The following is a 57,671-nucleotide window of genomic DNA, read 5'->3' on the forward strand; positions in this document are numbered from 1 at the left end:
TATGATGTATGGGAGGATGAGGAGGAATATCGTCCTGAAAAGGTGAATATCCCCCGGAAACAAAAAATGCCTGAATATGAGGAGGGTTAAGCCAAATACAGATGACGACACATCTGGCAATGGCCTTTTATACATGGAAGGGCCTCCGGGTAGCCTATCGCTGTTGTCTTCCCGCCAATCCCACCAGTAGGGCAGTGGTTTTTGTTCACGGTTTTGGGGCTAATAGTGGTCATTGGCGTCATAACCTCCCTGTAATAGGCAAACACTATAACAGTTATGCCCTTGACCTTCTGGGATTTGGAGCCTCTGACAAACCCAGTCCCCGTCTTATTCCATATACATTTGAAACTTGGGGCAAACAGCTGGGAGATTTTTGTAGGGAAGTGGTGCAACAGCCCGTCATCCTGGTGGCCAATTCCATAGGCTGTATAGTGGCAATGCAGACGGCAGTATTCTATCCCCAATTGGTTTTGAATATTGCCGCCTTTAATTGTTCACTACGTCTGTTACACGAGCGTAAACGAAAAACCCTCCCCTGGTATAAGAATTGGGGGGCCCTTGTTTTACAGAGGCTACTGAGGAACCGTTGGCTGGGGAGCTACTTTTATCACTTCCTTGCCCGCAAGGAGGTTATTAGGGAACTCCTACTGCAGGCATATCAAGAAAAGAGGGCAGTGGATGAGGAGTTAGTAGAGCTGATCTATCAGCCTTCTCAATCTCCGGGGGCCATGGATGTCTTTCTGGCCTTTATCAATTATTCTACTGGCCCTATACCAGAGGAGCTCCTTCCCATTCTACCCTGTCCTATTACTTTTTTTTGGGGGAGTCTAGATCCATGGGAGCCAGTACATTTGGGCAGAAAACTGGCAGAATACCCCTGTGTAAAGGATTTTATCGAATTGGAAGGGTTGGGTCACTGTCCCCACGATGAGGCGCCTCAGGTTGTCAATCCCCTCCTTTTAGAATGGTTGGCTAAAATCTAGGGGCTATGAGAGGTTGTAGGGAAAGTGGCTTGTCTCTCCCTCCCAACCACCCAGTATTGGGAGGAGGGGAGATACTCATAGCTGCGATAAAATAGTTCAGCGGCACAGATTCTTATCCCTTCCGAACTAATATAGGCCACTTCTGGCACGGGATGGGGAGGGAGGGAGGAAGGGGCCCTGGCTACTAATCCGGCAATCCTCAACTGGGTGGGTTGCATTTTCAATGCCATGATTACTGCCTGACGATTGCCATTAGCCCCGGCATGGGCTATTCCCCGTAATACTCCCCAAATTAAAACATCTCCCCCTGCCACAATTGTCGCACCCGGATTTAAGTCTCCCACCACCACTACACTCCCTGGATGGCAAATTTCCACCCCCGAACGAATGGTTGTTTTCAGGTACAATGGTTCCGATAGTTCTTGACTTGTTTCCTTTGGTTCTTCCATAATATCTTGTATTACGGAGTAGCCGCTACTGGCCGCCGCTACTGCTGTTTGTCTCCTCTTTGTAATTACTAGCTCCAGTTCCAGTCCCACCTGTTCTAGTATAGTTTTTAACTCATTCAATTGTCGCCTGTCCAACAGACGTCCCTGGGTTTGTAGTTGGGTTTTTGTACCGGGTTGCCATGACTTTTCTATTTTTTGTAGTCTATACTTGAAGTCGTCTATTATTTTCTGCCATGTCTCATTTTCTCCCCCCTCTGTTGTTGCCGGCAGTGTTACCTCTACTATTTTGCCCTTCCTGGTTAGGTTTATTTGTTCTTTTATTGTCGGCTCGACTTTCCCTTTTTTCTCTTCATTATTCCCCTGAATATTTTGCTGCTCCATCATGATGTCTTATCAAATACGCTCCTATTGGCCCGGTTATATTTATTATAGTTTTTCTCAGGTAAATCCTTTGTATCACTCAAAAAGGTCCAGGGGAAAATAACCATAAGTGCCCACAATAGCCTCATTTTCCCTGGAAAAAATTGTGAGCAGCACCCCCCGATAATTTTCCGGATATGATTCCCAGTAGTAGTTTTTTTTCTCGGTGCTAAACTTCATGTAGACTCCACTATTTATCTCCCTTGTCTTCTCAATTTTAACTTCAAAATCACTGCCAAAAGCCCTCAAATAGGAATTCAAACTCCTCACTGCCTCTTCGATGTTGTCGGCACAAATACCGAAGTTTTGGGCGTCAGAAAGACTTACAATTAGTTTTAATGCCTCTTGTAATTGTTTTTTCTCCTCTTGGGAATTTATAACTTTAACCTGGGAACAACTATAACTTTTTAATAGAGACAAAGACTCTGCCAAAAACCTCTCCATGGAATCATCAATAACAACAAATACCAACTATTTATAATCCTACGTTAGAATATCATGCATCCTGGAAAACTACAAGGGGAAAAACCCCGCTAGCACTTTCTGGTATCATGGATTTTAGTTTTAATCTTCCCCCTCGATGAGATTGTATATTTTTCCTAGCAGATTGTAGGCTGAGTCGGAGTTTTTTGCCAGCCTAGCAAATTCCACTAGCCTTGCCAACTCTCTTTTCAGTAGACTCCTTTCTACCGCCCAAGCATCCCTTTCCATCAGTGGGGGCAAGACTATCATATCAAAGATATTGGCCTCTTTCTTACCAGGATATGGGCGTAAAATCCTCCCCCTTCTTTGAATAAATTGACGGGGATTTGTGCTACTGGCAAGAATTACTGCATTGGCAATCATGGGAATGTCTACTCCCTCATCCAAACATCTAATGGCTACAATTCCATCCAATTCCCCATCCACTAGTTGCCTTTTAATTCTTTCCCTTTCCTCCGTGGGAGTTTCAGCAGTGTAAGTATTGACTTTGTAGTTTAATTCCTTGCCCAGAATTTGAGTTACTGCCTCTAGTTGTCTTGTGTTTTGACTGACATTCCCATCCCCACAGTAAAACAGAGTAGGTTTCATTTCTCTTCTTTCTCTCATTAAATTTCTTAGGGCTATTAATTTATTTTCTGCTACTGCCACCAGACGCGCCCTTTGCAACAATAGACTCCTCAAACGAGGACTATATTCTATGTCTTCTCCATCTGATATAGCCCAGCCTATCTTCTGAGTTATCCTAGCATATTTTATCGCTTCTTCGTAGGTTAATTCTACCATTATCGGATAGTAGTTGTATTCCACAAGGGCTCCTTTTTTGATGGCCTCACCTATAGTAAACTCGGGTTGTAAAACCTTACCAAAATAGTCTATTAATAATTCTGTGCCCCCGTCATCAAAATGTCTTTCTGGAGTCGCACTCAAGGCTAGTCTTAACCCAATACTGCTGGGCAAAACACTAAGAAAACGGGGAGTGCCCAAATTATGGGCTTCGTCACCGACAATCAATGTTTTGGGGTGGAAATAGGGTATTAGAGACTGGAATCTGTCAGTAATAAAAGTTGAATTAGTGACAATTACTGTAAGGAATTCCTGGAGATTATGGTTTAGTAAATACAGCTGTTGAGTCAGGATATTCTGCCAATCAGATGCATTTTCAAAAGCCAAAATGGGAAGGAGATTGAATCTTTTTGCCTCCTTTTCCCACTGGGTGACTAGATGACGAAATGGACAAATTATTAGGAGGATTTTTAGGCCGATTCTCTGGTACAACTCAGTAGCAATAGCAAGGGCAGTAATAGTTTTACCACTGCCAGTAGCCATTTTAAGTGTACCCCTGCCATGATTCTTAAACCAGTTGATTATTGCTTCCCGTTGGTAATCTCTTAAAACTAAATCAGGGGGAAACTGGGGAAAACCACTGCTAGAAGAAGGAGAATATCTACTTCTCTTTTCCGCTAATGCTAGTCTGTTTCCCCTATTTATTTGTGTTACTAGATTATCCCAATCAATCTGAGAAGGGTGGAAAAGGGGGAAGGATAAAAAACCCTGAGTTGGCATCTACGGGATAGAAGGTTACTCAATCAGTTATTTCTAGTTTAATTGAATTGTGGTAACCCATTAAACCTCGTCAACGTTGGCGTCTAAAAGGGAATTGTAAATCACAAGATAGCGTTGAGAGTTAAAGGCAATAATCCCTTTTTTCTGTAATTCCCCCAACAGACGAGTGACGGTGACTCTTGTAGTACCGATAGCACTAGCCATCATCTGATGAGTAATTCTCACCGGTATGACAGTGTGGGCATTTGTCTCTTCTTTTTCCCCCAAATATTGGGCAAGTAGTTTTAAAAGTCGTATTAGTTTATGTTCCACCCTTTTAAGGCTGGCAATAACCAAAAGTTGTTCAGATTGTCTAATTCTAGTTATACTCTCCCGCAAGACTTGTTGACATAAAAGGGGGTTTTCTAATAATTCTGGCTGGGAAAACCATTGCAGGTAGACTTCAGATAGGGCCCTGGCTTGTAAATTACGTAGATTGGTAAACCAGCTGCCAAAAAAGTTACCCGGTTGTGCCCAACCCAATACGGTTTCTTCTCCCCTACGGTTGACACTGTATAATTGGACTATGCCGCGACTTACCTGCCAAACTCCCTGGGGGGGGAGGGGGATTTCTTCTGCCTTCTCGTAGAAATGCAGTCTCCGGTTGGCCACTGGGAGGGGATGATTTAGTAACATAATAGTTATTGTGACCCTGGCAACGTTTGTTCACCTCTTAGCCTAGCGAAGGAAAGTTAAGAGAAGGTAATCTACAGTTTAAATTTTGATAGGTTGACCGTATGTGGGAAAAAGACCATGGGGAGGGGGGCTTGTCTCGTCTCCCAGAAGAGGTGACAGAAGAAGAAATAGAAAAATTACATCGGCTTACTGTTTACGGAAGGTGGGTAGTGGTAATTATCCTGTGGTTATTGCTAATGCCCCCCAGTCTGTGGAGGCTAAGAGAAACTATTGCCCTATGCCTAGAATATTGTACCTGGTCGGCTATTAGAATAGGCCTAGAATTTCACCCCTGGGCCACATTAGGGATTAGCTTTTGTGTAGGAATACTGACGGCTACCCTAGTTTGGCAGAGTTTGAATATTCTAAGGGGTGGCCTCTCTCCAAGACAGAAACTGTATCTGACAAAACAAATCCTGAGAATCCGTCGCCGTGGCAGTGGCAAAAGGAGTGCTTTTCTTTTCCCCCTAGAGTCTTGGCTTTATCGCTACCTGTACAAGAAATAGGGAGAAATATGAAAATTTGTTAAACAACACTGCGGATAACCGTACATATGGACGACTTTATAGGTAAAAGAGCCTATTTTCGTGGTACAAACTATGTAAGGGGAGGGTCTGTCTCTCTCCTAGGAGCAAGAGTATGGGTTTTATGATGTAAATCCCTACTCCGCCATAATATAAGGGTATTATAAAATAAATAAGAGAAGGGAGATAGTAGTAGATGTTTACTTTCGTAAAGTCGGCGATAAGACACATAGCCCCAGAGGAATTACAAGGACGTGCTTTAATGAAGGTGGTATATGTGGTATTGGAGTCACAGTACCAAAGTGCAATTACAACGGCAGTAAAGTCTATTAACGCTCATAACCCGAATTTGGCAGTAGAAGTAAGTGGTTATTTGATTGAGGAGTTAAGAAATACGGAAAACTACGAACAGTTCAAAAAGGACGTATCTCGAGCAAATGTATTTATTGCCTCTTTGATTTTCATAGAAGAATTGGCACAGAAGGTAGTGGCGGCAGTGCAGCCCTATCGAGACAAACTGGATGTGATAGTGGTATTTCCCTCCATGCCGGAGGTGATGCGGCTGAATAAGATGGGCACCTTTAGCATGGCACAGTTGGGGCAAAGCAAAAGCGTCATCGGCGAATTCATGAAGAAAAGTAGACAGAGGGCGGGGGCAGGCTTTGAGGATGCCATGCTCAAGTTGTTACGCACCCTGCCGACGGTGTTGAAATATCTGCCGGTAGACAAGGCTCAAGATGCCCGTAATTTCATGTTGAGTTTCCAATACTGGTTGGGAGGATCACCGGAAAACCTGGAAAACTTCTTCTTGATGCTGGCGGATAAGTATGTGTTTACTGGCGAAAAATCACTGGTAAGAAAACTAGGCTATGCCGAGCCCATAGTATACCCCGAAATGGGGATATGGCATCCTTTAGCCCCCAAAATGTTTGAGAATATCAAGGAGTACCTACAATGGTACAACAGTAGGGATGATATCGACGACAGTCTGAAAGAGCCCCTAGCTCCTTGTATAGGGCTGGTGTTACAAAGGACCCACCTGGTAACGGGGGATGATGCCCATTATGTGGCCATGGTGCAAGAATTAGAATACCGTGGGGCAAGGGTGATTCCAGTATTTGCGGGAGGGTTGGACTTTTCTAAGCCGGTGGACGAGTACTTCTGGGATAAACCTGTACAAGGAGTCGAACCTATTCCCATTGTGGACGCTGTAGTATCTTTGACAGGCTTTGCACTGGTAGGAGGGCCAGCAAGACAAGACCATCCCAAGGCAATAGAATCTCTAAGAAGACTGAATCGTCCCTACATGGTGGCCTTGCCTCTGGTATTCCAGACTACCGAAGAGTGGGAGGAAAGTGACCTGGGCCTACACCCCATCCAAGTGGCCCTACAGATTGCCATACCTGAGTTGGATGGTGCCATTGAGCCTATAGTCCTATCAGGAAGAGATGGTGCCACTGGCAGGGCCATCACTTTACAAGACAGGGTAGAGGCTATTGCCAAAAGGGCTCTAAAATGGGTAAATCTGCGCAAAAAGCCAAAATCCGAGAAGAAAATAGCTATTACGGTGTTCAGCTTCCCACCAGACAAGGGGAATGTGGGCACTGCCGCCTATTTGGATGTATTTGGCTCAATTTATGAGGTGCTAAAGGCCTTGAAGGAAAATGGCTACAACGTACAGGACTTGCCAGCAAACGCCAAAGAGTTGATGGAGATGATCATCCATGACCCAGAGGCGAAGTATGCAAGCCCACAATTGAATGTCGCCTACAGGATGAGTGTGGAGGAGTATGAGCGTCTGACTCCCTATTCCCGCCGCTTGGAGGAGAATTGGGGGCCACCACCAGGACATCTCAACAGTGATGGGCAAAATCTCCTCATCTATGGAAGACACTTTGGCAATATCTTCATCGGTGTCCAACCTACCTTCGGTTACGAGGGGGATCCAATGAGACTACTGTTTTCCCGTTCAGCATCCCCCCACCATGGCTTTGCCGCTTACTACACCTATCTGGAGAAGGTATGGGAAGCCGATGCGGTATTGCACTTTGGCACCCATGGCTCGCTAGAATTCATGCCAGGGAAGCAAATGGGGATGTCAGGGGAGTGTTATCCAGATAGTCTCATAGGCAATATTCCTAACATCTACTACTACGCCGCCAATAACCCTAGTGAGGCCACTATTGCTAAACGTCGTAGTTATGCGGCTACCATATCCTACCTGACACCACCGGCGGAGAATGCGGGATTATATAAGGGTTTAGAGGAATTGAAGGAGTTAATTGGCTCCTATCAGACTCTCAAGAGTGGTAGCAGGGGTATTCAAATTGTAAATACCATCATAGAGAAGGCGCGGCAGTGCAACCTGGACAAGGACATACCCGACATTGAGGGGGAAATAGACCCCGCCAACATGTCTGAGGAGGACAGGGATAGAATTGTGGGAGCGGTATACCGTAAGTTAATGGAGATTGAATCCCGTCTGTTGCCCTGTGGCTTACATGTGATTGGCAAACCCCCCACCGCCGAAGAGGCTGTTGCTACCCTGGTTAATATCGCCAGTGTAGATAGGGAGGAGGAGGGAATCGTCTCTCTGCCTAACCTCTTGGCTAAAAGCCTCGGCCGTAACATAGAAGAGATTTACAGTAATGCAGATAAGGGGATACTAGCAGACGTAGAATTGTTACAAAGGTTAACAGAAGCCACCAGGGAGGCAGTAAAAGCCTTTGTGGCAGAGAAAACTAATGAGGAGGGACGAGTATCCCTAGTCTCCCGTCTCATCAACAGGGGCAAAAAACCAGCAGCCTTGGCCAAATTACACGAACTGGGCTATGTGGTGGACGAAAGGGCCCTTAAACCCCTTTTAGAATATCTGGAATTCTGCCTAGAGCAAATATGTGCTGATAATGAATTACAATCTCTACTAAAAGCCCTAGACGGGGAATATGTATTGCCGGGCCCCGGTGGTGACCCGATCCGTAACCCGTCTGTATTACCAACAGGGAGGAACATTCATGCCTTGGATCCCCAAAAAATACCAACTCTGGCGGCGGTAAAATCGGCGAAAATCGTCGTAGACAGACTTCTAGAGCGTCAAAGACAAGAAAACGGCGGCAGATACCCGGAAACCATTGCCTGTGTGCTGTGGGGCACCGATAACATCAAAACTTACGGGGAATCCCTGGCCCAAATCCTATGGATGGTGGGGGTAAAACCAGTACCAGATGCCCTAGGGAGGGTTAACAAACTAGAATTGATACCTCTGGAGGAATTGGGCAGGCCCCGCATTGATGTAGTGGTAAACTGTTCGGGGGTATTCCGGGACTTGTTTATCAACCAGATGGCCCTTTTGGATCGGGCTATCAAAATGGCGGCAGAGGCAGATGAACCTCTAGAAATGAATTATGTACGTAAACATGCTCTCCAACAGGCTGCTGAGTTGGGTATCGATTTACGCCAGGCAGCTACGAGAGTATTCTCAAATGCTTCGGGGTCTTATTCTGCTAATGTAAACCTAGCGGTGGAAAACAGCAGCTGGGAGGATGAACAACAGTTGCGGGAAATGTACTTGAACCGCAAGTCCTTCGCCTTCAACTCCGACAATCCTGGCATAATGGTGGAAAACCGGGCTATCTTTGAAAGGGCCTTATCCACCGCTGAGGTAACCTTCCAGAATCTGGATTCCTCTGAAATCAGTCTCACCGACGTCTCCCACTACTTCGATGCTGATCCCACCAAGGTAGTGGCCTCCTTACGGCAGGACGGCAAAAAACCCGCCGCCTATATCGCCGATACCACCACTGCTAATCCAACGGTTCGCACCCTTTCCGAAACCGTCCGTCTGGATGCCCGCACTAAACTCCTCAACCCTAAATGGTATGAGGGTATGCTTTCCCATGGCTATGAGGGCGTCAGAGAGTTGTCTAAACGTCTTGTTAACACCATGGGTTGGAGTGCCACTGCTGATGCCGTCGACAACTGGGTTTACGAGGAAACTAACGAGACTTTTATCAAAAACGAGCATATGTGTAAGCGTCTCATGGAATTGAACCCCCATTCCTTCCGTAAAATCGTCGGCACCCTCCTAGAAGTCCATGGCCGTGGCTACTGGCAAACCTCCCAGGAAAACATCCAACGTCTCCAACAACTCTATCAGGACATTGAAGACCGTATCGAGGGTGTAGATTAATCTTCTGGGGGACCCTTTTTGGTCCCCCCACCCCTCTCTCTTGCTATTTAATCTCAATAAAAATTAGCGTAGCCCAAGTGTTTCGGCAGTCCCTCCGCCTGCCGCCCCGCTCCCCCTATCCTACCCCCCTGCCCCCCTTTCTGTCAAGGGAAAAATGTAAATTTTTGTGAAGAGAAGGAGAATGATAATAGCAACACTAAGGGGGATAATAGCAGTAAAAAGGGGAGAAAGGGAAGTAAGAGAGAATGTCACTTTCGCAAATAATTGCCCTCATAGTGGGGTTGAGTATTATTCTGGGGTTGGGGTTGTGGTTGGTAACAAGTCTGGCAAGGCTTTATAGTGAAATTGCTTGGACAAGTCCTCTGTTGGCGAATTTATTGGTATTTGTGATTATAATATTGCTGGTAAGTATAGGGGGGATAGTAATATACTATCTGGGGAGTGGAATAGGGGAAAAGGGGAAGAGAAAGGAAAGAAAAAGGAAAAAGATAGAGGCAAAAGGGAAAAAACCGGGGGAGAAAAAACAAATAGCCCAGGAAACGTTGCAGGGGCTGAAAAAACAATTGGCACAAATACAGGATGAGGTGGCAAAAAGGGCCTTGTTGGCAAAACAACAGGCAATTGAGGCGAGTTTAAAAAAGGGCTGCCTAAAAGTGGTGGTGTTTGGGACAGGTAGTGCAGGCAAAACTTCCCTGGTAAACGCCCTAATGGGAGAAATAGTGGGAGAGGTAAAGGCAAGTATGGGCACCACTAAAGAGGAAATGTGTTACACCCTAAAACTGCCAAATGTAGAGCGAGAAATTACACTAATAGATACACCGGGAGTTCAAGAAATGGGGGTGCCGGGGGATATTCGCGAAAAATTGGCAAGAGAACTGGCAGTATCAGCGGATTTATTGATATTTGTTTGCGATAATGATCTGACGGCAACAGAATTCAAAATCCTAAAAGCCTTGGCAAGTATAGGCAAACGCACTGTGCTGGTGTTCAACAAAATTGACCTATACTCGGAAGAGGAACAGGAAACAATTATGAGGCAGCTGAAAGAAAGAGTAAAGGGGATTATACCCCCAGAAGACGTCATAAAAGCCTGTGCAAACCCCCAACCCATTCAGTTTGCTGAGGGGGAAACTATTACCCCAGAAGTGGAAGTGACAACTGTGGTGAGACGTATCGCTGCTATTTGTCGCGCCGAGGGAGATGATTTGTTGGCAGACAATATCCTATTACAGTCAAAGCAACTGGGAGAGGAAGCAAAAAGACTTATAAGTAGACAGCGAAATCGTCAGGCTGAACAGATTATAAACCGTTATCAGTGGATAGGAGCGGGGGTGATTGTCTGTACACCACTACCAGTAATTGACATGTTGGCGGCAGCAGCAGTCAATGCCCAAATGGTGGTAGAAATAGGACAGGTATATGGTTGCCAGTTAAACAGGGAAACGGGGAGGGATTTAGCAGTGTCTCTGGGAAAAACCCTCGTCAGCCTGGGCATTGTTAAGGGGGTAGTGGAAATAGTAGCAAGGACACTACAAGCAACAGCAGCAACCTATCTGGTGGGCAAAGTAATTCAGGCTATTAGCGCCGCCTATTTAACCCGCATTGCCGGCAAAAGTTTTATAGAATACTTTAGCCATGACCAGGATTGGGGGGATGGGGGGATTACTGAGGTAGTACAGAGACAATTTGAATTGAATCGCAAAGAGGAATTTATCCGTGCTTTTGTCCAGGATGCCATAGAAAGGGTAATTGAGCCAATAAGGGAAACCCTAGATTTCCGGGAAACCACAGAGGAGGAGGGAGACTGGGAAGAAGAATGGGGAGACTGGTTGTAGTGGGGTTTATAGGCCTGTTAAAGCTTGACAGGTGGAAGAAAGACCCGTGAAAAGATGGTAAGATAATTCTGGCTATGAATATTTACTAGTTAAGGACAAGGAAGTATTGGTAGATGGCAGAAACCTTAATGTTTAACGCCTTGCGTCAGGCCATTGACGAGGAAATGGCAAGAGATGATAGGGTGTTTGTATTAGGAGAAGATGTGGGACATTATGGGGGCTCCTATAAGGTAACCAAAGGGTTGTATAAGAAGTATGGGGAATTGAGGGTATTAGATACACCCATTGCAGAAAACAGTTTTACAGGAATGGCCATAGGTGCGGCTATGACTGGATTGCGCCCCATCGTCGAGGGGATGAATATGGGGTTTTTACTATTAGCATTTAACCAAATTGCCAACAATGCCGGGATGCTACGCTACACCTCCGGTGGGAATTTTAAAATACCAATAGTAATCCGTGGGCCAGGGGGCGTGGGCAGACAGCTTGGTGCTGAACATTCCCAGCGTTTGGAGGCCTATTTCCAAGCAATACCGGGTTTGAAGCTCGTGGCTTGTTCCACCCCCTATAATGCCAAAGGTCTACTAAAATCTGCTATTAGAGACGATAACCCCGTAATCTTCTTTGAACACGTCCTGCTCTATAATTTAAAGGAGAATATACCAGAGTACGAATATACTTTACCCTTAGACAAGGCAGAAATAGTAAGAAAGGGAAAGGACGTAACTATATTGACCTACTCCAGGATGCGACACCACTGTCTGGAGGCACTGAAACAGTTGGAAAAAGAGGGATATGACCCAGAAATAATAGACCTAATTTCCTTAAAACCCCTAGATATGGCCACCATTGGCGAATCTGTGAGGAAAACCCACAAGGTGGTGATAGTAGAGGAATGTATGAAAACTGGCGGAATTGGGGCAGAGTTGATAGCCCTAATAAATGAACAACTCTTTGACGAATTAGACGCACCGGTGATTCGTCTCTCTTCCCAGGACATTCCCACTCCCTACAATGGGACTTTGGAAAGACTTACTATCGTACAACCGGAACAAATAGTAGAAGCAGTGCGTAAGATTGTCAATAACCGGGTTTAATCTCATCTTGGCGTAGTAAAAAATGCTACGCCAGTAACTTAGAAGAATTGGAGAAAGTGCCGGATGGAAAGACAAAGGGCCTTGGTATTGTTAATTATAATCCTGGTAACAGCGGCAATAGTAACACTGGTGAAGCTACCTCTTCAACTAGGATTGGATTTAAGAGGGGGGGCTCAATTGACGATACAACTTAAGACTACCCCAGAAGTGCCCACCATCACCCCAGAGAAACTGGAGGGGGTAAGGACGGTTATCAATAATCGGGTTAACGGGTTAGGGGTATCAGAGGCGGTGGTGCAAACAGTGGGTAATGATCGCATTTTAGTACAATTGCCTGGCGTCAGTGACCCCCAAGAGGCGGAAAGGGTTTTGGGAGGCACGGCCATGCTAGACTTCCGTCTAGAAACCGATAATCCCCAACTAAGGGCTCAATATCAGATAAAGAAACAGGAATTGGCCAGTTTAATTATAGCTTCCCAGTCTCTTTCGGGGGAGGAACTGAAGGAACAGGAGGAGAAAATAAAAGAGGTAAAAAGGGAAATTAAAGAGATATTGGCCCAACTGTACCAAAAAACTGGATTAAACGGCGAAAAATTACAAACAGCAACCTATCAACCCAGTCCTCAGGGGAATGCCTGGGAGGTGGTGATAGAATTCAACAGTGAGGGGGGGAAACTGTTTGCGGAGTTGACGAAACAGCTAGCAGGAACCGGACGTACTTTGGGGATATTTTTAGATGACCAACTGATCAGTGCCCCTACGGTAGGCGCGGAATACGCCCAAACGGGGATTATTGGCGGTAGGGCCACTATTTCCGGTGGGGGAGGCTTTACCCTGGAACAAGCTAGGGAGTTGGCACTACAATTGGAAGGAGGAGCACTACCGGTACCAGTAGAAATAGTGGAAAACAGGACAGTTGGGGCAACTTTAGGACAGGATAGTATCCGTCGCAGTGTGGTGGCGGGAGTAGTGGGGCTGGTATTGGTGTTGGTGTACATGATAGTATACTATCGTCTGCCGGGGCTGATTGCCGACATCGCCTTGATAATATACGCCCTGTTGACATTGGCCTGTTTTTCTCTTGCAGGCGTCACCTTGACTTTGCCAGGAATAGCCGGGTTTATCCTGAGCATTGGCATGGCGGTGGATGCTAATGTGTTGATTTTTGAGCGCACCCGGGAAGAGTTAAGACAGGGGAGGACATTGTATCGGGCAGTGGAATCGGGCTTTTACAGGGCTTTTTCCAGTATCCTAGATGGCAATGTAACTACACTAATTGCCTGTGCTGCCCTTTTCTGGCTGGGGTCGGGTTTAGTAAAGGGTTTTGCCCTGACATTGGCCATTGGGGTATTGGTAAGTATGTTTACCGCCCTAACCTGTAGTCGCACCTTCATGTTGATTACAGTACTAGGCTTCCCCGCCATCCGTCAACGTCCTGAGTTATTTTGTCCCAACATAAAACCCGCGGATAGTTAGGAGAAGACAATGGTGTCATTCAATGTTATCAGGTGGCAAAAGGTTTGTTGGCTGTTTTCTGCCACTGTTTGTCTTGGAAGTATTGCGGCCATGATAATATCATATAACTCCCTCGGTGCCATTATTCGTCCCAGTTTAGACTTTGTGGGGGGCACTAGATTACAAATGGAGTTGGACTGTAGTGTACCCAATAATTGTGACCAACCTCTCACGGTAGGCAAAGTGAGGAAGATACTAGAAAACCAAGGACTGGCCAATAGTAGTATTCAAATAGTGGGGAAAGAACAGAGGACCATCTCCATCCGGACAAAAAATCTCGATGTAGAGGCCAGGGCAAGGCTACAGGAGGCTTTGACGAGGGGGATAGGTGTATTCAAACCAGAAAGCATGCAAATCGACACTGTGGGGCCTACCATTGGCAAGGAGTTGTTCATTTCTGGTAGTATTGCCCTTGTAGTAGCCTTTATCGGCACAGTGGTATACTTGAGTGCACGTTTTCAACGAGACTATGCAATTCTAGCAATAATAGCTCTCTTCCACGATGTGTTAATAACCTGTGGCGTATTTGCGGTATTGGGTTTAGTAGCAGGGGTAGAAGTAGACAGTCTGTTTCTAGTAGCCCTACTGACGATTATTGGTTACTCGGTTAATGACACGGTGGTAATTTACGACAGGGTGAGGGAGATTACCAAGACGGGGGATAGTGATGATATTGAGGACATAGTCAATAGGGCAGTGGAACAAAGTCTAACTCGTTCCCTTAATACTAGTTTAACCACACTGTTGCCCTTAATTTCCATATTCCTGTTTGGGGGGGAAACCCTGAAGTATTTTGCCCTTGCCTTGATTGTGGGTTTTGTTTGTGGAACCTATTCTAGTATTTTCATAGCCAGTACCATGTTGGCCTGGTGGCGGAAGCAAAACAATTGGCATAATCCCCAGTTTAGGGGGGAGATAAAACAGTTTTCCGCCTCCTAATTCCCCTTATAGGCTATCAGATAACCACAATGGTGTTCCCCTTCATTAATCCAACTTGTCCTTTCCACCCTACAATCTGGGAAAAGGGAGACAAACATCTCTAACTCGTGACTGCACACCTGGGGATAAGATTCGGCTACTTCGGCTATAGCACAGTTGTGTTCAGAAATGAAAAACTGGGGGGGATTATCCTTCAGTAAAAAAAGTTCAGCCATATACCCCTCCTTCCTTCTAATTTCCACCAGTTGGTTTAATCTTTCCTCCAGAGAGTTTCCCGTAAGTAGACGGCGATAATTTTCTGCTTTTTTCTGCCACTGTTTAGCCAACACCTGGGAAACCGCCTTCTCCCCTACGGTTTCTGCTAGGGTTTCCAAGAAAGAGATGGCAAATTCTCCATAGTTTTGGGGGAACAAGTCCCGCCCTTGACGGGACAAATAATACAAGTGTAAGGGCCTCCCCGTCTTTTTATGTACCACCTCATATTCTACCAGTCCCTGTTCATATAGGTCCTTGAGATGGCGGCGAATCCCCTGTGGGCTGAGCTTCATTGCCTTGGCAATGGTTTGTACTGAAGCCCGATTTTCCTTTAAAAGATACTGTAATATAGCCTCCTTACTAGCCTGCTGTGGGGAAGTAATCATAATCTTCCTCGTATCCTGTCACCCTATTGCCCCTATTAAAACAACAACCATGTTGCTTAACTCCCCAGTATAGCATCCCCTCTCAGCCCCTAACCCCCGGGAAAACTAGTCTACAATTGAGTAGGAGAAAATTAGGTAGAAATCCCGTAATCTGAGAGAGAAAAATCTAATATAATATAGGCAGCAACGGGTGGGAGCTGTTGGGAAAGAAAACATAAAATTTCATTACAAACCAATAAAAGGGTAAAAAAAGGGGGAGGAAAATGAAAAACAAGGGTGCGGCTGAATTTAAGTTTTGGCTTTGGTGGCTGGGGATTCGACCTCAAAAAAGAGAAGAGGGCAACACCCTAGTAATAGCTATAGTGTTAGGCCTGTTGTTGATGGTGGGGACAAGTATATCCCTGTTGAACTCTTCCAGGGCAAAAACCAATGCCAAATCGTCGGAATCCAGCCAACAAGCCATGGCGGTGGCCGAATTGGGGGTGGCAAGAGTACATGATTTTCTGGTGCGTAATCCCCTTCTGGCCATGCACAATATAACGCAATGGGACAGTCTGGCAGGCACCACCCAGACCATAGGTACTTTTACTAATACCTCCAGTGGCACCTCCACCTGTCAGAATATAGTCAACGCCAGTGGTGTCTCTCCCCTAACCACTACTGTGGGCCGATTTAAAACCGACGGAGACTTGGTGGAGGAGAATAACCCCCGTAAGGGAGCTATAAAGGTGATAGACTACAGATATGAGGAAATAATACCGCCGGCAAGTGCCACCAACGGGCAAGTATATGCCTATGGGCACCTGACAGTAAGGGGCCAAATAAACCCCACTGCCAACAACGTCACCGAGGTATTTGCTGATAATCCTTTCGCATCCAAGTCACAGGTAAAAGTAAAAATACCCCTGAGGAAAAGTAACGCCCCCTTCTCCTTCCCCGGTGTTTGGATTAGTAACCAGGCGATCGGCTCCCCTACAAATAGTATTATTCAGGCCAATCTCCTGGTGCCCAATTGTAACAACATGGGGCTGCAAATAGCCTCGGGCTATCGGGTAATCCTCTCACCAGTGGCAAGCCAGTTTCCTCCTCTGCCAACTCCCCCCGCCGATACCAACCCAAGATACTACAACCTAGGCAACATCACCAGTTCCATCACCCTGCCTAGGTCAACAGATGAACCTATTGAAACGGAAACGGTAACTCACAACGGCAATACCTATCAGGTGAAAGTCTATAAATACAGGGTAAACAACATTAGCCTAAACGGCGGGGAGAGGATTACTATCATACCGGGCCGGAAGGTGGTGTTGCACCTATACGGCAACATATCCCTCAGTGGCAGCCAGGTGATGGACAACAGTTGTACTAGTGTCCCCAACAGTTATACCTGTAACAACAATACCAAAATTGTAACCTACCACCCCAGCGGCGAACAGAGCGTTTTCCGCAGAGAGAATCTGGTAATCCTAGGTTACGCTCAGAAGACGGGGCCTGCTACCAGTACTCAGCCTAGTATCTGTCTGGCAGGTGGGGCAGAAATATTCGGGTTTGTATTCGCGCCGGACTATGCCGTAGGGGCAGCAGGCACTGGTAACGGTAATGGCTTCACAGGGGCGGTTTGGGCCAGACTTTTTAACCCCCCCAGCGTCTGTGGTTCTAATACAGGTCAGGTGGTTGTGGTTCAAGATATTACAAACTGGGATTTCCTAGAAGGGGTGGGAATAAGAATGAGCAATCTGCCACCTAAAGTGGATGCTATCACCCAGTGGGAAAGAAAGGAGGCTAACTGATGTGGATTCGTCTGCTGCTAGCCAGGTTGGTATCGGAGCCCCCTTTTGCCAATGAGGAGGAGGGTTTCTCCCTTTTGGAGGTGTTGGTAACCATCTTGGTGATTACTGGTTTCGTTTTGGGCGCACTCCAGGCTAGCGTCTTAGCTACCCTTTTCCGGATACAGGCTAGGGATAGGCAAGAAGCGGCCAACTGGATTCAACAGGACTTGGAATTAGTTCGTTTCCACGCCTATTATGGACTGACGGGGAATAGTAGCCATTGTGGACAGTATGGTACACGTCTAAGGGATCATCTGGTAGCCCAAAACTTCACCGGAAATGATACTGTTACAATAGAAAACAGAACCTATCAGATTTCCAGAAGATATGACCCCGCCAACAACACCCTCAGAATCGAATACACAGTGCAATACGCCCCCTCCCACCCCCGCTTTGGTAGCGGTGGCAATAATATTGTATCTCGGTTGACAACGGAGGTTTTACCCCATGCGGCCATCAACAACTGTCAGCAGTAACAATACCTCCTTTCAAGAAGGGGATGGGGGTTTTACCCTGCTAGAGGTAGTAGTGGTGGTTGTAATCCTGTCAATAGCTAGTGCTTTAGCTGTGCCCAACTTATTGGAGTCTCAACGACAAGAAAAGGTAAAACAAACCTTCAGTGAGATAAGGGGAGCCCTCAGCGAAGCCCAAATCAACGCCATCCGCCGTAGTGGCAACTGCACTGTAACTGTTAACAACAACGGGGTTACAGGTAATCCCCAGGGATGTATCCTAGAAAGGATTACTATAGACAGCAACGTAGTGCATGTTAATTCTACCAGGGGGAATCTCCCTGTTAGTATTACTTTTAACTACAACGGAGAAGTAACAGTAGGCGACATTCAAACAATACACATAAGACCTAAAAACTCTTCTGGTCAACCCATGCCACAAAGGGGGTATTGTATCGTCATCGCCAACACCCTAGGCATGATTAGAACGGGTGTATATGATCCTAGTACACCCAACACCAATTGCAGCAATGTGGACAACCTGCGTTATCAATAGACTAATTAGCCTATTTGAATTTAACCCGGTTGTGTAGCCAGTTGGTTACTCTTATGGGCAAATTCCTCCTAACCCAACGCCAGGCTATAATGCGAAAAATGGGTTTTGGGGTGGAGGCCAGTTTTTTTGCTAGTTTATTGAGGGGAGGATTGGGAATCTTCTTGTTGATCAAGTTTATAACCCCGATGTCGTAGAGACAGTCGAGAATCAGTTTGATAGTAGTCTCCTCCTTTAGAGTGATATTCTCCAACAGTAAACAAATATCTTTTAGTCTCTGTTGTTGGAAACGCTTCTCCTCGGGGGTTAACTCTGGCAGAGGCACGACTTTTTGGTTGTTTTGGGGTTTAAAAACTAGCCTGTTTGAAGACGTCATAGACAGAGATAATTGTACCAGGGGGGGAAGGGAAGAAAATAACCCCTCTCTGTATCATAGTGCAAATTGCCACCAGAAAAAATCCCCCCTGTTGTGGTGAGAAATAGGTTGCCCGTCTTACTTGTTAGCCGGCTGGGGTTGTATCCGGGGTTGGAATTGGAAGAGGGAATATACCACATTACGGCGAATATCCGCCATCATTTCCAAAAACATTTCGTATCCCTCTTGCTTATATTCTATAAGAGGGTCTCTCTGACCATAACCCCTCAAACCAATAGAATCCCTCAAGGCATCCATTTTCTGCAAATGTTCCCGCCACAGGGTGTCTATCTGCTGTAAGATGAAAAACCTCTCTGCCTGTCGCATCAAACCGGGTTGGACTTGCTCGATTTGACTCTCCTTAATATCATAGGCTTTATGCACCTCTTCGTGGAGGAAGGCTTTTATCTCCGAAACAGTCATGTCTTGTAAATCCTCCACGGTGATGTCTTGCAACAGGTAAACAAACTCCTTCACCTTGTCTACCAAAGCCTGCAAATTCCACTCGTCAGGGGGCAAGTCAGGATTTACATAGGCGTCCACAATCTCATCCATGGTCATGGTAGCATATTGCAGTACCTGCCCCTTCAAGTCCTTACCTTCTAAAACCCGACGACGTTCAGCATAAATGGCACGACGTTGATTGTTCATCACCTCATCGTATTCTAGCACGTTCTTCCGGGCATCATAATAGAAAATTTCTACCTTCCTCTGGGCGTTTTCCAGGGCGCGGGTAAGCATTGGCGATTCAATGGGCATGTCTTCCTCTACCCGAAAGGCATTCATGAGACTGGCTATCCTCTCCCCACCAAAAATCCGCAATAAATTGTCTTCTAGACTCAAAAAGAAGCGGGTTGAACCGGGGTCACCTTGTCTCCCCGCCCTTCCTCTCAATTGGTTGTCAATACGCCTCGATTCGTGTCTTTCCGTCCCAATTACGTGTAACCCTCCTTTCTCCACCACTAATTCATGTTCCTTTTTTGTGTATACCTCATATTCTTTGCGTATAGCTTGGTAAGCTTCACGTAATTTACGGATTACAGGGTCATCAGTGGGGCCTTTCTCGGCGGCAATAGCGACTTTTTCCTCCGCTTCCAATTCTGACAGAGATTGTGGCCCATAGGTTTGGACAGCGAATTTGACGGCCTCCTTTAACAACTTTTCCGTTTGGGGGGATAACTCACAGGGGAATAGATTAGAGGCAGGCTTCCAGTTTTTCCGTTTCTTCTTACCACCATCGGCAAAACCCTGAGGTTTAACCCGCCTGTTTAAGTCAACACCGGGTATATTGGCCACCAACTGGTCATCTTCTTCCGGCGCTACTAATTGTGGCATGAAATATTCACGGAGTTTGAGTCTAGCCATATAGTCGGCATTACCACCGAGAATTATGTCTGTACCACGACCAGCCATATTGGTGGCAATGGTTACCGCCCCTAATCTGCCAGCCTGGGCGATGATTTCCGCCTCCCTTTCCACATTCTCTGGCCTAGCATTGAGGACATTATGAGGTATCCCCCTTTCTGTCAGCAGCCGGGACAGTAATTCAGATTTTTCTACACTAGTAGTACCGACTAGGACGGGGCGACCAATTTTATGCATCTCTTCACACTCGTCAGCCACTGCCTTCCATTTGGCCCTCTCAGTCTTGTAGACTACATCGGGATAGTCGATCCTCTGACAGGGACGATTGGTGGGGATTACGGTGACTTCCAAATTGTAAACCTTCTCAAATTCCGTCTCTTCCGTCTTGGCAGTGCCCGTCATCCCTGACAATTTGGGATATAAAAGAAAGAAGTTTTGATAGGTGATGCTGGCAAGGGTTTGGGTTTCTCGTTGGATTTCTACCCCCTCCTTGGCTTCTATAGCTTGGTGTAACCCGTCACTCCACCGTCTGCCGGGCAACACTCTTCCCGTAAACTCATCTACAATTACCACCTCGTTGTTGCGGACAATGTAATTTACATCCCGGATAAACAACTCTTTTGCCTTGAGGGCATTGATGATATAATGAGCCCATGGGTCTTCTGGATCATACAAATCCTTAACCCCCAGTAACTCCTCTACCTTGGCATAGCCTTCTTCTGTCAGGAATACATTCCTCATCTTCTCGTCCACCTCATAGTCTCCCCCGTCTCCTTCCTCCTTACTCCGTCTCAACAATTGAGCTATCTTTGCCGCTTGTATATATTTTTCTGTGGGCCTTTCCACCTGACCTGATATAATCAAGGGTGTACGGGCTTCGTCAATCAGAATCGAGTCCACCTCGTCTATTATGCAATAGTTGAAGGGTCTTTGTACTACCTCTGACATATCTGTTGCCATATTATCCCGGAGGTAGTCAAAACCCAACTCACTGTTGGTGGCATAGGTGATGTCTGCGTTATAGTTCTTCTGTCTTTCAATGGTAGACATACCACTTTGAATCAGCCCCACCGTCAAGCCGAGGAAACGGTGAATTTGTCCCATCCATTCCGCGTCACGGCGGGCCAGGTAATCGTTCACGGTTACAATATGTACTCCCTCGCCGGTGAGGCCATTGAGATATGCTGGCAAGGTAGCCACGAGGGTTTTCCCCTCCCCGGTTTTCATCTCTGCTATTTGCCCCATGTGTAGTACTATGCCCCCCAACAACTGTACATCAAAATGACGCATCCCCAACACTCTTACGCTAGCCTCTCTCACCAGGGCGAAGGCTTCTGGTAGAATCTTGTCTAATAGTGCCTCTTTTTCCGCTTTTGTCTTGGTTTTAGCCAGCATTTCCTTGAACTCTCTTGTTTTTGCTCTCATTTCCTCGTCTGTCAGCTTTTTCATCTCCTCCTCTAGGAGGTTTATTTCCGCCACATACGGTTGTAACTTCCTTATCTTACGAGCGTTAGGATCGCCAAATAGTCTTTTTAACATAGCCCCTTTTTTATAACCTGTTAAAATGTCAGCACCTTTTACTAATCATATCATTTTTTGTGGGGGATTTTTACAGAGAAATCCCTAACTTATACCGCTTATTTTTCCTGGAGCTGAGGAATTTTTTTCAGATTTTCTCCCTGGTACACCTCAAAAATTCTGGTGGTTTCCCCTCCTCTTTTTAGGGCTATTTCTGCTATTTTTCTCCAGCGGTCAAAGTATTTCTCCTCCGGGAGAGCTGAACTTTCAGACTCACCTAGCCTTTCGGTTATAAAAATTCCGTTTTTTCCTAGCAATTTTTCCAAGGGATACCAATAATTAAAACCTCTGCAATCTTCGCCTAAACATACTAATGGTTTTTCTTCTACTTGGTTTAAAGAAGCTATTGACATCCCCACATAACCTCCCAGATAAAACCTGTTAGTGAAGACAAAATCAGAAGAATCTAACCCTTCACAAAATTCAGGAGATAATGCCAACAGTCTACTTAGTTGACTGGTGTCTACCAGTTGTGTCGAAGGATCTGCTGCCGGGGGGATGATACCATCTATAAAGGGGATTTTATTTGGCTTCTGCAACAACCCCAGATTCAAATGTAGAAGAATAATGGCAAAGATAGTTAAAATTACGCCTCCAGAAAAATACAGCCATCGTCTCACCATTACCGGGTTAGACTGATGCCATTTAGCACTATAATCTCCTAGAATAACAGTTAAACCCCAGAATCCCGGCATGGGCCATGTAGGTAATATTTGTGTTAATCCTCCCAGTAGAATAAAACCTAAACTAACTGGTAGGGATACCCACAAAATAAGACGATATGGATAATTGGGGGTTTGACGACACTGAAACTGGTAGTAGCTACTTTTCGCCGTTACCCAAAACAGGGGTAAGCCAAAACTGGGGAATAAATAACCACTAGCAACCAAGGCTGTTAACAAGACATTTAATAAGACGTTAAGGGGATTGAGGGTGACTTCACTGGCGAGTTTGGTGGCAACATCGGTTGACTGAAAGCGTTTAGACAATTGAAATCCAAAGGATACCCAGTCATGTTGCCAATTCCAGTATAACAGCGGCAAAAGTATTATGAGAAATACTGCTATTGCCCACCATAACCAAGAAGACAAAAATACCTTCCTATATGGAGGATTACTAATACAAAACCCTACCAACCCCAATCCCAACAGGAAACCATGATACTTACTCAAGCAGGCTAATCCCACCAACAGGGAAATTATAACCAGACGGTAACTGGGTTGGTAACACGAGAATTCCCGGAAAAACTCCAGACTACACCAGTATAATGTTAGACTCCAAAAAAAAATTAACGGGGCATCTGGCAGTGTCAAAACCCCAAAACCTATCATGAATATGGGGATACACGAGGCAATAACTAGAGAGAATAAACCACTTTGGCAACCAAATAGTTTTTTCCCCGTCAAATAGAGGAGGTAAAGACTGCCAGTGTACAGAATTAAACTCCCTATCCTGATGGTAAACTGATTCACCATCCCCGTCAACCATACCCCCAACCCTGTAGTCAAGGCTACCATAACAGGGTGGTCAAAATAACTCCAGTCTAGATTCTGGCTGTAGACGTAATAGTAAGCTTCATCATATCCCGGATATAAAAAAAGGGCTATGACAACCCTTATCATTAATCCTACACCAATAATGGTCACCACTGCCGCTGAAGGGGAATATGCCTCTGATTTTCTCATTTAAACTAAATATGCCAGTTATGACTCCTCTACATAGACATCAAACCAGTCTTATTTTAAGTCTAATGGGTTCTCTTCGCCTATCCCTTTTAGACTCCTATTTGCTGCGTCAATTAATACCCCCTTTTATCCTCAGTGTGGCCCTTTTTTCTTCTCTGGGAGTTGCTGTGGCTTCCATTTCTGACTTGAGTTATAAGGTTAACAATTTTGGCCTACCCATTGGGGATGCCATCAAAATTTTCTTCCTCAAAATTCCCGAATACGTCTCTTATTCTCTCCCTATTTCCGTGTTATTAACTACTTTGATTACCTATGGGCGTCTTAGTAAAGACTGGGAGTTAATTGCCTTTTACAACTGCGGTTTAAGCCTTTTCCGTCTTTTGCTGCCCGCACTTGTTTTTAGTTTCTTCGTCACCGGTATCACCTTTTTCCTCAACGAATCGGTAGTACCCTCTACCAATTTTCGAGCCTCTTCTATTCTCGTTGATACCATTAATGAAGAGAGAAAATTTTTGTGGAAAAGGGATATTTTTTTCCCAGAATACAAGGAGATAAAAGTAGAAAATAACAAGGTAATAAAGTATCTTAAAACTCTGTTTTACGCCCAGAAATTCGAGAAGGGTGAAATGAGGTACATAACCATCTTGGAGACAGAAAACAGGCAACTAAGTAGGGTAATTGTTTCGGAGAGGGGGGTTTGGAATGCTAAAGAGAATGCTTGGGATTTATTCAATGGTTTTGTGTATGAAGTAGCAAAAAACGTCATTAATTACGAGGGGGAATTTTTTGAGAAAATGCAGATTTACCTCCCAAAAACCCCTTTGGAATTAGCAATGAAAAGTAGAGATCCTTATGAAATGAATATAGCTCAGTCTTTGGAATATATCAAGATATTAAAGATACTGGGAGACGATAAGAATGTGCTGATATTTCAGGTGCGCACTGCTCAAAAAGTGTCATTTCCCTTCGTCTGTGTGGTTTTTGCAGTGGTAGGAGTATCCCTGGGTTGTCGCTCAAATAATGCTAGTAAAGCTACCAGTTTTGGCCTGTGTGTGGCAATGGTTTTCGCCTATTATTTAAGCAGTTTTTTAATTGGAAGCCTAGGGATAGTGGGTATAATCACTCCAGTGATGGCGGCTTGGATACCCAATTTTGTTGGCCTAATTGTTGGGGGGTATTTATTGTTTCAAAACAACCGGAATTATGCCTGAAAATAACAAGAAAATTTATGCCAGCTGAAGGGGGTATAGCCTTATAGCTATAAACCTCACCCCCTCAAACCTTCCCATGGGGATATAATGTTAAGAGCCTTGAGAGAGGTTAAAGGTAACCTCCTTCACCTCCCCCAGTTTCCCCAGTTGTTTCGCCTTTTCCTCATTGAGGCTTACTACCACCCCCCCTGCATTACCGGCACGAATTGTTAATTTTTCCTTCGCAGTTAATTGTTTTTCTGTGCCTTGGTTGAGAACACCCTCGAAGGAGGTTTTACCATCCACCACAATCCTCACCCAAGAGTCTTCTTTTATCGTTAGTCTTACTAGGAGAGACTGGGGTTGTGATGGGGATTGGGATGGTGATTGCGGCTTGTTTTGTCTTGTAACTGATGTTTCCCTCCAAGAGGTGGTGGCGGAGGTAGTAGTAGCTTTTTCCCTCTCCAGTTTTTCCCGTTGTTGCAGAGGTATTCGACTCTGACTAAACTGAGATGCCTGTAGCAGTTGACTCAAACTGTTTACGGAAAAGAAAACAATCAGGAAATAGGAAAGGTAGAGATATTTAGGAGACAAACGCCAACTTAAATGGAATCTGAGGAGATTTTTTTTATTCTTCCTACCCACGTCTGGTTTATTCCTTTGCAGAGGGAAATCTTTGACCAATTCTTCCCCATTGAGTCTCAGTGCTTTACAATATTGAACCAGGAGTTGTCTGATGAAAAAAGGCTCGGGCAAACGGGTTAAATCCCCATTTTCTAAGGCTTGAATTGTGCCTCTGGGGATGTGTAATATTCTGCTAACTGTCTCCAAATCATAGTTAAATTCTCTCCGTTTTTCCCTCAAAATGTTGCCAATGGCACTCAGTTTTTCTCTTCTAATGGCATCATAGTCTATGTTAGTAGCAGCTGGCGGAGACTTAGGCTTGAATAAATTTAACCTATCTAACAACATAATTCCTCACCTAATAGTTTCAACTGACTGCAGACAAGCCAATAAGACTTCTCAGTTTAGAGACTTCCCAAGGTGTCAGATGACGATAACAACCGGAAGGAAGAGAATCAAGAGAAAGAAAAGCAATGGCCTTCCGGTGTAAACTAATAACAGGATACCCAAATAAGTCGGCGATGCGACGGATTTGACGATTTCTTCCCTCCCTCAACACCATTTCCATCTCTGTTTTCCCCTCGTCTCGATGAATAATTTTAATGGTGGCAGGAAGAGTCTGTTTCCCCTCCCACATAAAACCCCTACGCCATTTTTCTATCAACTCGTCTGGGAAATACCCCCTCACCCTAACAAGATAGGTTTTCGGGAGATGATAACGGGGATGGGTCAGGCCCAACGTCAAGGCTCCATCATTGGTTAAAATTAAAGCACCGGTGGTTTCCTTATCCAGTCTACCCACTGGATGAATTCCATATCCTCTCTGTAGTTTTTTAGGTAACAGGTCTATTACCGTCTTTCTCCCCTGGGGATCATAACAACTACAAATGTAGCCTCTAGGCTTATGGAGCAGTAAATAGACTAAACGGGGGCGGGAATTCAAGGTTAAGACTGTTCCATCGACTTCTATTATATCTCGGCTAGGGTCGGCGGTGGCGCCCAATGAAGCTATTTTCCCATTCACTTTCACTCTTTTCTGACGAATCATCTCTTCCCCCTCTCGTCGGGAAGCTATTCCCCACTGACTCAAAATTTTTTGTACCCTTTCTGGCATAATTCCCCTTTATAACCTTTCCTACTAAAATGTTAACCAACTTGCCCTCTTCTATCTTCTTTTAACCTCAATGATTAAACACAAATCCCAATTCATATCTAATATTCTTTCCCCTGCCATTCGACTGTGGTTGCGCTCACAGCTCACCAGTGTTGATAATATTAAACTAGACATACAGGCTGGGGATAAAGACATTTTAAAAGGCAGAATTGATAGAGTTTATCTATTAGCCGAGAAAGCCACCTATAGGGGGATTCGTTTTCATAAAGCCTCTGTAAAAGCGGAATCCATTGCTTTTAATCTTAGGGAGATTCTTCTCCGAAAACCTTTTAGACTATTACATCCTTTTTTTATTGAAGGAGAGATTCTTCTTCTGACTGCTGACTTACAACAGGGCTTAAATTCTCCACTTTTGTCTCGGGGATTGGAGGAGTTAGTTTATTTGTTAGCAGAAAAAATTTTGCCTCCATCCTTCAATTCTTCTCTCTTTTTCCCTCCTATTCACTGGAAACACCTTAAAATTTTTCCCGACAAATTCCTCTTAACTGGCATCACTGGTAACAAATCTTATCTTAGCCTTACCGCTGGTGTTCGACTAAAAAACCCAAACACTCTTCTGTTTACTCCCCTAGAAATTTCAGGCATCGCCTCCACTTCTCCCCTCATTGTCGAGGATTTTGAAATCTTTCTAGGGGAAGACGTTTTTATTCAATCCCTCCATCTCAACCCCCAACATATCGTCTGTCACGGCAAAGTCAAAGTATTTATCTAACTCATTACATTCTTCTTTTTTTCCCCTTGCCAAGGGGGAGGTGGGGAGACTGCCAAAAAAATCGGGTTGCCATTAATAATTCTGGTGGTATAGAATATCATTAGGGCTGGGGATGGTAAGGCCGAGTAGGGATTGATAGTCCACCGAGTTATTTGAGAGCATATTTTAGGTTTTAAGGGAAGGGGGGGATTGGCGAAACTTGCCCCCCGCTGGAAGGGGTCTATAATGGCACTAATGGAATACAATCAAAATTGTCTATGAGCAACGGCAAAAGTTGAATGGTAGCAGAAGTATATATTAATCATCCCAATTTTGGGTTGTTATATCGTCTATGCGTGATTGACAGGAATGAGGAGTTGTATACGACTCTGTATGCCCAGCGTTTGTTTTTTAGGGTGACATCCAAGGGCAATTCTATCAGTTTTGAGCCCGTCAGTCGCAACGAAGCCCGAATGTTAATGGAAAATAGACTACGTCATCTTAAAAATAGCGGGGAATGGGAGGCTTATCAACAGGCAAACAAACTCTACCAAGCCGCTTTTCAGTAAACTCCACCACCTCCATTTTCCCTCAACAGACGAAGGAATGCCCAAGGGATGAGTATATGTGGAGTGTTTCTTCTGCCACTCGTTGCCAAGAGTATAAACTCCCCCTAAGTTTACCTAGTTGTTTTAACTTTTCCCGCAAATCCCTATCTTGAATTACCCTATAGACAGTATAGGCCATGGCCTGCCAGTCGTGGGGGGGAATATATAACGCTGCCTCCCCTGCCACTTCTGGTAAGGCAGAAATTCTTGAGGTGACAACCGGCGCGCCTAATGTCATGGCTTCTAGAATTGGCAACCCAAAACCCTCGTAAAGGGAAGGATATACAAATACCTCGGCATTGGCATAGAATACTGCTACTTCTTCTTCTGTTAAATAGCCTAGGTGTTTTATATTATTCCTATAGGGGGAGTTTTCTATCTCAGCCAAAATCTCCCTGTATTGCCATCCTTTTTTTCCTATTAACACCAGGTTATGGTTAATGGCAAATTCTTTTTTTATTAGGTTAAATGCTTTTACTAGATTTATAATATTTTTTCTCGGCTCCATTGTGCCCACAAACAGAATATATGGTTGGGCGAAGAGATGATGATATTTGCGTTTTACCTCCGCCACGTTTACGGAATCAAGGTAGTTTGAGTCATAGCGACTTGCCTCGGAGGTTACCACAACTTTTTCTTCAGGAATTTGGAAGTAATCGACTATTTCCTTCTTAGTAATCTGAGAGAAGGTTAGCACAAGGTCTGTCCATTCCAGGCATTTTTTTATCCTATTTTCATAGCTAATTCTCACTATATAATGACAATATTCAGGGTATCTAACAAAGGCTAAATCATGGATAGTTATGAGCTTTTTACCTCTTCTAAAGGGATAGACGTAATGGTCAGTTCCATGGACAACATCAAAATAATCTCCCAAATTTTCGGCAAAAAAAGCGGCATGTTTGCCCAAAAGGCTACTAACATTTACAGGGAGGGGCAAATAAAACATCTGCCCACCTTGTTGGGGGAAAGAGAGGGAAGGGGGTTTTCCTGTCAACCACTCCCGTAAAGAGGGCTGACGGTAAAGGGCAAGATGCCACTCAGGGAAACGGCTTTTTACCAAATCCCTCAGGGCCTTTATCAGAGTATGAGTGTAGTAGCCAACACCACTGAGGGGTGGTCGGACACAAGTGCAATCCACTAGAATCCTCATAGTAGGGCTTGTTTACAATTTGTGATAAAAAAAGTTGTCAAATTTGATACAGTTTTGCTATATTAAAGATGGAAAGATAAATCGTTCATCTGCGTAAAGCAGACGGAAGTAGGGAGTGGGGGACTCCCGAAGGAACGCGCCTCAATAAAAAACCCTACAATTGTATAAAAGGAGGCGAGGTATGAACGCTAAATTCAACCAAAAACAAATAGGCTTGATCGAACAACAAGCACGTCTTTTGATGGCAGACAACCGTCAACGCCGCAATAATCGTCATGCTACCATGTTGGAGAGGGCCTCTCAACAAATTGGCCTTCAGTAGTGGTCAAAAATAGTTAAAGACAAGAGACAAAAGGAATGCCCCAGTGCAGGGGAAAGGGTTAAGACTGAGGTTGTTTAGAAAAAGGAGGAGGACTATGATTACTTATCAAGCGTGGAGAGAAGCTAAGAGGACACATAGGGAAAATCTCTTAAGAATTTTAGACCGTCGTTTGGAAGTTGCCAAAGCCAAGGGCGATACTGCCTTAGTCCAACAATTGGAGGCAGAGAGAAACTATTATCTTAACGGCTAGGCCATTGTATCACAGGACGAGCACATCACACAAGACGTCTAGGGAGTAATTCCTTAGGCGTTTTTATTTTGTCTAGGGGTCTTTTTGTGGCAAAATAGCACTAAAACAGGACATTGAGGGAATACAGAAACCCATGATTAAGTCTACCACCCGTCATATTAGGATCTATGCGGCCGAGGTAAAAGATAACGAATTGGTGCCTTCCGAGCAAGTTTTGACTCTTGACGTGGATCCCGATAATGAGTTCAATTGGAATGAGGAGGCATTACAGAAAGTATATAGAAAATTCGATGAGTTGGTAGAAGACTACAGTGGGGAGGCTCTGACGGACTATAATCTACGTCGTATAGGCTCGGAATTGGAACACTTTATCCGTAGCCTTTTGTTAAAGGGGGAAATTTCTTATAATCTTAATGGCCGGGTGTTGAATTATAGCATGGGACTACCCAAGGTAGAAAGTCCAGAATCGGAGGGGAAGTATCGTTTGAGTTAGGCTAACTGTTTTTCTCCTTCTCCGGTGTCTGTGGGGAAAGGTTGCCAAGGGAGGGGGAGACCTTCCGGGAGTTAATCCAGGAGTTAAGGAGTATCATGGTGCCAGTGACTAACATCCATAATAGTCCTAGGCCGTTGAGAAGGACGTAAATGGGTTCAAAAAAACGGCCTAAATACTCCCCCTCATGGATTACCATTAAAAAGTGTACCTGCTCTCTGGACAGACCAAACCAACTCTTGCCTAAACGATAGGCAACTCCAGTAATAACCGTTACTAGTAAGGGTAGCAACACGATAGGTGCGAGGAGGGCATGCAACTGTCTGATTCTCTTGTGCCATTTACCCTTCATCTTATTCTCCTTTGTGTCTAACAGTTATAAAAGTCGCGATACCAACGCACAAATTCTGCGATACCCTCTGCCAGGGGGGTGGAGGGTTTAAAGCCTACTGCCTGATACAAGTCATCTATGTCGGCATAGGTAATAACTACATCTCCTGGTTGCATAGGGAGGAATTCCTTTTTTGCCTCTATTCCCAAACACTTTTCTAAACAGGCAACCAATTCTAACAATTCTACTGGTTGGTTATTGCCAATATTGTAAAGGCGATGGGGTGCTTTTTGTTGGGGGTTGTCGGGGGAAGGCTGGGGGATTTTATGCATAACCCTTACTACTCCCTCAATAATGTCGTCGACATAGGTAAAATCTCGTTTCATGTGGCCGTAGTTGAATATTTTAATGGGCTTGCCCTCTAGAATGTTCTTGGTAAAAATAAAATAAGCCATGTCAGGCCTTCCCCAACTGCCGTAGACGGTAAAAAATCTTAAACCGGTGGTGGGTATCTGATAGAGGTGACTATAGGTGTAAGCCATTAATTCGTTTGCCCTCTTGGTAGCGGCGTAGAGACTAATGGGATAGTCTACATTGTCTGTCACAGAGAAGGGAACTTTCTGGTTGTTGCCGTACACTGAACTAGAAGAGGCATATACTAGATGTTGTACGGGGTGGTGACGACAGGCTTCCAGGATGTTGATAAAACCTACTATATTGCTGTCAATGTAGGCATAGGGATTTTCCAGGGAATATCTAACACCGGCTTGTGCGGCGAGATGCACCACTTTACTTATGGTGTGACTGGCAAACAAATCCATTACTCCCTGACGGTTACATAAGTCTAGCTGGTGGAACTGAAAGTTGTTGTACTTTTGTAGTTCTCGCAGACGGGCCTGTTTTAGCGAAACATCATAGTAGTTGCTCATGTTATCAAGTCCGAGGACCTGAAAGCCGCATGTCAGCAGGCGTTTACTGAGATGATAGCCAATAAAGCCACTACTACCCGTAACAAGGATGGTCTCCATTATTGTATTCTAGGATATCCAAAAACTATGAGCGACGGGCATTGACACAACACCAGCCTTCTCGTTGCCAGAGGGCGGCAATGGTCCACCCGTGCTTTTCTAGTATACTGACAATCTCGTTAGACTGTTCTAGGAGGATGCCACTGAGAATTGTCCAACCGTCTGGCTTGATTATGGCTGTCATGTCTGGGATCATAGGTTTAATCACCTCGGCCAGGATATTGCAGACAATCCCATCTAACAATTCTCCCTGGGCTTTTACGTCCTCTATGCTACCCTTAATTACGACTATGTTATAAACTTGATTGAGACGGCTGTTTTCTAGGGTGGCGGAAACAGCCAGGGGGTCAGTGTCTACGGCAAAGACTTTAGATGCCCCCAGCATGCTAGCGGCTATAGACAGAATACCAGAACCACAACCAATATCGGCCACAATCTGATTGGGCTGAGTTTCATCGATGCGCATTTCCAGGGATTCCAGACATAGTTGGGTGGTGGGGTGTACTCCCGTGCCAAAGGCGAAACCAGGGTCTAACCGTATGATTATACGTTCAGATTGGCTAGGGGGTTCAATCCAAGCGGGATAGATGGAAAAACGATCGCCTACATCTAAAGGCTGCCAGTGTTGTTTCCAGCTACTAGCCCAATCTTGTTCGGGGATCAACTGCCATGCAACCACGGGGGGATTCTTGCCTGCTAGCACAAAATCTTGTTTTATCCACAGTGCTAAGGCGGCCAAGTCTAAAGAGGTGATTTCTAAATTGGGCACATAGCCTTTAATAACCCAGCCTCTTTCTTCCTTCAAAACAGCGGCTCCTTGACAGCCAAACTCTTGTAGCCGCCAGAATACCGAGTCTTCCAACTCAGGATGATAGTCTACCCTAATCTCCCACCACTTGATGTCCATAGTCCTGTAAGGGGGTAAAATGAGGGGAAGATGAGTAGGTCTTCCCCCCGGTGTATCAAAGAGTTACAGTATAGGCATCCCTTACCCCGGGCACTTTGAGAATTTCCTCTAAAACGCCTTCTGGTAGAGGGTCATCTATAGTCAATACCATTACTGCGTCACCTCTAACGATTTTACGCCCCACCTGCATGCTAGCAATGTTGACATTGAAGTTGCCCAAGAGGGTGCCGATTTTGCCTATAATGCCGGGCATGTCTCGGTGAAGTGTAAACAACATGTAGTTATTAGGCGCTACGTTTACGGGGAACTTATCTAGACTGATAATGCGCATTTCGCCGTCATTGAGAAGGGCGCCACTGACGGAATGAGTGCCTTTGCTACCAGTAGCCTCCAGATAGATGGAATTGCTGTAGTCTTTGACGGTGGTGTCTCTAGTTTCAATGACATGAATGCCTCTTTCCTTGGCTTCGATGGCGGCGTTGACGTAGTTTACTCTTTCCCTTAGGGCTTTTGACAGCAGGCCCTTGATAGCGGCAATTACCAGGGGGCGACTGTTATTACCTTCTGCCAATTCTCCTTGGAGGGTTATCCTAAAGGTGTCTACCCTTTCCCCTGCCAATTGCCCCACCAAATCTCCCAATACCTCTGCCAGCCGCATATATGGTCGTAGTTTTTCCATAACATCTGGGCCTAGGCCGGGGATATTGACTGCACTACGAGCTGGTAGTCCAAGTAATACATCCCTAATCTGTTCGGCTACGTCTATGGCCACATTCAACTGTGCCTCAGCGGTAGAGGCGCCCAGGTGAGGGGTAAGAATGACGTTACTGCCGAGGGTTTTTAAGGGGGAATCGCCCAAAGGCTCTTGGGCAAAGACGTCCAGGGCGGCCCCGGCGATCCTCCCACTTTTTAGGGCTTCATACAGGGCCTCTTCGTCTATAATGCCCCCACGGGCACAGTTGATGATCCGCACCGTGGGTTTCATTTTGGCGATGGTTTCCCTATTTATCAAATTAGTGGTTTCTGGGGTTTTAGGCACGTGGAGTGTAATATAGTCTGCCTCAGATAGCAATACATCCAGGTCCACTAGGGTACAACCTAGTTGATTAGCCCTTTCTTGGGATATGTAGGGATCATAGGCGAGGATTTTCATTCCCATGGCCTTTGCCACTGTTGCCACATGGGAGCCAATTTTCCCCAAACCTATAACACCAAGAGTTTTCTTATATACTTCAGTGCCTATAAAACTCTTGCGGTCCCACTTGCCTTGTTTTAGGGAATAATTAGCATCGGGGATGTAGCGGGAAAGAGCCAACATCATTGCCAGGGTGTGTTCAGCAGCGGCGATGGTATTGCCTTCAGGGGAGTTTACCACAATAATGCCTTTGCGGGTGGCACTAGCTACGTCTATGTTATCAACGCCCACTCCCGCACGTCCGATGACTTTCAGGTTGGTTGCTGCTTCGATCACCTCCGCCGTTACCTGGGTGCCCGAGCGGATCATTAAGGCGTCGTAACCTGCTATAATACCTGCCAATTCCTTGGGCGACAAACCTGTTTTTACGTCTACTTGTGCCACCTGGGATAGGATTTTTATCCCCGCTTCGTCTATGGGATCTGACACTAATACTTTTGCCATACTACTATTCTGTTATCTTTTCTGTCATTTAACCGGGGCGACAAACTATTTCGATTGTGCATCGCTCACGCCACCAATATTATTATTATCCAGCCGTTTCTCAAAATCAATGGTTATAATAGAGGTATTTTCCTTTTTTCCCCATCATAGCACCTGTCCTCTATGAAGTGGAGCCGGTTTCCTTTTTGTTGCTTTGTCTTTTTTCTTCTGATTTTCTCTTCTGGTATGCCTCTTTTGGCTCAAAATAGACAGTCTAAAAACCCTCTTACTAGTGAGTTCAAAAGTGAATTAATTCCTATTATTGAAAGGCCTCTTACTCCCCTTGAACAGAGGAGAATTAGGGAAAGGATTGAGTTGTTAGAGAAACAGGCCGAAGAGGCCCTCATGGCTGGAAATGATGATTTAGCTTTCTCCCTCTGGTATGAGGCTATTAATTTGAGTGGGTATTTGGGGGTGGAATCTGAGTTAAAACTGATTGCTAGGGTAGGGGAGAGGGCTTGGGCGAAAAACAGAATTCAGGACGTAAAATTTATCACAGAAAGACTCACCATTATCGAGAGGAATAATGACATTGATAATCTGGATTTCCTCAACCTTCTGAAGAATGCTTATGTTTCTATTCACGACTTGGACAAACTGGTCGAACTCAACCTAAAAACCTTAGACATGGCCAGAAGTAAAAATGACTCATCTCTGGAAAAATTGAGTTTAGAAAATCTTGGGGAGTTATATTTGGCGAAATTTGATTACTACCGGGCAGAACCGATTTATGAGAGACTATTACAGATTGCCCGTCAGGAGGGAGACTATCTTCAGGAGGGAATTTATCTAAGAAAATTAGCAGAAATAAGTCAGGCTTTAGTAAATCCAGAAAATTCAGTCTTATACAAGGAAGAACTGTTTAAAAAAGCCATAGAAAACCCATCCTTCAGTAAAAATATCTCCTATCTCCCCATGCTCAAAATCTCCCTCGGTGATGACTATAAACAGTTAAATCAACCCCAGTTGGCAGGGGAATCCTACCAAGAGGCTTTTAAGATGGCTTGGGAAAAACAACTGTATTCCATCGCTGCTGATGCCCTCAGGAAACTTGGACAATTGTACCACCAATATCAACGGCCAGACGTGGCTTTGGAAATATACCAGGAGTTGGTAAAAGTCGAACAACTTTCCTACAATCTCTATGGCTTAATGAACGCCTATGACTATATTGCCACAATTTACCTCCAAAAACAGCAAGTAAATAGGGCGCGGGAATACTGGCAAAAGGCTTTAGAAGTCGCCCGTAATCTCCGCTACCAGGAAGAATATTTTCTTGAGAAAATTAACAGTCTAAAGAGTAAATAAAACCCCCGGTGAAGAAATGTAAAAATAAAACTAAATTTTATTAAGAAACACCAGGGGAATTTTTTTTTTTCTATAATGGGAATTAGAGAGCTTGAAGGGCTCGTCTGAGCCAGTGTGGATGAAATTGAAAAAAAAAAGGAGGTGTTCGTCATGAAAATCATGAAAATGTTAGAAGCCATAACCAGATATTTGACGGAAGGATTTGCCCGCATTTTTAGTCCACCAGAAGAAAATTCACCCCCAGAAATAGGGGTACAACCCTTTGATTGTGCGCCCTATCGGGAAAAATCTTCCGCCCACTCCTAGGAATGCTAAGGTATTATTTTAGTTGGGAGGAGGACTAGTGTCTGGGAAGTGCATTATCCCCCGTGAGAAAGGGATGGGGAGGCGGGGAGACTGCCGTTGTACCTCACGGGGGCCTATTTATTCTGATTGAGGAAGAAAACGGGGCGGGAGTCGGGTTCTACTTTGTAGCTATTTTTTTCTATAATTTTACGAGCCAGTTTGGGGTCGAAGGTTTCCGCAAATTCTTCTTCTAGTTTTTCCACCCGGGGTTTGATGAGGGCAATTTCTGCCTCTATTTCTCTCAGTCTTGCTTGTTGTGTCAGGTGGTAGGGCAGCATTTGTTTGATACTCAACCCGGCAACAAGGGTAATGGTTACATTGACGGCGATTTTCAAGGCCGTTTCGATGGCTTTTTGGGTGTGAAGACGTTTTTCCTCTCTTTCTTTTTGTTTGCGGAGACGTTGGAGGCGGAGGTATTCCTGGTGTTTTTCCTTCCTCAGCCTAGCCCTATATAAATACAAGTCAGAGTTCATGATTTTGCTGCTATTTATTTGGGTTTAATTTTATACCTATAGTTTCCTATTTTCGGCGCTAATAACCGCCTGTCTAAAACCTAACACTACCAGGATATTAGACAGGGTGAGAAAAAATTCGGCACTACCATGCAACCAGTCTACATTGGCAAGGGAGGCGTGGTAGTGGCTTTCCGCATAAAACCCTGCCGGGATGGTAACGACTACAAACAACAAGAGAAAATAAAAACCAATCAGGGCGAGTTTTGGTGTCTTCCCTGACTTGGTTAAAAGCCATAAGAATACTAGATAGGGAAACAGGGAAAGGGCAAATAAATTCTTTTCCTGGAAAAAGTAGAGGATAAATTCTTTCATTTTTGTCTTTTATCTCTGGTTATGTTAAATATTTTTGCAGAAAGTAAAGAAAAACTGGGAATATGGGAGATAATGTGAAGATTGCTTAATATTTTGCCAGAAAGGGGACTCAATGGGGATTAAGATGGAATAGAGGGTATTTTTATCTGAATCGAGACATTACAATGGAACACACCTACTATAAGGTCAGACTGATAAATGAACAAAGAGGAATAGACAATGTGATAGAAGTGAGAGATGATGAGTACATATTAGATGCAGCAGAAAGACAGGGGTTTAATTTGCCCTACTCTTGTCGTGCAGGGGTGTGCATAACCTGTACTGCTAGAATTATTCAGGGAACCGTAAAACACGACTACGACTTTTTAAAGCCAAAGGAGATAGAGGCGGGTTTCTTTTTAACCTGTAAGGCGTATGCCACCTCTGATTTGACAATCAAAACCCATCAGGAGGATGCCCTGTTGGATTTGTAGGAGTGGGAGAAGGGGTAGTTAACACTAAAGAATCTTCTGGAGAGAAAACCTCATCCGCCTGGTAGTTAGTCCATTCCCTTAGTATCTCCCGATAGGTTTCTGGGGATAGCCGCATTTGTTGATAATATCCCTTGGCTTCTCTCTGTCTTTGAGCCTCAAATAGGATAACGGCAGCCGCTACAGAAACATTCAAAGACTGTGTCATCCCCATCATGGGGATGTGGATGTGTTTGTCTGCCAAAGACATGGCTTCAGGACTTACACCATCCCTCTCTGCCCCTACTATAATGGCACAGGGGACAGTATAATCCACAGTCCGATAAGAAACAGTATTCTCCCCTACATGGGCGGCATAAATACTATAACCTTTCTGTTTAAGCCCTAGAATAAGCTGTTTTATGTCTTGATGATAGGTCAGTTTTACCCACTTTTCCGCCCCAAGAGAAACACTGTGTGCTACAAATTCTTTTTGTGGTTCGGAATGCACCCAATGTACTTCCATTATCCCCACCGCCTCACAACTGCGAATAATGGCGGAAAGATTACGGGAGTTGTTAACATGGTCGGCAATGAGAGTCAAATCTGGTTGTCTTCTGGCTAATACGCTTTTGATTCTCTCCAGTCTTCGTTTTTCCACTATCTTCTTGCCAACAACAGTTTGTACCTCTAGTTACTGTTATAACCAATTCCCCATCCTGTCAGGAAGATAACATAATGTCAGTGGTATACTAGTTTAACCCGTAGGGTGTAAGTAAAATTGAAGGGATGTGGTTAATGGGGAAAAATATCATCTTATCTTCACTAGCCTTGAGTTTACTGTTTTCCCCTACCTCTGTCGCCGCTGGGGAGAATAACCTTATTAGCTACAACAAAAACCTACTACTTGCGCAGACTAGAAGGGAAAAAGGCCTTTCTGAAAAAGAAATCCAAGAAATGACGCGGGAGTTACAAGCCTTGGTCCACCGGGTGGAGGCTACTCTGATTACAGTGGAAGCCAAAAATAGTGAGTATTCTGGCAGCAACTCTATGAGGGAAATAGCTGAAGAGATAGTACAATCCCGTAAAGGCAATGCCAGTAGCGTTAACAAAGTAAGTACCCGTTTCAACAACTCCCGCGCCATGGCTGCCATCCAAAATGCCAGGGAGGTACTTAAGCAATTCCCCTTGGTTGCTAGGCAAGATGCTAATAGGGCAAGGCAGATATGGGTGGAAGCACGGAGGCGTCTTTGGGATAGCTATCCAGTGGATCGTCCTTTCCCCCAGTCGGAAATTAGGGCTATGTGGGTGGATAGGGGAACCATTGTCAAAGCCCGGTCAAAAAAGGATTTGGAGCCTCTTTTCAACAAAATGGCAGGGGCTGGCATTAACACTGTCTTTTTTGAAACCGTCAATGCCAGTTATCCTATTTACCCAAGTAAGGTGGCCCCCGCGCAAAACCCCCTCACCAGAGGATGGGATCCCCTTAAGGCGGCCATTGAACTTGCCCATGAGAGGGGGATGGAATTACATGCCTGGGTATGGGTGTTTGCCGCCGCTAATGAAGGGCATAATCGGATTGAGAGAAAACCGGATAATTACCTAGGACCAGTAATTTCCCGTAATCCTGACTGGGTTTTAAAAGATCAAAATGGCTTTGTTTTCAACCGTACTCCCGGTTTCAAAAAGGCTTTCTTCGATCCTGCCAATCCCCAGGTGCGTAATTACCTTCTCTCTCTGTTTGAGGAAATTGTTACTAAATATAATGTAGACGGAATACACTTAGACTACATACGTTATCCCTTTCAAGATAGTCACACTCGTCAGCATTTTGGTTACACCTCTGCAAGTAGGGAATTGTTTAAGCAAACTTATGGGATTGACCCCATTGAGATACAACCTGGCAGTGAGCAGTGGCGTCTTTGGACTACTTTTCGCACACAGCAGGTTACCAGTTTTGTCAGTGAGGTGAGTCAACGTCTTAAAAGAAAACGTCCGGACTTGCTTATTTCTGCTGCTGTTTTCCCCATAGAGAGGGAGAAAAGACTTAATGTTATTCAACAGGATTGGGAAGAGTGGATGTTCAACGAGTGGGTGGATTTGATAGTTTTAATGACTTACGCACTAGACACGGGCAATTTTGAAACTCGCACTCGACCCATTCGCGATTTAGCTGACAAGAAGAATGGTAGTCTTATTATTCCTGGCATTCGTTTATTAGGTGTGCCAGATAGGGAAACCATAGATCAGGTACAATCTATTCGTAACATGCCCTCTGGGGGTTATGCTCTTTTTGCCGCAGAGAATTTCAAGTCTTCCCTCCAGGGCATTCTAGCCCAAACCCAGGGCAGTACTAGTAGTAATCCTCAACCTTTGCCTCATCGTCAACCCTTTCATAGTGCCTTCCAGCGTTATCTTTCTCTCAAACAGGAGTGGATTTTTGTCCTGGCTACTAATCGTATCGCCATTGATACCCCGTACATCATACCTTGGGCTGAACAGGCTGACAAACTCACTGCTAGACTTAGGGAATTGGTCAACAATCCTAGTGGGAATAATTTAAAACATGCTCAATCGGAATTATCCACCTTGAAGTTCAAACTTTCCCGTTATTTGGAAAGGGAAAAACGCCAGAATCCTGCCTTGGTAGACAGTTGGTTTAATCGTCTAATTACCATTGATAATTTGTTGCGTTACGGGGAGAGGACTATGCTGAATGGCAATGGGAAAAATAATTCTATAACCCAGAAATAACTACTTACTTTTCGGGAAAATCTCCTCTCCGTGTATTCTTTGCGGGCAGGATTTATATCAAAAAGGATTTTATTGTTTTCTTTCCCAAAGTATCCTTTTAGTATTCCCAGGTCTGCCAAAAACTTGTTGGATATTTCTTACCATCGGTAGTCGCATTTAGGCACAGCAATAGCAGAGTAGTTACAGTCAATGGGAAATCTGGGGATGACTGTCTAATCCCCAATTTCTCCTATGTTCCCATGGGACAATTTGACCAAAGCCTTAAAATAGGGGGTAGGATAAAGGGTGAGGATGCTAGTTCACAGGGCTATGGCAAGGCATTGGGGGACATAAGGCGAGCCAGTGAGGGTTATAGTGGTAATACTTGACAATTTCAGGGCTCGTATATGAGCTACCTCTTGCATGCCTCCGTCTTGTCATTCTGCATGAGGTATTGTTTTACAATTTAATACTCCGTTTAACTTGAAAAAAACACATTGGCCACTGCCTGGTTATAGCTAAATTGGGGAAAGAGCTGGGCTTTGGGCTGTGCAAACAATTCCAAGTCCACATAGGGGGGGAGGCTTTTAAAGTATCAATCAACCCCCAGGAGTCTTTACTAACCACTAGCCTGTAGGGGGGCGCGGATGGGGTAAAAGCCATGACTCCGAGGGGGGGTGGAGACTATGATGCCCAACTGTCGGAGTAAGTCTTCTGCTGGGGTGTCACGTAGCATTTTGTAGGAGGTTTTTTTGGGAGATATGGTAGGACTGGTTTAACAACAGCCCAATTTCCAAGAGGGTTTTTTCGTCTAGGGAAACATTGGGCAGTGGGAATTCTCCTCCCTTGGCAGATTTCTCCAGAAAGTCAACACTGGCATTGCCAACATATCTCTTCCCCCCATGATAACGCCCTTTTTTTCCATGGCGGGGGGTGTGGGGGTTGTTGCAATGGACTGTTACTTGTCCACTTTTACTGGGGGATTTATAATGGGAGTGAGTAATACGGTTTCCCAATTATGACGGATTCCAAGCAACAGTCTCCCGAGGCTTTAGCCATAGAGGTGGCCTCCTTAAGGGGTATGGTGGAACAGTTGAGCAAGTATAAAAGGGCAATGGAGGCTCAACAAGAACTGTTTAAGGCCATTCTGAGAATGGGCAGTGTTGCCAGTGGGAGACTGATGTTACGTTCTGTGCTTCTAGAAATATGTGAGAAGACAAGAGAGATACTAAAAGCGGAAAAGGCAAGTTTGTTCATATTAAGCCCGAAGGGGGTGATAACAGAAAGTATATTGGCAAGGGGGCCAACCATTCAGGAGGAGAAGACTCAATTAATTGGGACTGTTTTGAAACAGGGGTTAGCGGGGTGGGTGTATCGTTATCGTCGGATGGCGCTAGTAAAGGATACCAAAGAGGACGAACGTTGGTTGGAATTTGAACGTCAACCCTATCAAGTGGGCTCTGCCATTTGTGTACCCTTCTTGAAAGGCAGTATAGTGCTGGGGATTCTGACACTCACCCATGCCCAACCCTATCATTTTAATGAGGACATGGCGGAGTTCATGGAGGTTTTTTCTCCCTCCATTGCCATTGCTTTAGACTATGCCACTACCCTTTTTGAAGCTAGCTCTCAGCCTGGTCAATAGTTTTCATCTTGCCTCTTCTGCCAAATCCAGATTCAACAGTCCTAGGGGTGGGTTTATTTCAATTCTGCGGTTTTCCAGGTCCACTACTGGGACAATTTCGTCTACAAAGGGAATCAAGACGGTGAAGGGTTTTGTTTTTCTTGGCCTAAATTTGCGCAACTTGGAATAGCGGTTTAGTTTACTCAAGTCGGGGATTTTTCTTTCTTTTTGGGGGGGTTGTTTATGGAGTTTGACTTCCAGGATGTCGTTGCCGGCGGCGAAAACATCTACTACCACTCCTATGTTTTCCCCAGTTGCCTGAATATAAACTTCTAGGTCAATCAGATCGGATACGTGATATTCTCCCTCTTTTAGTTCGGGTTTATCACATTTTAGTACAAAAATCTTACAACCCCTTAGAGTTTCTGCAGTCTGGCGATCGTCAATGCCAGCAAATTTAACGACAAACACATTCTTGCCAGGGATTTTCCAGCCTCTTTCTAATTGGATTTTTTGGGGGGATGGGGAGTGGGGTTTAGTTATCCAGCGGATTCCGGGTTTTTGAAAACGTTCGGGAAAATCGGTATCACTTTGGACTTTTACATTCCCCTTTAAACCTTGGGGACATACAATTGTACCAATTTCTAGGAATTCTGTTATTTCCAGTTCCACTTTTTTTCCACTACTGACATAACCGGATTGTCATTATCCATTATTGTAACAACTATCCCCTTGTCTGCTACTGCCCTACCCCTACCCTTTCCCTAATTGCTTTCCAGGCGACGTCTAGGAGTTTGCGGGGGTGTAATTCTGGTTGAATTAGCTGCCATAGTCTTTTTACTTCCTCGGTGTGGAGTCTATCGTCTTCTATCAGGGCGGTTATGATTTGCTGACGGAGGTATTCCCCTTCTGGGGATACTAAAAATTGTAGCCCGAGACCAGCGGTAGGGAGAAGGTCAAAGTGTCCATCCATACGGGCCAGTGCTATCATATGTTCTAGTCTTTGCCATTGGAATTTGCCGTCTTTAAACAACACTTCCAGCAGACGTTTACGCATTGCCGGGGATTCTTCTGTTAAGAGTCTGCGGGAGACGTAGGGGAATGATACTTCTACGATGCGGAAATTAGGGTTTAAACTCAATGCTAATCCTTCTTGGGTTACTAGGGAGCGGATAATGAGGGCGAATTTTGCCGGCACTCGGAAGGGGTAATCAAACATCAACTCAGAGAAATCGTCTGTAATGGTTTTAAAATTGAAGTCAGAAACACTCCGGCCGATGGCGTTGTTGAATACTTTTTCTAGGGCTGGTATGATAGGTCTGATGTCGGTTTCTGGTGTCAGGAAACCCAGTTTAACAAAATCTTCTGCCAGGGCTTTATAGTCCTTATTGATCAGTTGAACTACAGAGGATACAATGGTCTCTTTAGTGTCTTCACTGAGTTGGTCCATCATGCCAAAATCGATATAGGCCATGCGGCCGTCTGGCATGGCAAATAGATTACCAGGATGGGGATCTGCGTGGAAGAATCCGTGTTCCAAAAGCTGTCTTAATCCGGAGATAACACCGATACGAATTAGATTATCTGGATTTAATCCTGCCGCTTTTATACTTTCTACATCAGTTAATTTATAACCATTTATCCACTCCAAGGTGAGGACTTTATGGGTTGTATAACGCCAGTATATGGCGGGGACTTTTATGTCTTTATCTCCTCGAAAGTTTGCGGCAAATTTTTCTGCATTTCTGGCTTCATTTAAGTAGTCGATTTCTTCAAAAAGTTTAGCACCGAACTCGTCTACAATTAGTTCTAGATTATGTCCTAGGTTGAGGGGTAAAAACTTGCCAAAGTGTACTGCCATCCAGCGTAATAGGTACAAATCGAGGGTGAGGATTGGCAAAAGGTTGGGCCTTTGGACTTTTATAGCCACTTCCTCGCCGGTATGGAGATAGCCTCGGTAAACTTGTCCAAGACTGGCGGCGGCTACGGGTTGAGAGGAGATTTCGCGATAGGCTTCTTCTATTTTCAGGTCTAATTCTTTCTCGATAATCTGAAAAGCTATCTTATTATCGAAGGGGGGAAGCTGGTCTTGTAGCTTGGTTAATTCTTCCAAGTAATCTTTTTTTACTAAGTCTGGGCGGGTGGATAGAGCTTGTCCTACCTTAATAAATGTGGGGCCTAATCTAGTTAGAATTTGTCTTAACTCTTCAGCTCTTTTTTGCTTGTTTTTTTCTTCTTTTTTAAAGATTTTGTCTAGTAACAAATGTAGGTAGAAAATGCCAAAATGGAAGAGGATTTGTAGGCCACGACGGACAACCAACCAGGGGCGACGATTGTAGTAATTAGCAATTACTTCTGGGGAATAGCGTTGGAGGGTTTCAATGTCTGTCATTGTCGTTTGTTAAATTAGTATAAATATTATTAAGTTTTTGTTATCTCTAATACCCATTATATAGGGGGATTATACAACAATAATGGGACAGACAGGAAACCCCCCGGGGGGTGGGGCTTGTTTCCACCATTTAGACGGAGGCGGTGGTAGTAGCGGTGGTTTTACGACGACGACGGGGGAATTTGCCTTCTATTTCTTCATCTGTTTCTGTCTCCGGGGTTTTCCTGCCTTCGGATACGTGTAGCATGAAGATGACAAGGGGTTCACTTTGGATTTCTCGTTGGATAACGCGGGAGAGGTTGGCCTCTACTTCTAAACGGATGCCATTCCAGTTGATGTCTTCGCCGGCATTTAAGAGGAGACTGCTTTTGATACGATCTTGTATAGTCCTCTCGACGGTAAAGGAGATAAGACGTTCAAGGGTGGGCAGTTCCATGGTACAAACCACGCCACGGAGGGTTATTTGTGGGGGGGAGAGGAGATTGCCTTCCGAGTCGGTGACGGCAGCCACGGTAACTACACCATCTTCCGCCAGTTGCTGACGTTCCTGCATTACATGGGCATGGACAACCCCTGCAGTATCTACCAACTGGATGCCGGAGGGGACTTTTTCGCCCTTACAGATGCTATCAGGGGTGAGTTCGACTGTTTCGCCATTGTTGACCAGGACGATGTTTTCTGGGGGTATACCCATACTACGGGCTATTTCAGCATGTTTTACCAACATCCTATATTCCCCGTGGACTGGCACAAAGAATTTGGGTTTAGTGAGGGCCAACATGAGTTTCTGGTCTTCTTGACACCCATGGCCGGAGACGTGTATTCCCAGATGCCTTCCATATATTACATCCGCCCCCTGTAGCATCAATTTATCAATGGTATCTACAACTGCGAGGGTGTTACCGGGGATAGGGTTAGCGGAGAAGACGACGGTGTCGCCGGGGCGGATTTTGACTTGGGGGTGTTCCCCTTTGGCAATACGAGTCATAGCGGCCAGTTTCTCGCCCTGGCAGCCGGTGCAGAGGATTAATACCTCATGGTCTGGTAGATTAGAAAGATGACGGAGGGATTGGAAAAGGTGGTCAGGGCAGCGGATGTAGCCGAGATTACGGGCATGGGCAATAACGTTTAACATGGAACGTCCAACTACCCCCACCTTGCGATTATATTTCTGTGCCAGGGAGAGGATGATATTTAGACGGTGGACGGAGGTAGAGAAGGTGGTGATAAAGAGACGGCCTCTGGTTTTGGCGAAAATGCTTTCCAGGGGGCCATATACGGCCATTTCCGAGGGGGCGAATCCGGGCACTTCCGCGTTAGTGGAGTCTCCTAACAGGCATAATACCCCTTTTTCTCCCAATTCTGCCAGACGGTGTAGGTCGAACCGTTCTCCGTCCACTGGGGTATGGTCTATTTTGTAGTCTCCTGTGTGGATGAGTACGCCGATGGGGGTGTGGATAGCGAGGGTAAAGCTGTCGGCGATGGAGTGGGTGTTACGGATGAATTCTACTTTAAAGTATTTACCAATACTAACAACTTCTCTTGGTAGTACGGGGTGGAGTTTGGTCTTGTCTAGTAATCCTGCTTCTTCTAGTTTTTCCTCCAAAAGGGAGATAGCCAGGCGGGGGCCGTATATAAGGGGTAGGTCAATTTGTTTGAGGTGGTAGGGGATGCCGCCGATGTGATCTTCATGGGCGTGGGTAGCGATCATTGCTTTGATTTTGTGATTATTTTCCTTCAAATAGGTCATGTCGGGCAGCACAATATTAATGCCGTGCATGCCCTCGGTGGGGAAGCCCAAGCCGGCGTCTACTAGAATTATTTCATCGTCGTATTCATAGATGCAGGTATTTTTACCGATCTCATGAAGTCCTCCCAGGGGTATAATTTTTAGTTTTTTCTCTGGGGGATTCACAGGGGTTATTTCTGGGGTTGTTTCTCCGAGTATTTTGTTTGTTTTTTCTAACCCTACAGTTTTTCTGCTGCGTCTTCCCTTGATGGCGTACACTTTGACCTCTCTTCTATTTTCTTCCATAATTGCTCCTTTTTAGTTTTTTTCCTATTTTTTTCTCTATAATTTCTTCTTATTTACTCTTGGTAAACCTGATTTTGAACCCGGTAGAATAAAAAGAAAAACCCGCAACAATTTTTCCTAGGAGATACAGGTTATTGTTATTTTAATACAAGTAAGATTAAAAAGGGGGCTGGGGGGATTAGAGAAGATGGAGTTGGGAGAGGACATTTTTGACCTCATCTTGTTGCTGTGGGGGGAGGGGGGAGAGGGGGAGTCTAACGCCGCCCACATCCCACCCTTGTAGCTGGAGAGCATACTTTACCGGTATAGGGTTTGTATTACAAAACAAAACTTTGAAGAGGGGGTATAGTCGGAGTTGGATTTGTTGGGCGAGGGAGGTATCTCCTTTTTGATAGGCTTGAATCATTTGTTGGATAAGGTTGCCCACTAGATGACTTGCGACACTAACGACACCGATACAACCCATTGTCATCATGGGGAGGGTTAAGAAGTCTTCGCCGGAGTAGATGAGGAAATTGTCAGGGGTTAGAAGACGGATTTTAGCGGTTTGCTCTAAGTCTCCACTGGCTTCCTTGATGGCGACGATATTGGGGCAGTCTTGTGACAGGAGGGCTACAGTTTCGGGGGACAGATTCCTGCCTGTACGTCCTGGGATGTTATACAACATTATGGGGAGGTCTGGGCAAGCTTGGGCGATGGCTTTAAAGTGTTGATAGAGGCCTTCCTGGGGTGGTTTATTATAATAGGGCACTACATGGAGACAGCCATCCACGCCGATTTGTTGGGCTTTTTTGGTTTGGGCGACGGCTTGGGCGGTAGAATAACTACCCGTGCCCATGATAATCTTGGCGCCGGTGCCGGCCACTGCCTGTTTTACAACTCTTAACAATTCGTATTTTTCTTCGCTTTCCAGGGTGGGGGATTCTCCTGTAGTCCCACAGACCACCAAGCCATCACTGCCATTAGTAACTAGGTGGTAGGCAAGCCTTTCCGCCATGGCATAGTTAACGGCGCCATCAGCGGTAAAGGGTGTCACCATAGCGGTTAAAACTCGACCAAAAAGATAGTCACTCATCACTGTATAGGGGGGTTAGGATTTGGGGTCAAGGGGATAGGGCATGTATTAGAGGAGATTTTCGGCCACCAGCAGTTCAGCGATTTGGACGGCATTCAGGGCGGCGCCTTTGCGGATTTGGTCGCCACACAACCATAATTCTAGGGCATTAGGGTTAGAGATGTCTTGACGGATTCTCCCTACCAATACTTCGTCTTTGCCGGTGGCGTCTATAGGCATTGGGAAGTAGTTACGTTGCCAGTCTTCTACCAGTTTAACTCCCGGGGCTTGGGAGAGGATTTCCCTTGCTTTTTCCACGGGGAAGGGTTGGGAAAATTCCAGGTTTACCGCTTCTGAGTGGGCTCGTAGTACAGGTACTCTTACACAGGTAGCGGTTAGGCGGATGTTGTCATCGCCGAAGATTTTGCGGGTTTCATTAACCATTTTCATCTCTTCCTCACAATAGCCATTAGGCTGAAGGGGAGAGTTATGGGGGAAGAGGTTAAAGGCGAGGGGATAGGGTAGCACTTCGGTTTTTGGAGGTGAGCCCCTAACAATCGCCTCCGCTTGGGCTTTTAATTCCTCCATTGCTCTTGCGCCTGCCCCACTAGCTGACTGATAGGTTGCCACCACTACTCTTCGGATGGGCTGCTGCCGGTGTAGGGGGTATATAGCAACTCCTAGGAGTATGGTAGTACAGTTTGGGTTAGCAATAATACCTTTATGGTTTGCAGCGGCATGGGGGTTTATTTCCGGCACCACTAGTGGCACATCGGGATTTAGGCGGAAGGCACTGGAGTTGTCTATCATGACGGCGCCTGCCGCCACAATTTTGCTGGCCCACTGTTTAGAGGTGCTGCTGCCGGCGGATGCCAAGACTAAATCCATGCCGGTAAAGGCTTGTTCCGTGGTAGCCTCTACTTCTAGCAACTCTCCTTGGAAAGGTATTTTAGTGCCTGCGGAGCGGGGGGATGCTAATAATTTTAGTTCTTTTATGGGGAATTTCCGCTCTGCCAGGATGTGGATTAACTCCGTGCCGACAGCGCCTGTTGCCCCTAGTATGGCAACCCTATATTCTTTTGCCAAATAACTCTCCTCCTTTTTTCTAAGCCGACTTATATATTCTAGTATCCTTTTTTCAGGGCGAATTCTACTTGTTTAAATTCCTGTAGTATACGTTGTTTTAGTTTATCTGGTAGTGGTCGGGTGCCATAGGACGTATAGTAACCTGCCAGGGAATTAAGAGCGGTTTGCATAGTGGTAAAGGATCTTAATCCATTATACTTGTTATTGCGACGATAGCGGGCTATATAGTCGTTAATTTTTCTACGGGCTTGGGCTTGTATTTCTTTTTTCACTTCTGGTGGGGCATCTGCTGGCAATTCTACTGCCCTGGTTAACTCTTGTACCACTTCTATTGTGTCATTTACGTAGTTCCCAGTAAGACTATCAGCTAGGAGGGGGGGGGTATAAGCAAAAAAGAGGGTAAAGGCCAAGACAGAGGCGAGAATTCGAGTAATAGAGGCTCTAATCATGACAAGAATGGGTTGAGAACAGATTTGCTATGATTTTACCAGGGAAAAGAGACAGTTGTTAACTGTCAAGGGGCCTTAGTGGTGGCGAATTTAATTTTAAGGTAGTCTCCTTCCATTTTGGCGCCGGCGGGGGAGAGGGTAGCCAAAGCTTGGGGCAAAACCAGGTTACGACGGTGGTTTCCTATTCTAACATTTAATTCATCGCCGGTTTTGTTTAGTTTTATTTGTTGTTTGGGGATGCCTGGTAGATATAGTTCGAGACTGTAGGTTTTGTCTTCTTGGACTACTCTGATAGTATTTTCCCGGTAGTATACTTGAGTTGGGTCTTCGTCGCCGGGGTAGAGGGTGTCTTTAAGTCTTTCTAGGGCTGCCAAACCACACATTTCCTCGGGGAAGAGGGGTACTTCCTTTACGGGGAGGGGGTGGAAGTCGTCATATATTTGTTGCTTGTAGATTTTCTGGGTTTCTTTCCACTTTTGGAAGAAAGGGTCTTCTACGGTTTCTGGGATAATACGATTAGCAATTATCAGGTCAGTGGCCACATTATAAAGGCTAAGATAGGCATGGGCGCGGAGGGACTCTTTTATTACCATTTTTTCGGGGTTAGTAACAAGACGGACGGTGGTTTGGGTGTTGTCGGTAAGGACTTTTTCTAATTCTTCGATTTGGAGGTAGAATTCATAGGGTGCCTCCATTACCTCATTGGAGGGGAGAGAGAAACCGGCAATGGGTTTAAAGATGGGCTCAAAAATGGGGCGTAAGGCTGCTGACATGGTTTGGAAGGGTTTATAGAATTTGCGCATGTACCACCCGCCCACCTCTGGTAGACTTAATAGACGTAAGGCTGTGCCTGTGGGGGCCGAGTCTATAATCAGTACATCAAAATCTCCCTCATCATAGTGCCTTTTCATCCTCACTAGACTAAAGATTTCGTCCATCCCTGGCAGTATTGCCAATTCTTCTGCCTGTACTCCATCCAGTCCTCTTGCCTGAAGTACCTCAGTAATGTAGCGCTTTACAGCCCCCCAGTTGTTTTCTAACTCCATGAGGGCGTCCAACTCTGCCGCCCAGAGGTTGTCTTTGATAAGTCTGGGTTCATGTGCCAATTCTAGCTCAAAACTGTCGGCGAGGGAGTGGGCTGGATCTGTACTTAAAACTAGGGTTTTATAGCCAAGGGAGGCACATTTTAGGCCAGTTGCGGCGGCGACGGAGGTTTTTCCCACTCCCCCTTTTCCTGTCATCAGAATTACGCGCATATCCGTCAGTTCTAGTTCATTTCCCTTTTAGAGTATAACGTTTTGTTAAGAAATTTCGTGGTTCTTTTAAGTTTTTCCCGCCGCCAGGGTGGGGTAAAGGATTTCCTTAATGGGTTGGCGAGACAGGCAATACCAGTGACAGGCAAACAAATCCGGTTGTTGGATATGGATGGAGGCGATAGCGGGGGTGGCAGGGAAGGGCCAAAGGCGGTCGAAGATGATATCCTCTCCCATAAGGCGGAATTGTAGCAGATAGACGGAGGGGATTGCCCCTATAGAGTCTAACAAGTCATTAGCGAGACGATGTAGTTTTTTGAGGATGGGGGAGGGTAGGGTGTAGGGGTAGCGATAGTCGTTAGGAATTACCCCCTCCGCTATTATTGAGCCGTAGATTAGTTTTTCTTCTGTCATAATGATAGGCAGCCACAAATCCCCCAGCCAGCAGTTGTCTTTGCTGGTTTGGTAGCCAAACTTTGCCTCCACCCATTTCCTCCTGGCTTCCAAGTCGCGACAGGCTGCATATACTTGGCGTGCGGGGAAATCAAACCAATCTGGTAGTTTTATTGTAAGGGGGCAGTATATATATTCAGGGGAGGCTGGTGGTAGTTGTATAGATTTCGACCATAACTCAGCCCCACCAATGATTTCCACCTGGAAGTTTTTTCCCGACTGGGTGATACTTTTGGCTAACGCTGATGCCATTCTTTCCGTTACTGGGGATTTGCGGCTGATGTTTCCCCCTTCCACCTGGGCGTTAACAATTATAGTGACTTTTGACATCCTTCCACCTATCGGTTGCTAATCCCTATTATCCCAGTTTGAGGTGCTCAATCCTCGGGGTGTTTCGACTCATCACCATCCCCTTCTTGGATTCTTCTTTAATGGCCGTAGGAGGGGTTTAGGGTTTTTGTATTTTTTTTTGATTTACAAAGTAAATAATTCGACAACCCTTGCCCTAACATTTCCCATTATAGGAGAGGGGCAAGGCTGTCATCATGCAGTCTAACCCTGACTTTCTGGGGTTTCGGTTGGAGTAGTGGATGTAGTTTCTTCTACCTCAGCAGGGGGAGTGGTTTCTGTCTTAGTTTCTGCCTGAGGAGTTTCAGCAGGGGGAGTGATTTCTGTCTTAGTTTCCACTTGAGGAGTTTTAGCAGGGGGAGTGATTTCTGTCTTAGTTTCTGCCTGAGGAGTTTCAGCAGGGGGAGTGGTTTCTGTCTTAGTTTCCACTTGAGGAGTTTTAGCAGGGGGAGTGATTTCTGTCTTAGTTTCTGCCTGAGGAGTTTCAGCAGGGGGAGTGGTTTCTGTCTTAGTTTCTGCCTGAGGAGTTTCAGCAGGGGGAGTGGTTTCTGTCTTGACGGGTGGAATGGTTTCGGTAGGCAATTGTGTTTCCTCTACCGGTTTGTAGTTTTTGATGACAATGGCTTTGGCTTTTTCTAAGGGGATTTTGCCGGTTACCAGTTGTGCTAGGGTGTCTTGTTTGCTGGGATCGTATTCTACTGCCCTTACAGTACTATTAAAGGCATTGTTGACCACATTGCCATTTTCGTCTACATACTCCAGTTTAACCCAGTTGGTGCCTTTTTGGAATCCTTGTAGATAGATGGTTTCCCAGGTGTCTAACAGGAAAGACTCGCCGTTGACAGTAGTACGAATGCGCCAGTCTACAATATCATCCTGGGGGTTTTCCCGGGCAACCACATGGAGAGGGGCATTAGTTAGATAAAAGTCTAACATAAGTGGTTCGGCCCCGTACACCCCCTGGGGTTGGTTGTAGGTTAAAAGGGGTAGGTTTGGGGAGGGGTTGTTATCATCAGTGGGGGTGAAGACATGGAATATGGTTTGGGCGTAGGCTGTTGGGTTTTTAAAAGTCTCATTCCAGGGATAAGCCGCTATGACTCTGATAGTATGAGTGCCGGGTGCTAGATTAGATAACAAAATGGGCTCTTCTGTGCTATAAACTTCTTGTGGAGGTTGGTTGTCCAGGAATAATAGCAGATGTGGCCCCATTTGTAATTCTTCGTCTTTGAATAATTCTAAGCCCTCTACAGACACCCTCACGGCTACTTGTTGACTGTTTAGGGTTTCATTGTTGCCCGGAGAGATGATTTGTACTTTTGGTTTGGTGTAGGCGAAGGTTTCTTTTAGTTGTTGAATCAGGGGTGGGGGAGGCACTTCTTTTATTTTTTCTACTTTTGGGATAGGGGTTTTAGAATCAGTGTTGAAGGCTTGTACACTTTCGATGCTGTCCTTACAAGCGGTTATTGTCCAACTCAACAGGAAAACTGCTAGCCAGGAGAGGATTCTGCGACAAGTCATGTTTTCGCCGTTTCTGCCGTTGCTATTTCGTTACTAATGATAACGGATTTTGTTTATTTATTCGGAATGGGTTACAATTTGACTGCCAAAACTTGAGTATGGGCGCCACGGGCTTGTGTTACTCCTATTGTCCTCTCCGCTGCTTCTATCATTGGTCGTCTCAAACTCACCACTATAAACTGTGCATATTCCGCCTGTTTTTTTATCATTTTTGCTAGTTTTTCCACATTGGCGCCGTCTAAAAACATGTCTACTTCATCAAAGGCATAAAAGGGAGACGGACGGTATTGTTGTAGGGCAAAAATAAAACTGAGGGCAGTAAGAGACTTCTCACCTCCTGACATGGAATTTAATTTTTGCACCGGTTTTCCCTTTGGGTGGGCTACTAGGTTTAATCCTCCATTGAAGGGATTATTTTCGTCTTCTAGTTGTAGATAACCATCCCCCTCTGAAAGGGTGGCAAAAATCTTCTTGAAGTTTTCATTTACCGCCTCAAATGCCTCCCTGAATGCCCTTAATCTCAGAGTCTTTAGGTTTTCTATTCTCAACAGCAATTCCCTCCTTTCTGTCGCCAATGTATTCATTTTCTCTGATAATTCTGCCAATCTCCTCTGATTATTTTCGTACTCCTCTATGGCCAGCATATTCACGGGCTCTAGGGCGGCTATTTTCCTCTCCAGCCGGCTAATCTCCCCTCTTATATCTTCCAGTTTTTTGGCTAAAATTTCCGGTTGTATTTTGTCTATATCCTCCTCAAATAATTGCCTCGCCCCTGGTGTATTTGGAATTTCCTTGGGTAGCTCTCCTATTTGTCTGTTTATGTCTTCCAGTCTTAGCCGTAATTCCTCCTCTTTTATCCTCGTTTTCTCCAGGAGCAATTCAGTCTGCTTTTTCAAATCTTCTGTCTCTTTAATTTCCTCCTCCGTTTTGTCTCTTTGCTGTTTATATTCTTTCAATTTCGCTTCTATTTCTGCCAGTCTTGTTTCTAGCTGTTTTATAGTCTCATTTACAGATGTTTCTTGTTGTTTTAGCTGAGTAAATTTTTTATTTTTAGATGTCATTTCCTGATTTATTTCCTGAATTTGGCCCTTGAAGTATTGCTGCTGGCTCAGGAGTTTTTCTAGTTCGCCTTTGCCAGTTATTAACCGTCTTTCGGCAGTTTCCATCTGGCTATTAATTTCTTCCAGATATGCTTCTAGTTGTGAGATGGTTTGCTGCAATTGTTGCCACTGCTGACTGTTAAAAGTTGCCTCTAATTCCTTTAGGGTTTTGATTTTGTCTTCCAGGGAGTTTTGTAGGAGGGGAATGGCTTGGGCCAAATTTTCCAATTGCTGTTGACTTTGTTGCAGATGATGACGGTTTTCCTGGTAGATGGTAGTTATTTTTTCCACCTCGGCTTGTAGGAGTTGAATTTCTTTTTTACTGTGCTCTAGTAACAACTGTTGTTTGTGATAATCCTGTCTTGTTTTATTTAATTGCAGTGAGAGGGTTGACATTTCTCCCCTTTTTTGTGATAGGATGGTGGTAAGATGGGCCCTTATTGTTTCTATTTCCGCGAGTCTGGCAGAAAGGGAATGTAACTGGCTGCTAATGGGAGAGGGGGAAGAGAAGCCAAAGGGAAAGGTTGTGCGGGGGGGAAGACTGCCACCAGTGATGGCGCCACTGGTTTCTAGTAACTCGCCGGTGAGGGTTACAATGCGGTATTTGCCGAGGAAATTACGGGCGGATTCTAGAGAGTCAAAAACAAGGGTATTGCCAAAGACGTAGGCGAAAATTGGTTGATAACGAGGCTCAAATCGTACTAGATTGATAGCCAAATCAATAAAACCTGTGGCATTACGGACTGTCTGTGGCACATAAACGGGGGGAGGATTTATTTTATTAAGGGGGAGAAAAGTTGCCCTTCCGGCTTTTTGTTGTTTCAATAGTTGGATGGCCAAGGCGGCTACGTTGTCGTCTTCTACCACAATATAGCCGAGACGACTACCAGCAGCAATTTCTAAAGCCAGTTGATATTTTGTCTCAACTTCCCCCAGTTGAGCCACTAAACCACAGACGCCTGACAGGTTGGAGTTGAGAATAATTTTACTGGCTGTAGTGCCCTGAGCTTCTTGTTGTGCTTGTCTAGTAGCCTCCAATTGGTAGAATAGTTTTTGTTTTTCCCTTTCTTCTTTTTCTAGGCGGATGAGGGTTTCCTGATGTAGTTTTAAATCTGCTTCCAATTGGGATATTTTCTCCGTCAATTCTTGGACTTGTTGTCTGTATTTTTCCTCTTCCGTTTCCAGGGAGAATACTGTTTGCCGCTTGGCTTTTATTTCTTCTCCTAAGAATGCCAGTTTTTGTTGACTTTCTGCCAGAAGTTGTGAGAGGTTGGCACATCTTTCCTTCAACAATGCTTCTTGAGTGAGGAGAGGATTGAGTTTGTCTTGTAATTCTTTGATTTCCTGGTTTAATCCCCTTTGTTTGTTTAGCAATTCCTGGGAGTTACTGGCAAGAGAGTTGGCCTGTATTTTCTTTTGTTGTAGGGCAATTTTGATATTATTTCTTTCTGCTGCCAAGAAGGGGATTGTTTTCGTATCCAGGATTTTTATTTCGTCAAGGAGAGTAGCTATTTGGCCATCATTAACGACAATATTGGCGTTAATTTCCTGAATTTTTGCTGCATATTCTTCCCGGAGGGCGGTGAGAGTTTCTAGGTTTTTCCAAATGTTTTCTCTTCGGACTTTTTCCGTAGCTAACTGGGAGGTAATTTTGATTTTTTCGTCTTCTCCCAAGGCTTTGATGAGGTAATTTAAATGGGACAAATTCTCCTGAAGTTTTACGATTTTTTCTTGAAGCTGTTCTAGTTGTTTGCCAAGAGATTTTTGCTGGCTGTTAAGACTTTGTATTTGTTGGAATAGCCTGTGTTTTTCCTGTTGAAGATAATGCCAATTGACGACTAAATCCCATTGTTTTTTTTCCTGAATTTCGGTTTTTAGTTTTTGATATTTTGCGGCTTTTTCGGCGTCTTGTTTGAGTCTAATACTGTTTTGGACTAATTCCTCCTGAAGGATGCGACATGTTTCTTGTTTATCTTTGACGACATCAAGAGTGACTAAGGTTTGTTCAATTTTACGATCAAATTCCGCTACTCCTGCCAACTCGTCAATAATCTCCCTTCTCTCCCTACTGTTCATGGTTATGATACGAGTTACATCTCCCTGTAATACGATGTTATAGCCCTCGGGATAAATCCGCAGCCTAAGTAACTGTTCCTGTAGTTCTCCAGCAGTACAAGGGGAGTCATTGAGGTAGAAGGTGGAGGTATAGCTACCACTTTTTGTAACGCGGAGACGGCGGGTTACTTTCAATTCTCCCGATTCTGTTGGGTTATCATGGAAATTATCGAGGGAAAAAACGACGGATACAACTGTTTCCAATACGCCGCCATTTTCCTGATGATTATTATTGATTAAATCTGGCAGTCTTTCGGCGCGCATGCCTCGAGAGCTTGCTAATCCCAGACAGAATAATATACCATCTAGAATGTTAGATTTTCCCGAACCATTTGGGCCTGAGATTACCGTAAATCCTGGTTGTAGGGGGATTACCGTCTTTTTTCCGAAGGATTTGAAATGCTCCAATTCTATGCGTTTAATAAAAACCATATTCTGTCGTTGACAGGGGGGTGATTGTGGTTTTGTTGCCGTAAATTTTGACAGGGTTTATGGGGGTCGTATTATTATAACATGAACTGAGAATTTTACAATTTTCTTTCTGTTAACAGGGGGGAATAAAAGTCAAAAGACTGTTAGAATGGGGCTACTGTGTGGTGAATGGGGGTATACATGAGTAGACTACAGGTATTAAAACCGTATCTGTTTTTGTTACCGGCGTTGACAATTTTGTTTATAGTAGTTTTTTTCCCGGCTATTCAGGCATTTTCTTTAAGTTTTAGTCGCTTTGAATATGATTTGACGCAGCCGCCAGAGTGGATAGGATGGAGGAATTTTGAAAAACTGATGCAGGATGAGGTTTTCCAACAGACTGTGAAGAATACCCTGCTATATGTTGTTGGGGTGGTACCACCTTTGGTAATTTTATCCCTACTGTTGGCCATTTTAGTGAATCAGAAACTCCCAGGGATTCTTTGGTTTCGCACTACTTTTTACACTCCCGTGGTGGTATCGATGGTGGTAGCGGGAATAGCTTGGAAGGCAATATACTTGTCTAATGGGCTTTTTAATCAATTTTGGCTAAGTCTTGGCTTTAGGGAGGGAATTGGCTGGCTGACTAATCCAAAATGGGCTATCTGGAGTGTTATGATAGTGACCATCTGGAAGGGGCTAGGTTATTATATGGTAATCTACCTAGCCGGGTTACAAAGCATTCCTCCCGAGTTGTATGAAGCTGGGGCTATTGACGGTTCCGTAGGATGGAAGAAACATATTGATATTACCATACCTTTAATGCGTCCCTATATAATCTTAGTGGCTGTAATTTCGGCCTTGAGTGCCTCTAAGGTGTTTGAGGAGGTTTACATGTTGACTCAGGGGGGGCCTAACAATGCTTCCAAGACGGTAGTATATTACATGTACGAGAAAGCCTTTCGGGAATTAGAAATCAGTTACGCCTGTACTATAGGTTTGGTATTATTTGTTTTCATTTTGGTGTTGTCGTTGGGAAATTTATATTTTTCCAGGATAATGGGGGAAAAAGGCCATTGGCAAAGAGGAAATTATTAGAGAATTACTAGTGGGGATTTGCCTGTTGGGGAAAGGGGAAATAGTGGGGGGAGGTGAGGAATTGATTACAGATGGGTGATAATCATTATCCTGCGCTTGGGGAAAAACTAGTCGCCTAAGGGTAATAACCATTATATTGTGTCCTCCAAGCCATTGAAAAAAGTGGCAATAAGACTGTTGCAAAAGGAGGGGGAGAGTGGATGGGGATTGGAAAATGGGTTTTAAAAGTTAAGAGAAGGAGTGAGAAGGCTAGGCGGAGTAGGAAGCAGGAGAATAACAATCATTCTCCCACAGTGCAGGGGGAAAATCGCAGGTGGGTATAAACTCAACACTGATTCGCCTGTTGCCGGGGAATAGGGGTAATAGTGGGAATGGGGGATTAGCTATAGAGGGGGGATAATCATTTTCCCTTGTGGGAGGTGTGGGTGGGGGCAAAAGATATAAGGGTTTGTAACTGTAAATTCCTACGGGTTTGGGAGGTTGTTAAAAATAGAGGTAGACAGGGAAAATAGGCTGCCTAAAAGGAGGGCGATACTACTAAGACTACTAATAGCAAAACCCGGGGCTCTTTTGCCAGCTTCTTGATAGTATCCCCAGGCGTATATTACTCTTCCAAAAATCCAAATCCCCCCCAAAATTGCACCCCACAATTCGCTAACGTAGTAGGAGAAAATCCAGAGTAGGGGCAAGAAGAATACTAATTGCTCTAACATATTTTGTTGTACTCGTAGTGCCCTTTCAAAGTTTTCATCCCCCGTGGTAGCCGGAGGCATTATATTATATTTTCTCCTTGCCCTACCCACATTAATGGTGACTACAAAATAGACTATCAAAGCCGATACTGTGATTATAGCAGGTCCTAACAACATGGTTTTTCTCTCCTTGTTAAAAGCTAGGATTTCCAGTTATTTTTTGCCTGAGTAAGCACATATTCTGCTACTGCCTTTATTTCATCTTCTGTCAGCCGATTGCCAAAAGCCGACATATTATTTTTCCCCTGGGTGACTATTTGGATAATGGCTTCTGGAGAATCATAACCATATCTTTTTAGTGCCTTTAATTTGAGATTCTTCCCCCTCCTTATAATATTACTACCATTAGGGTGACAGGCGGCACAGTGGGTTTGAAAAATTTTTTCTCCTAGGTTGTGAGTAGGCGACTCTTGTGCCAGTGAGGGAGAAATGACTGTTAGCTGGAACAACAAAACGACAGTGGTTATAATCACAGAGGTTATGTGGTTTCCTCTTTTTTTGTGACCATTTTCCATAACCCTACCTCTCTACTTATAATAATTTTTCTGAGGACATATTTACTTATACCAGCGACTAGCAATTGGCATTTTCCAGCCGGTTCCGAATGCTTTGTCAGTAATTTTTAATCCAGGAGGTGCCTGTTTGC

The 57,671-nt window shown here is 44.8% G+C and carries 52 protein-coding genes and 2 pseudogenes (1 of these 54 running past the window's edge); 22 read left to right on the plus strand and 32 right to left on the minus strand.

The genetic code is table 11. The features are described 5' to 3' along the window. Window positions 1-101 precede the first annotated feature (101 nt). Window positions 102-983, plus strand: coding sequence for an alpha/beta fold hydrolase (locus tag IGQ44_01650; protein HIK36683.1), 882 nt, complete (start codon window positions 102-104; stop codon window positions 981-983). On the opposite strand, the gene minC is transcribed toward IGQ44_01650, so the two are convergent. The 4 genes from minC to IGQ44_01670 form a co-directional block, all read right to left on the minus strand. Then, on the minus strand, window positions 980-1,816 hold the full coding sequence (gene minC / locus IGQ44_01655) for a septum site-determining protein MinC (GenBank protein HIK36684.1): 837 nt from the start codon (window positions 1,814-1,816) through the stop codon (window positions 980-982). The two genes, IGQ44_01650 and minC, sit on opposite strands and share 4 nt — an antisense overlap. Window positions 1,817-1,888: 72 nt before the next feature. Next, window positions 1,889-2,296, minus strand: coding sequence for a DUF1824 family protein (locus IGQ44_01660; protein ID HIK36685.1), 408 nt, complete (start codon window positions 2,294-2,296; stop codon window positions 1,889-1,891). Window positions 2,297-2,416: 120 nt separating this feature from the next. Continuing rightward, the gene (locus IGQ44_01665) at window positions 2,417-3,898 is read right to left on the minus strand and encodes a DNA phosphorothioation system restriction enzyme (protein HIK36686.1); all 1,482 of its coding nucleotides are present in this window, start codon (window positions 3,896-3,898) and stop codon (window positions 2,417-2,419) included. A gap of 60 nt (window positions 3,899-3,958) precedes the next feature. Then, window positions 3,959-4,573, minus strand: coding sequence for a Crp/Fnr family transcriptional regulator (locus IGQ44_01670; GenBank protein HIK36687.1), 615 nt, complete (start codon window positions 4,571-4,573; stop codon window positions 3,959-3,961). A 101-nt stretch (window positions 4,574-4,674) separates the two neighbouring features. Between IGQ44_01670 and IGQ44_01675 the strand changes: the two are divergent. The 6 genes and pseudogenes from IGQ44_01675 (at window position 4,675) to secF (ending at window position 14,711) form a co-directional block, all read left to right on the plus strand. Continuing rightward, a pseudogene (locus IGQ44_01675) lies at window positions 4,675-5,049 on the plus strand (hypothetical protein). 283 nt (window positions 5,050-5,332) lie between these two features. Next, window positions 5,333-9,325, plus strand: coding sequence for a magnesium chelatase subunit H (locus tag IGQ44_01680; protein ID HIK36688.1), 3,993 nt, complete (start codon window positions 5,333-5,335; stop codon window positions 9,323-9,325). 245 nt (window positions 9,326-9,570) lie between these two features. Further along, window positions 9,571-11,160, plus strand: coding sequence for a DUF697 domain-containing protein (locus IGQ44_01685; protein HIK36689.1), 1,590 nt, complete (start codon window positions 9,571-9,573; stop codon window positions 11,158-11,160). A gap of 113 nt (window positions 11,161-11,273) precedes the next feature. Continuing rightward, window positions 11,274-12,257 carry an alpha-ketoacid dehydrogenase subunit beta gene (locus IGQ44_01690; GenBank protein HIK36690.1) on the plus strand — a complete coding sequence of 328 codons (984 nt, stop codon included), beginning with the start codon at window positions 11,274-11,276 and terminating at the stop codon, window positions 12,255-12,257. A gap of 63 nt (window positions 12,258-12,320) precedes the next feature. Beyond that, the gene (secD, locus tag IGQ44_01695) at window positions 12,321-13,733 is read left to right on the plus strand and encodes a protein translocase subunit SecD (protein HIK36691.1); all 1,413 of its coding nucleotides are present in this window, start codon (window positions 12,321-12,323) and stop codon (window positions 13,731-13,733) included. 9 nt (window positions 13,734-13,742) lie between these two features. Further along, complete coding sequence (gene secF, locus IGQ44_01700; GenBank protein HIK36692.1) at window positions 13,743-14,711, plus strand: protein translocase subunit SecF; 969 nt, start codon at window positions 13,743-13,745, stop codon at window positions 14,709-14,711. Here the strand turns inward: secF and sufR are convergent. After that, complete coding sequence (gene sufR, locus IGQ44_01705; protein HIK36693.1) at window positions 14,708-15,352, minus strand: iron-sulfur cluster biosynthesis transcriptional regulator SufR; 645 nt, start codon at window positions 15,350-15,352, stop codon at window positions 14,708-14,710. The genes secF and sufR overlap by 4 nt on opposite strands. 263 nt (window positions 15,353-15,615) lie before the next feature. Here sufR and IGQ44_01710 point away from each other — a divergent pair, with 263 nt between their 5' ends. From IGQ44_01710 to IGQ44_01720, 3 genes are read left to right on the plus strand one after another with little or no spacing between them, the layout of a single operon-like run. Then, complete coding sequence (locus IGQ44_01710; GenBank protein HIK36694.1) at window positions 15,616-17,142, plus strand: hypothetical protein; 1,527 nt, start codon at window positions 15,616-15,618, stop codon at window positions 17,140-17,142. Next, entirely contained in the window at window positions 17,142-17,657 is a 516-nt protein-coding gene (locus IGQ44_01715; protein ID HIK36695.1) for a hypothetical protein, read from the plus strand. The genes IGQ44_01710 and IGQ44_01715 overlap by 1 nt, the downstream gene beginning before the upstream one ends. After that, on the plus strand, window positions 17,629-18,189 hold the full coding sequence (locus IGQ44_01720; protein ID HIK36696.1) for a prepilin-type N-terminal cleavage/methylation domain-containing protein: 561 nt from the start codon (window positions 17,629-17,631) through the stop codon (window positions 18,187-18,189). The genes IGQ44_01715 and IGQ44_01720 overlap by 29 nt, the downstream gene beginning before the upstream one ends. 10 nt (window positions 18,190-18,199) lie before the next feature. Here IGQ44_01720 and IGQ44_01725 read toward each other — a convergent pair whose 3' ends face one another. From IGQ44_01725 to IGQ44_01735, 3 genes are all read right to left on the minus strand, one after another. Continuing rightward, the gene (locus IGQ44_01725) at window positions 18,200-18,562 is read right to left on the minus strand and encodes a hypothetical protein (protein HIK36697.1); all 363 of its coding nucleotides are present in this window, start codon (window positions 18,560-18,562) and stop codon (window positions 18,200-18,202) included. A 117-nt stretch (window positions 18,563-18,679) separates the two neighbouring features. Next, entirely contained in the window at window positions 18,680-21,505 is a 2,826-nt protein-coding gene (gene secA, locus IGQ44_01730; protein ID HIK36698.1) for a preprotein translocase subunit SecA, read from the minus strand. Between the two features lie 98 nt (window positions 21,506-21,603). Next, window positions 21,604-23,229 (minus strand): glycosyltransferase family 39 protein, encoded by a 1,626-nt coding sequence (locus IGQ44_01735; protein HIK36699.1) that lies wholly within the window; start codon window positions 23,227-23,229, stop codon window positions 21,604-21,606. 65 nt (window positions 23,230-23,294) lie between these two features. Here IGQ44_01735 and IGQ44_01740 point away from each other — a divergent pair, with 65 nt between their 5' ends. Continuing rightward, entirely contained in the window at window positions 23,295-24,440 is a 1,146-nt protein-coding gene (locus tag IGQ44_01740; protein HIK36700.1) for an LptF/LptG family permease, read from the plus strand. A gap of 90 nt (window positions 24,441-24,530) precedes the next feature. Here the strand turns inward: IGQ44_01740 and IGQ44_01745 are convergent, their stop codons facing one another. Continuing rightward, window positions 24,531-25,391 (minus strand): DUF4115 domain-containing protein, encoded by an 861-nt coding sequence (locus IGQ44_01745; GenBank protein ID HIK36701.1) that lies wholly within the window; start codon window positions 25,389-25,391, stop codon window positions 24,531-24,533. A gap of 19 nt (window positions 25,392-25,410) precedes the next feature. Continuing rightward, window positions 25,411-26,157 carry an rRNA pseudouridine synthase gene (locus IGQ44_01750; protein HIK36702.1) on the minus strand — a complete coding sequence of 249 codons (747 nt, stop codon included), beginning with the start codon at window positions 26,155-26,157 and terminating at the stop codon, window positions 25,411-25,413. A 70-nt stretch (window positions 26,158-26,227) separates the two neighbouring features. Here IGQ44_01750 and IGQ44_01755 point away from each other — a divergent pair, with 70 nt between their 5' ends. Together IGQ44_01755 and IGQ44_01760 are read left to right on the plus strand one after the other, a co-directional pair. After that, window positions 26,228-26,929, plus strand: coding sequence for a DUF2993 domain-containing protein (locus tag IGQ44_01755; protein ID HIK36703.1), 702 nt, complete (start codon window positions 26,228-26,230; stop codon window positions 26,927-26,929). A gap of 278 nt (window positions 26,930-27,207) precedes the next feature. Then, window positions 27,208-27,477 carry a PipX family protein gene (locus tag IGQ44_01760; GenBank protein ID HIK36704.1) on the plus strand — a complete coding sequence of 90 codons (270 nt, stop codon included), beginning with the start codon at window positions 27,208-27,210 and terminating at the stop codon, window positions 27,475-27,477. Between the two features lie 22 nt (window positions 27,478-27,499). Here IGQ44_01760 and IGQ44_01765 read toward each other — a convergent pair whose 3' ends face one another. Next, a complete protein-coding gene (locus tag IGQ44_01765) occupies window positions 27,500-28,669 on the minus strand; it encodes a glycosyltransferase family 4 protein (protein ID HIK36705.1) in 1,170 nt (389 codons plus the stop codon). A 181-nt stretch (window positions 28,670-28,850) separates the two neighbouring features. Between IGQ44_01765 and IGQ44_01770 the strand changes: the two genes are divergently transcribed. From IGQ44_01770 to IGQ44_01780, 3 genes are all read left to right on the plus strand, one after another. Then, a complete protein-coding gene (locus tag IGQ44_01770; GenBank protein ID HIK36706.1) occupies window positions 28,851-28,991 on the plus strand; it encodes a hypothetical protein in 141 nt (46 codons plus the stop codon). Window positions 28,992-29,085: 94 nt separating this feature from the next. After that, the gene (locus tag IGQ44_01775) at window positions 29,086-29,241 is read left to right on the plus strand and encodes a hypothetical protein (protein HIK36707.1); all 156 of its coding nucleotides are present in this window, start codon (window positions 29,086-29,088) and stop codon (window positions 29,239-29,241) included. 133 nt (window positions 29,242-29,374) lie between these two features. Beyond that, window positions 29,375-29,734: an NAD(P)H-quinone oxidoreductase subunit M gene (locus tag IGQ44_01780; protein ID HIK36708.1), complete on the plus strand. Its 360-nt coding sequence runs from the start codon at window positions 29,375-29,377 to the stop codon at window positions 29,732-29,734. Between the two features lie 91 nt (window positions 29,735-29,825). On the opposite strand, the pseudogene IGQ44_01785 reads toward IGQ44_01780, so the two are convergent. From IGQ44_01785 to IGQ44_01800, 4 genes and pseudogenes are all read right to left on the minus strand, one after another. Then, window positions 29,826-30,083: pseudogene (locus tag IGQ44_01785) on the minus strand (PepSY domain-containing protein). Between the two features lie 17 nt (window positions 30,084-30,100). After that, complete coding sequence (locus IGQ44_01790; GenBank protein HIK36709.1) at window positions 30,101-31,090, minus strand: NAD-dependent epimerase; 990 nt, start codon at window positions 31,088-31,090, stop codon at window positions 30,101-30,103. A 25-nt stretch (window positions 31,091-31,115) separates the two neighbouring features. After that, entirely contained in the window at window positions 31,116-31,997 is an 882-nt protein-coding gene (locus IGQ44_01795; protein ID HIK36710.1) for a 50S ribosomal protein L11 methyltransferase, read from the minus strand. A 55-nt stretch (window positions 31,998-32,052) separates the two neighbouring features. Beyond that, on the minus strand, window positions 32,053-33,636 hold the full coding sequence (locus IGQ44_01800) for a phosphoglycerate dehydrogenase (protein HIK36711.1): 1,584 nt from the start codon (window positions 33,634-33,636) through the stop codon (window positions 32,053-32,055). Window positions 33,637-33,798: 162 nt separating this feature from the next. Between IGQ44_01800 and IGQ44_01805 the strand changes: the two genes are divergently transcribed. Then, the gene (locus tag IGQ44_01805) at window positions 33,799-34,983 is read left to right on the plus strand and encodes a tetratricopeptide repeat-containing protein (GenBank protein ID HIK36712.1); all 1,185 of its coding nucleotides are present in this window, start codon (window positions 33,799-33,801) and stop codon (window positions 34,981-34,983) included. Between the two features lie 114 nt (window positions 34,984-35,097). After that, window positions 35,098-35,289, plus strand: coding sequence for a hypothetical protein (locus IGQ44_01810; protein HIK36713.1), 192 nt, complete (start codon window positions 35,098-35,100; stop codon window positions 35,287-35,289). Window positions 35,290-35,402: 113 nt separating this feature from the next. Here IGQ44_01810 and IGQ44_01815 read toward each other — a convergent pair whose 3' ends face one another. Next, window positions 35,403-35,801, minus strand: coding sequence for a hypothetical protein (locus tag IGQ44_01815; protein ID HIK36714.1), 399 nt, complete (start codon window positions 35,799-35,801; stop codon window positions 35,403-35,405). A gap of 36 nt (window positions 35,802-35,837) precedes the next feature. Next, complete coding sequence (locus tag IGQ44_01820; GenBank protein HIK36715.1) at window positions 35,838-36,155, minus strand: DUF3593 domain-containing protein; 318 nt, start codon at window positions 36,153-36,155, stop codon at window positions 35,838-35,840. A 164-nt stretch (window positions 36,156-36,319) separates the two neighbouring features. Here IGQ44_01820 and IGQ44_01825 point away from each other — a divergent pair, with 164 nt between their 5' ends. Beyond that, window positions 36,320-36,628, plus strand: a complete 309-nt coding sequence (locus IGQ44_01825) for a 2Fe-2S iron-sulfur cluster binding domain-containing protein (GenBank protein ID HIK36716.1) — start codon at window positions 36,320-36,322, stop codon at window positions 36,626-36,628. Here the strand turns inward: IGQ44_01825 and IGQ44_01830 are convergent. After that, window positions 36,591-37,265 carry a tRNA (guanine-N2)-dimethyltransferase gene (locus tag IGQ44_01830; protein HIK36717.1) on the minus strand — a complete coding sequence of 225 codons (675 nt, stop codon included), beginning with the start codon at window positions 37,263-37,265 and terminating at the stop codon, window positions 36,591-36,593. The two genes, IGQ44_01825 and IGQ44_01830, sit on opposite strands and share 38 nt — an antisense overlap. A gap of 128 nt (window positions 37,266-37,393) precedes the next feature. Between IGQ44_01830 and IGQ44_01835 the strand changes: the two genes are divergently transcribed. Further along, entirely contained in the window at window positions 37,394-39,358 is a 1,965-nt protein-coding gene (locus tag IGQ44_01835; GenBank protein HIK36718.1) for a family 10 glycosylhydrolase, read from the plus strand. Between the two features lie 704 nt (window positions 39,359-40,062). Here the strand turns inward: IGQ44_01835 and IGQ44_01840 are convergent. Next, window positions 40,063-40,353: a hypothetical protein gene (locus tag IGQ44_01840; GenBank protein HIK36719.1), complete on the minus strand. Its 291-nt coding sequence runs from the start codon at window positions 40,351-40,353 to the stop codon at window positions 40,063-40,065. Between the two features lie 2 nt (window positions 40,354-40,355). Here IGQ44_01840 and IGQ44_01845 point away from each other — a divergent pair, with 2 nt between their 5' ends. Then, window positions 40,356-40,982, plus strand: a complete 627-nt coding sequence (locus IGQ44_01845) for a GAF domain-containing protein (protein ID HIK36720.1) — start codon at window positions 40,356-40,358, stop codon at window positions 40,980-40,982. Window positions 40,983-40,985: 3 nt separating this feature from the next. On the opposite strand, the gene rimM is transcribed toward IGQ44_01845, so the two are convergent. The 10 genes from rimM to smc all read right to left on the minus strand — a co-directional run bounded on the left by rimM (window position 40,986) and on the right by smc (window position 55,196). After that, window positions 40,986-41,627, minus strand: a complete 642-nt coding sequence (rimM, locus tag IGQ44_01850) for a ribosome maturation factor RimM (protein HIK36721.1) — start codon at window positions 41,625-41,627, stop codon at window positions 40,986-40,988. Window positions 41,628-41,700: 73 nt separating this feature from the next. Continuing rightward, on the minus strand, window positions 41,701-43,353 hold the full coding sequence (locus tag IGQ44_01855; GenBank protein HIK36722.1) for an AarF/ABC1/UbiB kinase family protein: 1,653 nt from the start codon (window positions 43,351-43,353) through the stop codon (window positions 41,701-41,703). Between the two features lie 130 nt (window positions 43,354-43,483). Then, window positions 43,484-45,388 carry a ribonuclease J gene (locus tag IGQ44_01860; protein HIK36723.1) on the minus strand — a complete coding sequence of 635 codons (1,905 nt, stop codon included), beginning with the start codon at window positions 45,386-45,388 and terminating at the stop codon, window positions 43,484-43,486. Between the two features lie 178 nt (window positions 45,389-45,566). Continuing rightward, on the minus strand, window positions 45,567-46,463 hold the full coding sequence (gene dapA, locus IGQ44_01865) for a 4-hydroxy-tetrahydrodipicolinate synthase (GenBank protein HIK36724.1): 897 nt from the start codon (window positions 46,461-46,463) through the stop codon (window positions 45,567-45,569). 48 nt (window positions 46,464-46,511) lie between these two features. Further along, window positions 46,512-47,528 (minus strand): aspartate-semialdehyde dehydrogenase, encoded by a 1,017-nt coding sequence (locus IGQ44_01870; GenBank protein ID HIK36725.1) that lies wholly within the window; start codon window positions 47,526-47,528, stop codon window positions 46,512-46,514. Window positions 47,529-47,566: 38 nt separating this feature from the next. Then, the gene (gene psb27 / locus IGQ44_01875) at window positions 47,567-47,977 is read right to left on the minus strand and encodes a photosystem II protein Psb27 (protein HIK36726.1); all 411 of its coding nucleotides are present in this window, start codon (window positions 47,975-47,977) and stop codon (window positions 47,567-47,569) included. A gap of 65 nt (window positions 47,978-48,042) precedes the next feature. Then, entirely contained in the window at window positions 48,043-49,233 is a 1,191-nt protein-coding gene (locus tag IGQ44_01880; protein HIK36727.1) for a TRC40/GET3/ArsA family transport-energizing ATPase, read from the minus strand. Between the two features lie 66 nt (window positions 49,234-49,299). Continuing rightward, window positions 49,300-50,013 (minus strand): hypothetical protein, encoded by a 714-nt coding sequence (locus tag IGQ44_01885; protein ID HIK36728.1) that lies wholly within the window; start codon window positions 50,011-50,013, stop codon window positions 49,300-49,302. A 222-nt stretch (window positions 50,014-50,235) separates the two neighbouring features. Then, a complete protein-coding gene (locus IGQ44_01890) occupies window positions 50,236-51,549 on the minus strand; it encodes a hypothetical protein (protein HIK36729.1) in 1,314 nt (437 codons plus the stop codon). Window positions 51,550-51,620: 71 nt separating this feature from the next. After that, the gene (smc, locus tag IGQ44_01895; GenBank protein HIK36730.1) at window positions 51,621-55,196 is read right to left on the minus strand and encodes a chromosome segregation protein SMC; all 3,576 of its coding nucleotides are present in this window, start codon (window positions 55,194-55,196) and stop codon (window positions 51,621-51,623) included. A 168-nt stretch (window positions 55,197-55,364) separates the two neighbouring features. On the opposite strand from smc, the gene IGQ44_01900 reads away from it, so the two are divergent. After that, complete coding sequence (locus tag IGQ44_01900; GenBank protein HIK36731.1) at window positions 55,365-56,273, plus strand: sugar ABC transporter permease; 909 nt, start codon at window positions 55,365-55,367, stop codon at window positions 56,271-56,273. A gap of 464 nt (window positions 56,274-56,737) precedes the next feature. Here IGQ44_01900 and IGQ44_01905 read toward each other — a convergent pair whose 3' ends face one another. The 3 genes in view from IGQ44_01905 to IGQ44_01915 are tightly spaced (at most 42 nt apart) and all read right to left on the minus strand, a layout consistent with a single transcriptional unit that may run on beyond the window. After that, on the minus strand, window positions 56,738-57,142 hold the full coding sequence (locus IGQ44_01905; protein ID HIK36732.1) for an MAPEG family protein: 405 nt from the start codon (window positions 57,140-57,142) through the stop codon (window positions 56,738-56,740). Window positions 57,143-57,165: 23 nt separating this feature from the next. Beyond that, the gene (locus IGQ44_01910) at window positions 57,166-57,540 is read right to left on the minus strand and encodes a c-type cytochrome (protein ID HIK36733.1); all 375 of its coding nucleotides are present in this window, start codon (window positions 57,538-57,540) and stop codon (window positions 57,166-57,168) included. 42 nt (window positions 57,541-57,582) lie between these two features. After that, window positions 57,583-57,671: the final stretch of an NAD+ synthase gene (locus IGQ44_01915; GenBank protein ID HIK36734.1), read on the minus strand. The gene runs 1,573 nt beyond the window's last position; only the last 89 of its 1,662 coding nucleotides appear in the window; its start codon lies off the right edge, out of view — the gene reads right to left on this strand; it ends in the stop codon at window positions 57,583-57,585.

This window comes from Geminocystis sp. M7585_C2015_104 (assembly GCA_015295805.1).
In the GTDB taxonomy this organism is placed as follows: domain Bacteria; phylum Cyanobacteriota; class Cyanobacteriia; order Cyanobacteriales; family Cyanobacteriaceae; genus DVEF01.

Bases quoted from the DNA above. Each gene is read 5' to 3' on its own strand.
- IGQ44_01650 (HIK36683.1), top strand. From the start codon at position 102: ATGACGACACATCTGGCAATGGCCTTTTATACATGGAAGGGCCTCCGG.
- minC (HIK36684.1), bottom strand. From the start codon at position 1,816: ATGATGGAGCAGCAAAATATTCAGGGGAATAATGAAGAGAAAAAAGGG.
- IGQ44_01660 (HIK36685.1), bottom strand. From the start codon at position 2,296: ATGGAGAGGTTTTTGGCAGAGTCTTTGTCTCTATTAAAAAGTTATAGT.
- IGQ44_01665 (HIK36686.1), bottom strand. From the start codon at position 3,898: ATGCCAACTCAGGGTTTTTTATCCTTCCCCCTTTTCCACCCTTCTCAG.
- IGQ44_01670 (HIK36687.1), bottom strand. From the start codon at position 4,573: ATGTTACTAAATCATCCCCTCCCAGTGGCCAACCGGAGACTGCATTTC.
- IGQ44_01680 (HIK36688.1), top strand. From the start codon at position 5,333: ATGTTTACTTTCGTAAAGTCGGCGATAAGACACATAGCCCCAGAGGAA.
- IGQ44_01685 (HIK36689.1), top strand. From the start codon at position 9,571: ATGTCACTTTCGCAAATAATTGCCCTCATAGTGGGGTTGAGTATTATT.
- IGQ44_01690 (HIK36690.1), top strand. From the start codon at position 11,274: ATGGCAGAAACCTTAATGTTTAACGCCTTGCGTCAGGCCATTGACGAG.
- secD (HIK36691.1), top strand. From the start codon at position 12,321: ATGGAAAGACAAAGGGCCTTGGTATTGTTAATTATAATCCTGGTAACA.
- secF (HIK36692.1), top strand. From the start codon at position 13,743: ATGGTGTCATTCAATGTTATCAGGTGGCAAAAGGTTTGTTGGCTGTTT.
- sufR (HIK36693.1), bottom strand. From the start codon at position 15,352: ATGATTACTTCCCCACAGCAGGCTAGTAAGGAGGCTATATTACAGTAT.
- IGQ44_01710 (HIK36694.1), top strand. From the start codon at position 15,616: ATGAAAAACAAGGGTGCGGCTGAATTTAAGTTTTGGCTTTGGTGGCTG.
- IGQ44_01715 (HIK36695.1), top strand. From the start codon at position 17,142: ATGTGGATTCGTCTGCTGCTAGCCAGGTTGGTATCGGAGCCCCCTTTT.
- IGQ44_01720 (HIK36696.1), top strand. From the start codon at position 17,629: ATGCGGCCATCAACAACTGTCAGCAGTAACAATACCTCCTTTCAAGAA.
- IGQ44_01725 (HIK36697.1), bottom strand. From the start codon at position 18,562: ATGACGTCTTCAAACAGGCTAGTTTTTAAACCCCAAAACAACCAAAAA.
- secA (HIK36698.1), bottom strand. From the start codon at position 21,505: ATGTTAAAAAGACTATTTGGCGATCCTAACGCTCGTAAGATAAGGAAG.
- IGQ44_01735 (HIK36699.1), bottom strand. From the start codon at position 23,229: ATGAGAAAATCAGAGGCATATTCCCCTTCAGCGGCAGTGGTGACCATT.
- IGQ44_01740 (HIK36700.1), top strand. From the start codon at position 23,295: ATGGGTTCTCTTCGCCTATCCCTTTTAGACTCCTATTTGCTGCGTCAA.
- IGQ44_01745 (HIK36701.1), bottom strand. From the start codon at position 25,391: ATGTTGTTAGATAGGTTAAATTTATTCAAGCCTAAGTCTCCGCCAGCT.
- IGQ44_01750 (HIK36702.1), bottom strand. From the start codon at position 26,157: ATGCCAGAAAGGGTACAAAAAATTTTGAGTCAGTGGGGAATAGCTTCC.
- IGQ44_01755 (HIK36703.1), top strand. From the start codon at position 26,228: ATGATTAAACACAAATCCCAATTCATATCTAATATTCTTTCCCCTGCC.
- IGQ44_01760 (HIK36704.1), top strand. From the start codon at position 27,208: ATGGTAGCAGAAGTATATATTAATCATCCCAATTTTGGGTTGTTATAT.
- IGQ44_01765 (HIK36705.1), bottom strand. From the start codon at position 28,669: ATGAGGATTCTAGTGGATTGCACTTGTGTCCGACCACCCCTCAGTGGT.
- IGQ44_01770 (HIK36706.1), top strand. From the start codon at position 28,851: ATGAACGCTAAATTCAACCAAAAACAAATAGGCTTGATCGAACAACAA.
- IGQ44_01775 (HIK36707.1), top strand. From the start codon at position 29,086: ATGATTACTTATCAAGCGTGGAGAGAAGCTAAGAGGACACATAGGGAA.
- IGQ44_01780 (HIK36708.1), top strand. From the start codon at position 29,375: ATGATTAAGTCTACCACCCGTCATATTAGGATCTATGCGGCCGAGGTA.
- IGQ44_01790 (HIK36709.1), bottom strand. From the start codon at position 31,090: ATGGAGACCATCCTTGTTACGGGTAGTAGTGGCTTTATTGGCTATCAT.
- IGQ44_01795 (HIK36710.1), bottom strand. From the start codon at position 31,997: ATGGACATCAAGTGGTGGGAGATTAGGGTAGACTATCATCCTGAGTTG.
- IGQ44_01800 (HIK36711.1), bottom strand. From the start codon at position 33,636: ATGGCAAAAGTATTAGTGTCAGATCCCATAGACGAAGCGGGGATAAAA.
- IGQ44_01805 (HIK36712.1), top strand. From the start codon at position 33,799: ATGAAGTGGAGCCGGTTTCCTTTTTGTTGCTTTGTCTTTTTTCTTCTG.
- IGQ44_01815 (HIK36714.1), bottom strand. From the start codon at position 35,801: ATGAACTCTGACTTGTATTTATATAGGGCTAGGCTGAGGAAGGAAAAA.
- IGQ44_01820 (HIK36715.1), bottom strand. From the start codon at position 36,155: ATGAAAGAATTTATCCTCTACTTTTTCCAGGAAAAGAATTTATTTGCC.
- IGQ44_01825 (HIK36716.1), top strand. From the start codon at position 36,320: ATGGAACACACCTACTATAAGGTCAGACTGATAAATGAACAAAGAGGA.
- IGQ44_01835 (HIK36718.1), top strand. From the start codon at position 37,394: ATGTGGTTAATGGGGAAAAATATCATCTTATCTTCACTAGCCTTGAGT.
- IGQ44_01845 (HIK36720.1), top strand. From the start codon at position 40,356: ATGACGGATTCCAAGCAACAGTCTCCCGAGGCTTTAGCCATAGAGGTG.
- IGQ44_01855 (HIK36722.1), bottom strand. From the start codon at position 43,353: ATGACAGACATTGAAACCCTCCAACGCTATTCCCCAGAAGTAATTGCT.
- IGQ44_01860 (HIK36723.1), bottom strand. From the start codon at position 45,388: ATGGAAGAAAATAGAAGAGAGGTCAAAGTGTACGCCATCAAGGGAAGA.
- dapA (HIK36724.1), bottom strand. From the start codon at position 46,463: ATGAGTGACTATCTTTTTGGTCGAGTTTTAACCGCTATGGTGACACCC.
- psb27 (HIK36726.1), bottom strand. From the start codon at position 47,977: ATGATTAGAGCCTCTATTACTCGAATTCTCGCCTCTGTCTTGGCCTTT.
- IGQ44_01880 (HIK36727.1), bottom strand. From the start codon at position 49,233: ATGCGCGTAATTCTGATGACAGGAAAAGGGGGAGTGGGAAAAACCTCC.
- IGQ44_01885 (HIK36728.1), bottom strand. From the start codon at position 50,013: ATGTCAAAAGTCACTATAATTGTTAACGCCCAGGTGGAAGGGGGAAAC.
- IGQ44_01890 (HIK36729.1), bottom strand. From the start codon at position 51,549: ATGACTTGTCGCAGAATCCTCTCCTGGCTAGCAGTTTTCCTGTTGAGT.
- smc (HIK36730.1), bottom strand. From the start codon at position 55,196: ATGGTTTTTATTAAACGCATAGAATTGGAGCATTTCAAATCCTTCGGA.
- IGQ44_01900 (HIK36731.1), top strand. From the start codon at position 55,365: ATGGGGGTATACATGAGTAGACTACAGGTATTAAAACCGTATCTGTTT.
- IGQ44_01905 (HIK36732.1), bottom strand. From the start codon at position 57,142: ATGTTGTTAGGACCTGCTATAATCACAGTATCGGCTTTGATAGTCTAT.
- IGQ44_01910 (HIK36733.1), bottom strand. From the start codon at position 57,540: ATGGAAAATGGTCACAAAAAAAGAGGAAACCACATAACCTCTGTGATT.